This is a genomic window from Rhizobium cauense (assembly GCF_019511525.1).
GTDB classification, from domain to species: Bacteria; Pseudomonadota; Alphaproteobacteria; order Rhizobiales; family Rhizobiaceae; genus Rhizobium; species Rhizobium cauense.
On the sequence record NZ_JAEUAT010000010.1, the window covers coordinates 112568 to 168257 of the forward strand.

Here is a 55690-nt window from a genome sequence, read left to right on the forward strand (position 1 = left end):
ACCGGCCGCCGCTATGACGGGGCGATCGACCGTGTGCTCGAAGCTGTGAAGAAGGTCGCCAAGCAGAGCGGCATCCGCATCACCCGCGCCGAGGGTGATAGTGAGCCGGCCCGCGACCTGGAAGACCGGCCGGCGAAGCCGCAGCCTGACGACGGCGCGGTTGCCGAAGCACCGGAGGCCGTACCGATCCCGACCCCGCGGCCCTATGACGACGACGTGGCGCAACTCATTCGAAGGGCGAACGGCGTGACGCTGCAGGGCGAAACTCGCACGCTGGTTCTCGGCCTGCGTTTCGACATCGTCATCCGGCTGCGCGAAGAAGCGGAAACGACCCTTGTCGATGTTCGCGTCGCCTCGCGCTACGGGCCGCACGACCTCGGCCTCAGCGCCGATATCGCAGAGGACTATCTGAAGGCGCTGGACTCTGAATTGCTCGGTATCGCCGGCAGCTGATCTGCTCCGTGTTGACGTTCGACTGCCGTTCAGCCCAGAAAGCGATCCCTCTGCTCCGGGCTTGGCACGAAGCAGGTTGAACGCCGGCCGGCAATGCGCAATCGGTTGCGGGCGACGAACTCGTAAAGCCTGTCGGCAAGTCCCTGCGGCAACAGCCTGAGGACCTTGACCAGCGACCAGGGAAAACCGAGCCCCGCAGCCATGCGGATCGTCCCTCGCGACTTGAAGTGAGCGCGCCCGTCCTCGATCAGGATGTTGGTTTCGTAGTCGCGTCCGTCCAGCCCGTAGTGCCTGTAGAGTGCTTCCCCGAGCGGCGACTGCGCAGCAAGGAAACGGTAACGCTCCGCTCGGTCATGTTTCAGAACGAACTGGATCCATGCCGAGCAGAACACGCATTCGCCATCGAACACGATAAGCGGTTTGTCATCCGCAAAGGCCGGCACGGTGGTATCGGTGCGATAGCTGTAAGGACCGCGCATGAAGCTAGCTCCGCTTCGCCGGTTGGTACGATCCGAGCAGCGCAGGTGGTCCATCTGTCTCGATTTCGCCGCGCTCGATGAGATCCTCGATATGGGCAAGAACGGAAAGTGCGGCGGCGCCGTGCAGGCGCGGGTCGGTGTCGCGATAGATCACCTTCACCATGTCAGGGATGTTGCGATCGCCGGCACGGATCCTGCCGAGGACGGCGCGCTCGCGCATCCGGCGGTGGGTCTTGAGCGCCCGCATGAAGGAAACCGGTTTGCGCACCGGACCGCCATGTCCCGGGAACAGCACGCGGTCGTGGCGCTCGATCAGCTTGTCGAGGGAGGCCATATAGTCGGCCATGGAGCCGTCCGGTGGCGCAACGATTGACGTGGCCCATGCCATGACATGGTCGGCGGAAAAAAGGATGCCCGTCCCCTCCAGCGCGAACGCGGCGTGATTGGCCGTATGTCCGGGTGTCAGCACTCCCCTCAGCTTCCAGCCGTCGCCCTCGATCGTTTCGCCATCGCCAATTGCAATGTCGGGCCTGAAATCGTGATCCGAGCTCTCGGCAAAGGGATTGACTTCGCCCTGGTGCAACGGTCGGGCGGCGCGGTGCGGCCCTTCGGCTACGATCCGCGCGCCGGTTGCCGCCTGCAGGCGCCGCGAGAGGGGGGAGTGATCGCGATGCGTATGGCTGACGAAGATATGAGTGACCTCGCGTCCGTCGAGCGCTGCCATCAAGGCCTGGAAGTGCGCTTCGTCCTCCGGCCCGGGATCGATGACTGCCGTCGAGCGGTCCCCGACAATGTAGCTGTTGGTGCCGTGGAAGGTGAAGGCGCTCGGATTGTTGACTGTGACGCGCTGCACGCCTGGCGCAACAGGTACCGCTTGGCCATAGGCCGGCTCGAAGGCCAGGTTGAACTCGGGACTTGCCATCTACTTGTATTCGATCTCGATGAAGGACATCGGCTGGTCGCCGGCATTGACGACATTGTGCTCCACGCCGACATCGCGCCGGTAGGCCGCGCCCTTGGCAACATCGACCCTGCGGCTGCCGTCCTTTTCCTCCAGCAGAAACTGGCAGTCGGTCATCGGCACGACGACATAGCCCATCCCATGGGTGTGAATGCCGGTGTCGGCGCCCGGCTCGAAGTCCCAACGCGTGATCCGAACCACAGCATCGTCAAGCAGCAGCGTTGCAAGGGCAGGCGGGCGGGCGCGGTACTGGCTCATCGTCACTCCATCGTCCTGTACGGTCGACGCGAGACCTACCATGGCGTCGCAAAAAGCGCACAGAAATATGCGATCGCCCGAAACTTAATGATTGTGACCGCAGGCGAGCTTTGCTAAGCAGGCGTCGATTTGGCAAGCGGTCTCCGCTTTCAAGCTCTGGTGGGGCGTCGCCAAGCGGTAAGGCACCGGTTTTTGGTACCGGCATTCCCAGGTTCGAATCCTGGCGCCCCAGCCATACCCGTAGTGGTATTTAATCCATCTTGGGCTGCTTAATATTAAGAATTACAATCCTAAAATTGTCCGTGGCGTCACATCAACGATGTTGCCGCCTAGGCACTGTACATCAATTTCCAGAAAGTAACTCCAATGCCGAATCACACTGGATTTATCCAGGAACTCAAAATCCGCTATAAGTTTGCGCCGGTATTTCTCGACGGCGGCTTTATCCCGTTTGTCCCTGAATTTGATACCGGCGTTGACCTAATTATCTATCGTGAGGAAATTGACTTACTAATAAAAATACAATTCAAGAGCAGATGGACCATTGATCGGAAGTACATGAAAAGGAACATAGGGATCGCCTTCCCTGTTGGAGAAGGCCTCTACTTGGTGCCTCATGACGAATTTGTTGAGCATATCGAAAATAATACAACATACCTGACGAGTAGGTCTTGGATGGATGATGGAATTTACCACGGAAAGCGCCATTCGGCCAAATTGCTTGAGTATTTGAAGCCCTTTAAATTGGATGAAAAAGGTCAGAACGAAGCGATTTATAAAAGGTTCGTGCGGCAATAACGGCGTTTCTACAAATATCAAGCCGGTCGCCTACCGATCTTTACTGGCGGGCGACCAGCTAATCTGATTAGTCTTACTGTGCGGGCTTTGCTGGCGCCAGGAACTCGGCGCAATAGGATGGGCCGTTCTGGCCTGGGATATCGCCGACGACGCGGATGCTGCGGATGGTGTAGTCGGAGCTGGTCGCGATTTCAGCCTGGCACCGCAGATACTGCGTCCGGGCTGGCGAGATCTGCTTGCCGCGCTTGCCATCGGCGCCTTCCGCGTATTTCGCGGGCACGCGAACCGTCTTGTAGCCGCCCTTCCACGTGTAGTTGACGCCCGAGCCGTTCTCGATGTCGTTGATCGGCGGGCCGTAGGCGGCGAAGAACTTGCCGGCCGACTGGCCAACCCAGCGGCTGGAGATCGGGTCTGCGGAGGTCTGAACGGTCGTGCAGCCGGCAAGCGCAATGGCAAGCCCAGCCGCGGCAAAGGTGCGGAGTTTCATTCTATCGTCCCTGAAGTTGTCGCGCATTCGACGGCGGGAATCGCTGGTCTGCAACGGTTTCCGCTTGTCCCGCCGAGCGCTTTAGCGTGGAACCCGGCAAAAGAAAATCGGCCCGCCTTCGCAATTGCAAAATTTGCCGAGAGTGTGGCTTTTTGTTCCAGAAAATGTGTGCTTTGTCGCCCTCAGGCGTCTCCGAAAAAATGCGCCGGCTTTTGAATTTTGGTGCTTGCGCAACGGGATGGGCCGGTCTATAGAGGCGCCGCTGGTCACGGAGTGTAGCGCAGTCTGGTAGCGCACCACGTTCGGGACGTGGGGGTCGAGTGTTCGAATCACTCCACTCCGACCAGCCGAAAAGCCCGCGCAAGCGGGCTTTTTTCTTTGCAGTACAATGCCGGATTTGTCTCACGCCGCGAACCAAAAACGCGGTCGGTGAAGCCGCGTGGTCTGCCCATATGTTTGACAGCCGACGGATCGTCAAACCGGCCAATGACCGCAGCCTCCTCCATTTGGTCATCTTGCCTGTCCTTTTTATCTTGAGCACAACACTCACCAAACTCAGCCATGGCTTGCTAGGACTGTTTATGGGCGATCCGCATGAGAAGGCATGGGATGTCGCAATTGTCGGGGCCGGGATGGGTGGCTCTGCGCTTGCCTACTCGTTGGCGTTGTCTGGTCGCCGGGTCCTGATCATCGAGAGAGGCGCGGCGGCGATCGACCGAGGCGCTGGCGGCGTGGACATGCCTGAAGGCGAAGAGTTGATCCGTCTCGGGCAGTGGCCCGACCGCATCAAGGGGACGGTCGATGGCGTGACGAGCGCCTTCCTGCCATCGCTTGGCTGCGGTCTCGGCGGCTCCACACTGCTCTATGCCGCAGCCTTGGAGCGCTTCCAGCGCGACGATTTCCAAACGCCGGCGGACGGAGAGGGAAGGGCTCCGGCATGGCCGGTTCCCTATGATGACATGGCGCCTTTTTACCGCGCGGCGGAAGAGCGTTTCCAGGTGCGCGGCGGGTTCGATCCCTTGCAGGGGCCTGGCGATCAACTCTGGGATCCTGATCCTCTCAATGCGTGCGATCGTCACTTCTTTCAGTCGTTGCGCCACAACGGCATGCATCCCTATCGGCTGCATGTCGCCGATACCGTCCATCCGGACGGGGGGAAGATGAATGCGCGCGACGCATTTCTCGAGCCGGCGCTCGAAACGGGCAATGTGAGCATACTGACGGATTGCATCGTCGAGCGGATTGAAGCCAACGGCGCCAATGTGACGGAGCTTCTTTGCCGGAGCAAAGGACACGAGTTCAAGGTGAAGGCGGGAGTTTACGCCCTTGCTGCCGGTGCCCTTTCAACTCCGGTTCTGATGCTCAACTCGGCAAGCCCGATCTGGCCCTCCGGCGTTGCGAACTCGTCGGGCATGGTCGGTCGCAACTTGATGTTCCATCTTTCCGATTTTATCGCGGTTTGGCCGCGCCGGGGCACCCGGGTGCGCTCACCGACGAAGGCAATCGGCCTGCGTGACTTCTACTCGCATCAGGGAAGCAAACTTGGGCAGATACAGTCTACGGGTCTGACAGCCGGTCGCGGCAATGTCCTGCACTTTCTCAGAGGGAAGCTTGAGCGTAGCCGGCCGGGCCTGTTCAGGCTGGTGAAACCGTTTTTGCATATTCCGGCGATGCTGGGCTCCCTGCTTTTCGGAAGGGCGACGATCTTTGCGTCGATTATGGAAGACTATCCCTATCCCGAGAACCGCGTTGTCCCGGGCGGAGACGCGCCATGCGATATTCACTTCCACTATACCGTCCACGAGGAATTGAAGGAGCGCATAGGACGTTTCCGACATCTCTATCGCGCGGTTTTTGCAAGGCACCGCATGGCAGTGCTCAGTTCGGGCGTCAGCCTGAACCTTGGCCACGCCTGCGGCACCTGCCGCTTCGGCGATGATCCGAAAACATCAGTCCTCGATAAAAACAACCGTTCGCACGATATCTCCAACCTGTTCGTCGTCGACGGCTCATTCTTCCCGAGCAGCGGCGGCACGAATCCGAGCCTGACGATCGCCGCAAATGCCTTGCGGGTCGGCCTTTTCATGGCGTCGCTTTTTGCCGGAGGCGAGTTCTGCGCGGCTCCGATCGGAGAGCCAGGCGCGGCGATGGAGCCGGAAGTTCAGGCCTGACCTTTGAGTCGCAAATGGGCCTTCATATGTCGCCTTTCGGTATCCATGAAAATAAGCTTGGACTAAAGTAGCAACCTTCACATCAAATATATCAGGGCAAGCACGCTTCTGGCGGGCGAGGAACAGTGCATGAAAGCCTCAGAATACAAAGCTGCGGTTGCCGTCACAGGACTGAGCGCCGCAGGTGTCGAACGGCTCTTCGGAGTCGACCATGTGACAACGGGACGCTGGGCATCCGGCGAGCAGGAAGTGCCACGTGCGGTGGGTTTGTCCCTGCTATTGATGGCGGCGGCGAACGTCTCGGTCACCCAGGCGCAGATATTGGCCGATGGCGCCGACATCCGGCTGGCCAGGATTGCCTGATCCCATGACATCCGTCTATGCGCGTACGTCGCTCCAGTCTGTGACCGGGACGACCCTATGCACCGAGGATTGCATCGATCTGCGCAATCAAGGTCGCATAGGTCTCGATGTGTCGGTGATACTCGTTGCGAATCTGCTCAGTGATGTCGGAAAGCGGTCCGCCGCCCTCGGAGCGGAAGTGCTTGACCTCATTCTCGCTCATTGACTGGAGGCTGTCCTCATACTCCTTGATCCGCTGGGTATAGTCTTCGCGAAGTTTTTCCAGGCTCATTTGATCTCTCCTGCGACCGGGCGGCCGGCTCGCAAATCTTACGGTTGCCTAGAAGAGATGCGGCGCTTAAAGCAGGTTGACAATCCCAGTCCGCGAAAAGTGAACCAATGAGCAGCTCGAACTTCTACTCCGACATGGGCGGCCTGCCGCCGCAGACCGAACTCCTGTCCAGCAAGGCTGTGTTCACGACGGCCTACGCCGTCATCCCGCGTACGGTGATGACTGATATCGTCACCAGTTACCTTCCGCATTGGGAGGGGACGCGCGCCTGGGTGATTTCCCGCCCGATGACGGGTTTTTCCGAGACCTTTTCGCAATACATCATGGAAGTGCAGCCGGGTGGCGGCAGTGACAGGCCGGAGCCGGAGAAGCGTGCCGAAGGCGTGCTCTTCGTCGTCGAAGGCGAGATGACTGTCGAGTTCGAAGGAACGGCCCACGCCATGCGCACCGGTTCCTTCGCCTTCCTGCCGGCCGGTTCCCGCTGGACGCTGCGGAACGGAAGTGCCGCGCCGGTGAAGTTCCACTGGATCCGCAAAGCCTTCCAGGAAGTCGAGGGCCTGGAGCCGCCGCCGGCGATGTTCACGCATGAGGACGAGCATCCGCCTCAGCCGATGCCGGACACCAAGGGCGTGTGGGCAACGACACGTTTCATCGATCCAGCCGACCTGCGCTACGACATGCACGTCACCATCGTGACGCTCGAACCGGGCGGGGTCATCCCCTTCATGGAGACGCACGTCATGGAGCATGGCCTCTATGTGCTTGAGGGCAAGGCCGTCTACCGTCTCAACAAGGATTGGGTCGAAGTGGAAGCGGGCGACTTCATGTGGCTGCGCGCCTTCTGCCCGCAGGCCTGCTACGCCGGGGGCCCCGGTCGCTTCCGCTATCTGCTCTACAAGGACGTCAACCGTCACATGCCCTTGTGGTAGGCGGTACGCGAGATAAAAAGAAACGGGGCCGATCGGGCCCCGTTTTCGTTTTTCTTAGATGTCGCTTGCCGCATTCGACCAGAGATCGGCGGCCTCGGCGGCGGTCATGCGCCGCACCTCCGCCTCGTGGCGGCGGTTGGCGAAGAGTTCACTTGCCATGATCTGGTCGGCAAGATCGGCCGGCAACGACAGGATCACGCGGGCGTCGCCGCCGTGAATACCACCGAGCTCGCTGCGCTTTCCTGATATCATGCCGCCGGCGACCGTGTTGTTGGTCTCGGGGTCGATCAGGATGAAGGAGCCGGACGCGCGGTTCTGCTCGTAGGGATCGAAGATCGCCTGTTCGTCGAAGGCGAGGCGTACCTTGCCGATCGCGTTCATGTAGAGCGTATCGACAGGAGCCCAGGCGCCGGTCTTCAGCTCGAGCTGAGCCAACGGCTGCACCTGCACGCGTTGACGGCGGCTGCCGCTCTTCAGCCAGTAGCGCTTGCCGGCTTCGATGCCCTCAGGCTGCAGCGCCACGATCTGTGCGTCGAACGACACGCCGACCTGCGGCTGGCTGTCGATCGAGACGATCATGTCGCCGCGTGCAACGTCGACCTGACGGTCGAGAACCAGCGTGATCGCGTCGCCGGCAACGGCAGCGTTGCGCACCAGATCGAAGGTGACGATCTTGGAAACGTTGGCAACCATGCCCGACGGCAGGATCATGACGCTGTCACCCGGCTTGACGGAACCGCCGGCAACAGTGCCCTGGTAGCCACGGAAGCTCTCGCCCGGGCGCGAGACGCGCTGTACGGAGAAGCGGAAACCGGTCGCCTGCGAGGAGCGGACGGTGGCAAGTTCGAGCGTTTCGACCAGCGTCGGGCCGGCATACCACGGCATCGATGCTTCGCCGGAGTAGACGACGTTCTCGCCCTTCAGGGCCGACATCGGGATCGCGGTGATCTGCTTGACGCCGAGCGACAGCGCGAATTCGCGGAACTCGTGCGTGATCTTCTCGAAGCCGGCGCGGTCGTAGTTCGTCAGGTCGATCTTGTTGACGGCAAGCACGAACTGCTTGATGCCGAGCAGCGAGGCGATCGTTGCATGGCGACGCGTCTGCTCCAGAATGCCGGCGCGTGCATCGACGAGCAGGACGGCGAGATCGGCGGTGGAGGCGCCGGTCGCCATGTTGCGGGTGTACTGCTCATGGCCGGGCGTGTCGGCAACGATGAACGAGCGCTTGTCGGTCGAGAAGTAGCGATAGGCGACATCGATGGTGATGCCCTGTTCGCGCTCGGCCTGCAGGCCGTCGAGCAGCAGCGCGAAGTCGGGCAGGCCGAGATCGTTCTGCTTGCCGGTGGAATCGCGTTGCAGCGTGGCGGCCTGGTCTTCCTTGACTGCCTTGGTGTCCCAAAGCAGGCGGCCGATCAGGGTGGACTTGCCATCATCGACGCTGCCGCAGGTGATGAGGCGCAGCGGTCGCGAGTCGCGGGTCGCCGTCGCGGGTTCTGCGGCGGGCACGGCGAGGGCGTGTGCGGCGGTTACGGCTGCGGTCATCTCAGAAATATCCTTCACGCTTCTTCTTTTCCATGGAACCGGACTGGTCGCGGTCGATGGCGCGGCCCTGTCGTTCGGAAACCGTGGCGATTTCCAGCTCCGCGATGATGTCTTCAAGGGTGGTGGCGGTCGAGCGGATCGCGCCCGTCAGCGGGAAGCAGCCGAGCGTGCGGAAGCGGATGGAATCCTCCTGCTTCGTTTCGCCTGGCAGCAGTTCAAGCCGCGGATCGGAGGCAGCAATCATCATGCCGTCGCGCTCCACATAGGGGCGCTTTGCCGCGAAATAGAGCGGCACGATCGGAATGTTTTCCGCCTGGATGTAGCGCCAGATGTCGACCTCGGTCCAGTTCGACAGCGGGAAGACGCGAACGCTTTCGCCCTTGCGGATCTGGCCGTTGTAGACGTTCCAGAGCTCGGGGCGCTGGTTGCGCGGATCCCAGCGATGGTCAGGCGTGCGGAAGGAATAGATGCGCTCCTTGGCACGGCTCGCTTCCTCGTCGCGGCGGGCGCCGCCGAAGGCTGCATCGAACTTTCCGGCGTCGAGCGCATTGCGCAGCGCTTCCGTCTTCATGATGTCGGTGTAGCGCGCCGAACCGTAGGTGAACGGCGTGATGTTCTCGGCCGTGCCGCGCGGATTGATGTGCTCGATCAGGTCGAGATCGTACTTCTTGACGATCTCGTCGCGGAACGTAATCATCTCCGCGAACTTCCAGCCGGTGTTGACGTGCAGCAGCGGGAAGGGGACGCGGCCGGGGTAGAACGCCTTGCGCGCAAGATGCAGCAGGACCGACGAGTCCTTGCCGATCGAGTAGAGCATGACGGGCTTCTCGAACTCGGCTGCGACTTCGCGGAAAATGTGGATCGCTTCGTTTTCAAGCGCCTTCAAATGCGGGTCGAGCGGCGGCTTGGCGCTCTGGGGATTGTTGAGTTCCGTATCCGGACGGCTATCGGGCATTTCTAACTCCAGACTTCGATCATTCCAGGACGGGAGGCCTCCGGAACGAGGTGCATTTCAGACTTCGAGGAGCGCAGGCGGGAAGCCGCGCTCCGATCCCGAAGTCGACGGGTTACTGTTGTGCGGCGATCGCTGAGGCTTCTTCAGCCACATGCAAACCGCATTCACGCTTCTCGTCCTGTTCCCACCACCAGCGGCCGGCGCGTTCCGGCTCGCCGGGCTTGATCGCCCGCGTGCAGGGTTCGCATCCGATCGAGGGGTAGCCACGGGCATGCAGTGGATTGACCGGCACGCTGTTGTCGGCGACGTAGGCCTTGATGATGTCGAGGTCCCAATCGGCAAGCGGGTTGACCTTCAACAGGTGGCGTTCGGCGTCATACTCGGCAAACGGCGTTTCGGCGCGGTTGGCCGATTGGCCGCGGCGCAGACCGGTGATCCAGATGGTTGCCCCATCGAGTGCGCGCGCAAGCGGCTTCAGCTTGCGCACGCCACAACAGGCATGCCTGGCTTCGACGCTTTCGTAGAAGCCGTTCAGGCCATACTTCGCGGCATAGGCGTCGATATCGGCCTGTTCAGGCTCGTAGCGGCTGATGTGGATGTCGTATTGCTTCTCGGTCTCGTCGATCAACGCAAGCGTTTCCGGAAACAAGCGTCCGGTCTGCAGCGTTGCGACATCGATCGGCAGGCGGTGATTGCCGATTTCGGCCGTGATCACCTGGTCCTCGATGCCGAGGGAGGTGGTAAAGACAACGCGGCCGCCAAGACCGGCAACGAGCGACAGACGCCCGGCAAGGTCAAGGCCTGCTAGTTTCGCATTCAGCGTTTCCGCTTCAGCGTTTGGGTTGGCAGCAACAGTCATGGGGATCCTGTCCTTGATGTTGGCCGGAGTATCGCAGGTCAGGCTTGGATCGGACAGAAAAACGGATTTCGAAAGCGGGCGCGATAGGAGCAAATATCTCTCCCCGGCCGCTGCAATGCGGAAAAGCAGCCGCACCGGCGGTCATTTGCCGTCGGTCGATCCAATTGTCTATTGATTTAGTAGAGTAACACGTTGCCTGTCAATCGGAAATGTGAATTGATGACATCGGGGACGCATTTTGCAGTAGATTTGAGGCATTGGTGAGGGCAAAAAAACAAGGCCAAAAACCTTGTCTCTCAAGGGCTTCGCAGGTTCGTTCAAATTCCGTTCATGCTGCGTGTGCCATAGAGACAGTATCGAGCTTGCGGTGGGTTGGTGATTCCGCCCGCCATGTGTGTGTCGACGGTCGAAAATGATTACGCAGAAGGCAAAATATGCGCTCAGGGCGCTGACGGTATTGGCTGAAGCCGATCGCGGTGAACCTGTGATGATTTCCGACATTGCGGCGCAGCAGAAGATACCGAAGAAGTTCCTCGAACAGATCCTGCTGGACCTCAAGCATCAGGGCATCGTCGCCAGCCGTCGCGGCAAGACGGGCGGCTATCTCTTGCTGAAACCGGCCGACATGATCACTTTCGGTGAGGTGCTGCGCATCATCGACGGCCCGATCGCGCCGCTCCCCTGCCTCTCCATTACCGCTTATCGCAAGTGCGATGACTGCGACGGCGAGCAGAACTGCGAGATTCGCCACGTCTTCGCCAAGGTCGCCGATGCCACCCGCAAGGTGCTGTTCTCGACCACGATCGCCGATGCCGTCGCGCCCGCAAGGGGCGCTCAGGTCACGCGACTGCTGGCTTAGGTCGCGATCTGTCCATTGGCCTCGTGCCCACTGCTGCAGAATTGCATCCGCGCGATATGTGATATACATTGATGATATCATATATCGGAGTACATTATGATGAGAACGCTCGTTGACATCGATGATGATGATCTGAAAGCGCTGAACGATCTCGCCGCGACGAAGAATGTGTCGCGCGCCTCTCTCATTCGCAAGGCGGTCAGCGCTTTCCTCGAACAGAGTTCGGTCGACGACAGAAGCCAGGCGTTCGGGCTTTGGGGTAATCGGAAGGTCGATGGCTTGGCTTATCAGGAGGAGATCAGGGGCGAATGGTAAAGCCACTGTTCGATACCAACATCCTCATCGATTACCTGAATGCTGTTCCACAAGCCGCCGAGGAGTTTGATCGCTACGACACGGCGGCAATCAGCATTATCACCTGGGTGGAAGTGCTAGCAGGTGCCGGTCCTGATGTCGCGGATGCCACGCGTCGTTTCCTGGGAGGCTTCCAGATCGTTTCACTGGAAGCTTCCGTCGCGGAGAGGGCCGTAGAGATTAGGAAGGAATACAGGATCAAGCTGCCCGACGCCATTATCTGGGCAACCGCCGACACGAGCTCGATGCTACTCGTCACACGCAACAGCAAGGATTTTCCAGCGGACGCACCGGGCGTGCGCATCCCTTATGTACTCTCGGTTTAGCTGACCGCTTCCTCCGCGTTTGCCTTGTGCTCCGCTGCCCGCCGCGCACGGATGGCGGCTGCGATGAAGACCCTCGACAGCCCGTGGTACAACGGCTCGCGGGACAGCAGCCGCGAAGTGACGTAGCCGATCATCGACACCGCCATGATCGGGATCACCGCCTGATGATCCCCGGTCATCTCCAGAATGATGACGAAGGCAGTCATCGGTGCCTGCACCACTCCCGCAAAATAGCCTGCCATGCCCAGAATTGCCGCGAGCGCGATGCTGCTGCCAACCAGTGTGCCCACCGTGCTGCCGAAGCCGGCGCCGACGGCAAGCGACGGCGCAAAAATGCCGCCGGGAATGCCCGACATCATCGACAGGAAGCTTGCAATCAGCTTCTCGACAAAGAAAAGCAGCGGCAGTGCTTCTCCTTCGACAGCGCTTCTTGCCTGTTCATAGCCGGTGCCAAAGGTCATGCCGCCGGAAGCGACGCCGATGATGGCGATCGCGAGGCCGCAGGCGCCGGCAAGGCAGAGCATCCGCTTCAATGGCTGCGGCTGCGCCCAACGCCGGATGCGCTGGCCGACATGCAGTGCCAGTCCGCTGAACGCGGCCCCGAGCGCCCCTCCACCAACCCCGCAGATCAGCACAAGGCTCCAGTCGGCGAGCGTCATCGGCGCAACGGAGGTCGAGCCGAAGTAGTTATAGCTGCCGGCAAGGCCGAGGGCGGCTAGGCCCGAAAGGATCACGGCGGTCAGAACCAGACCATTGGCGCGGGATTCGTAGGCCCGGCTCATTTCCTCGATCGCAAACACGATACCGGCAAGCGGCGTGTTGAATGCAGCCGCTATACCAGCTGCCGATCCGGCGAGGATGAGCCCTCGTGCCTGCGCCATGCCGCCGAAGCGCGCAACGGCCAGCATTATCGAGGCGCCTACCTGCACGGTTGGGCCCTCACGCCCGATCGACGCGCCGCTGAGCAGTCCAAGCACCGTCAGCACGATCTTGCCAAGAGCGATCCTGAGCGACAGCAGCCGCGAGCGATCCACCTCGTCATGCAGATGCCGCGCGGCAATCGCCTGTGGAATGCCGCTGCCCTGCGAGTTGGGGAACAACGTCGCAGCGATATAGGCAGAGAGAACGAAGCCGAGCGGTGTGATGAGCAACGGCAGCAGGAACGACCACTCGCCCGACGTGGTGATCGAGGCAAACGCCTTCTGCGCCATATCGGCCATCCGCGCGAAGCCGACGCTGATGACGCCGATCGCCAGGGCACCGCACCAGAACACCAGCCGCGGACGCCAGAGCGAAAAGGAGCCCCATAACACGCGTGATCGCCGAAGAAGCTTCGATTTTCTGTAGGATGGGGGCATGTCGTTCCTGCGGCGCTATTTTAGGGGGCAGAGGTTGGGCCCCTTATCTGCGCCATGTCGTCTGCTTGCAAGGCCGGAAGCCTCTGCGGGTGGATGATGTTGGTCGCTCGGACGCTTCAAGATTCAGTGAGATGGCTTTCAATCGCCGGATTGTGCGCCAATTCGCCCCTGTCCAGGGATAGGGAGAAACGAACATGCATCTCATGAGCTCGAAACGGATGGCAATTGGTGCGGTTCTGGCACTGAGTTTGGCGACGGGAGCCGCCGCGCATCACGGCTGGACGTGGGCCGAGGGTGAGCAGACGGAATTACGGGGAACCATTGAGAAGATAACGATGGGCGGTCCGCACCCGACGCTGGATGTCGCGACCGCTGACGACGGCGTCTGGCTCATCGAACTCGGCAATCCCCGGCAGACCGCACGCTCCGGTTTTGTCGAAGGCTCCGCAAAGAAGGGCGATGCGATTGTCGTCCTTGGAAACCGCTCACAGAAGGCCGACGAAAAGCGGATGAAGGCCGTGAGGATCACCGTCGCCGACAAGCGCTACGACATCTATCCTGAACGGATCCAGACGAACTGAGTGATGGAAATCGAGTTCCTGGAATGGCTCGCCGCATCCCCGCTCTCGTCAGGGTTGCGGCGCTCGGCGCTTGTCTACATGGTCGTCAATGCCGCCCATATCCTTTCGATCGCGCTGCTGATCGGGGCGATCCTTCCGCTGGATCTTCGGCTGATGGGCCTTTTTGGCTCGGCGCCACTGGCCATCATTGGTCCGTTCCTATCGAGAGCGGCAGCGGTGGGCCTCGCGGGAGCGCTGATTACCGGCTTTGCCCTGTTCAGCGTCAAGCCGATTGAATACGCCGGAAACCCAGCGTTTCTCGCGAAGCTGGGGCTCCTGATGCTCGGAATCGTGAACGCTGCCTTGGTCCACAGTCAGGCAGCCTGGGGGCAGGTCTTATCAGGCAAGGCGCCACCACCTGGCTTGCGGTTTCAGGCCGGCGTCTCTGCCGCCGTCTGGGTATCCGCGCTCCTCGCCGGTCGCTGGATCGGCTTTATCTGACAGCGATTCTAGCGATCGCTCGTTTCCCAGCGCGGGTTGATCCACGGCTCCTGATTGGAACGCGGCAGCGGCTGCTTGCCGAGGATATGGTCGGCGGCCTTCTCGCCGGTCATGATCGATGGCCCGTTCAGGTTGCCATAGGTGACATGCGGGAAGATCGAGCTGTCCGCGACGCGCAGGCCGTCGACGCCGATGACGCGCGTCTCGGGATCGACGACCGCCATCGGATCGGTCTTCGCGCCCATCTTGCAGGTGCCGCAGGGGTGATAGGCGCTTTCAAGGTGCTCGCGCAGGAAGGCGTCGATCTGCTCGTCTGTCTGCACGTTCTCGCCCGGCTGGATCTCAGGTCCGCGATACTGGTCGAAGGCCTTCTGGCCGAAGATCTCGCGGGTCAGCCGCACGCAATGGCGAAACTTTTCCCAGTCCTCGGGATGGCTCATGTAGTTGAAGCGGATGACGGGATCGGCCTTCGGGTCCGAGGAACCAAGCGTGACGTTGCCGCGGGACTTCGACAGGTTGTAGCCTACATGCACCTGGAAGCCGTGGCTCTTGGCCGCCGCCTTGCCGTCATAGCTGATCGCGACCGGCAGGAAGTGGTACTGGATGTCAGGCTGCTTGACGCCGGGCGCGGAACGCAGGAAGGCGCAGGCCTCGAACTGGTTCGAGGTGCCGAGGCCCGATTTGGTGAACATCCACTGCGCGCCGGCAACGCCCTGCCAGAACCAGGGAAGCCAGGAATAGAGCGAAACCGGCTTGGTGCTGACCTGCTGGAAGTAGAATTCCATATGGTCCTGCAGGTTGGCGCCGACGCCCGGGCGGTTCGCCTTGACCTCGATGCCCATGTCCTGCAGATGCGCGCCGGGGCCGATGCCCGAGAGCATCAGCAGCTTCGGCGAATTGAACGAGGAGGCCGAGACAATCACTTCGCGGTTCGCCTTGACGACCTCGATCTTGCCGCCGCGCTCGATCTCGACACCGACAGCCCGGCCGTTCTCGATCATCACCTTCTGGGCGTGGCCGTAGACAACCTCGACGTTCGGGCGTTTCAGCGCCGGTTTCAGATAGGCTGACGCGGCCGACCAGCGACGGCCGCCGAAGATCGTCTGCTCCATAAGCCCGAAGCCTTCCTGCTTCGAGCCGTTATAGTCCTCGGTCGCCTCGAAGCCCGCCTGCTTGCCGGCCTCAACGAAGGCCTGGAACAGCGGGTTGCGGAAGACACCGCGCTGGACATGCAGCGGCCCATCGGTGCCGCGCCAGCCTTCCTCGCCGCCGTGGCTGTGTTCCATGCGCTTGAAGTAGGGGAGAACGTCGGCATAGGCCCAACCTTGCGCACCGAGCTCCTCCCAGCGGTTATAGTCCTCGGCGTGGCCGCGCACATAGACCATGCCGTTGATCGAGGAGGAGCCGCCGATCACCTTGCCGCGCGGTGCGGTGATGCGTCGATTGTTGAGGTTTGGCTCGGGCTCGGAGAGATAGCCCCAGTTGTAGCGCTTCATGCTCATCGGCCACGCAAGCGCTGCCGGCATCTGGATGAACGGCCCGAAATCGGAACCACCCGCCTCGATGACGATGACGGTATTCTTGCCGCCTTCCGAAAGCCGGTAGGCAAGCGCCGAGCCCGCCGAGCCGGAGCCGATGATGACGAAATCTGCCTGCTGCATGATGTGCTTCTTTTCCGATTCACCGCCTCATCCTCGGATCGGCTGGAGAGCCGATCGGGACGAAGCAAAATTGAATGCTACCTGCCGGTGCTGGCTGCGTGCTGCCTCAATAAGGCGCCTGCACCGGCCCCATGCCGACATAGACCGTCTTCAGCTCCGAGTAGTGCTCCAGTGCCGCCAGCGAATTTTCGCGTCCGAAACCGGATTGCTTGGAGCCGCCGAACGGGATTTCGACAGGGCAGAGGTTGTAGGTGTTGATCCACAGCGTCCCGGCCTCGAGCTGGTCGACGACGCGATGGGCGCGCGTCAGGTCTGATGTGAAGACGCCGGCCGAAAGGCCGAATTCCGTAGCGTTGCCGCGAGCGATGACCTCGGCCTCGTCATCGAAATCGAGCACGCACATGACGGGTCCGAAGATCTCCTCGCGGGCGATCGTCATCTCGTCGGTGACGTCGGCAAAGACGGTCGGCTGCACATAGTAGCCTTCGCCGGAGACGTTGTTCGGGATGCCGCCGCCGGTGACAAGCGTTGCGCCCTCGGTCTTGCCCTTCTCGATGTAGGAGAGAACCTTGTCGCGCTGCGCCCAGGAGACCATCGGCCCGAGCTGCGTTGCCTCATCCATCGGATCACCGATCAGGATGGCTTCGGTACGGGCCTTCAGTCGCTTCAGGAACTCAGCCTTGATCTTCCGCTGTACGAAGACGCGGGTGCCGTTCGAGCAGACTTGTCCGGTCGAATAGAAATTGCCGAGCATGGCGCCGCCGACGGCGCTGTCGATGTCGGCATCGTCGAAGACGATCAAAGGCGACTTGCCACCGAGCTCCATGGTCACATGCTTGAGGCTGCCGGCAGCGGCAGCCGCGACCTTGCGGCCTGTCGGAACTGAACCCGTCAGCGACACCTTGGCAACGTCAGGATGGTTGACCAGCAGCGGCCCGGTCTCGCGGTCGCCCTGGATGACGTTGTAGAGCCCCTTCGGCAGGCCGGCTTCGTGCAGGATCTCAGCAATGGCAAGCGCGCCGAGCGGCGTGTTTTCCGACGGCTTGAAGACCATGGCATTGCCTGCGGCAAGCGCCGGTGCGCCCTTCCAGCAGGCGATCTGCTGCGGATAGTTCCAGGCGCCGATGCCGACGCAGACGCCGAGCGGCACGCGCTTGGTGTAGGCGAAATCGCCGCCGAGCGGGATGTAGGAACCGTTGAGACCGGCAGCGATCACACCGCCGAAGAACTCGAAGCTGTCGGCACCCGAAGTCGGATCGGCAACAATCGTTTCCTGGATCGGCTTGCCGGTATCCAGCGTCTCCAGTTCTGACAGTTCGCGATTGCGTTCGCGAATGAGATCGGCTGCTCGCTTCAGGATGCGACCGCGGACCGTCGGGCTCATCGCTGCCCATTCCGGCTGGGCGCGCTTGGCTGCCGCGATCGCCTTCTCGACGATGGCAGGCGTTGCCGCGTGCAGGCGGGCGATAACCTCGCCGGTCGCCGGATAGATGCTTTCGATGACACTCCCGGCGTCATCCTCGACGTATTCGCCGTCGATGAAATGGGAGGCTTTCGGCTGGGCTCTGAGGGTCACTGGATCTGTCCTTTCGCAAGGGCGGCAAGCTGTGAATTGATGTAGTCTTCGGTAAGCGAGATCGATGCCTCGATGCTGACAGGCGCTGACCTCAGACTTTGGCGGATATAAAGCCCGTCGATCATCGCAGCCGCGCCTTCAGCGATGCGTTCTGCGGCATCGCCGGGGCAGAGCGCTTTCAGGTTGGCGACGAGGTTCGACCGCAGACGGCGGGCATAGATGACGAGGAAGCGCCGGGTCTCCTCGGAACGCTGCGCCTCGGCGTAGAAGGCGAGCCAGGCGGCAATCGTTGCCGGCGCGAACTGGTTGGCCTGGAAGCTGACACGGATCACGGCGGAGATTTTTGCACGCGGTGTATCTACCGCCTTCAACGCCGTCACTGCGTCGTCGCGCAGTTGCTTTAGAAGCGAGCGGACAGTCTCGATCAGCAGCTGCTCCTTGCTGCCGAAATAATGGTGCGCCAGCGCCGGCGACACACCGGCCTGCCGGGCAATTTCAGACATGGTGACCGTAAGCGAGCCGTGATCGCCAATCACGCGCAACGCGGCATCGACGAGCGCCTTGCGGCGAACCGGCTCCATTCCGACCTTGGGCATCGCATCACTCCATGAACATACCCAAGCATAATTTTGATTGACTGGTCAATCAACAAAAATCTGGCGGGGAGTGCATATGGCTAACCACTTCCAATTGCGTGTTTTTGCGGCATACTCGTTTACCAACCGGGAGGTGTGCCATGACCGACATATCTGATCGACTGAGCTTTTCGTCGCTGCAATCGAAATGGGGCTGGTTCGTCGCGCTGGGCGTGCTGCTGATCGTCTGCGGCATCATCGCATTGGCAAACGTCGTGATGGCGACCGTTGTGTCCGTCTACTATGTCGGCGTACTGATGCTGATCGGCGGCATCACCTACCTGATCCACGCATTTCAGGTGCGAAGCTGGGACCAGGTGCTGTTTTGGGCGTTGAGCGGCGTGCTCTACGTGCTGGCCGGAGTCTTCACCTTCATGAATCCGCTCTTGGCATCGGCAGCGCTGACGCTCTTTCTTGCCATCGCCCTGCTGATTGCCGGCATATTCCGCATCTGGGTCGGCTGGCGTATGCGCCCGGTCAAGGGTTGGGTCTGGGTCCTCATCAGCGGCATCATCACTGCGCTCGCCGGTGTCGTGATCTACCTCGGCTGGCCGGTGAACAGCCTCTGGATCCTCGGGCTTTTCCTTGCCTGCGACCTTCTCATCCAGGGCTGGTCGATGCTCGCTCTTGGCCTTGCTGTCCGTCGCTGACTTATGCCCGCAATTCACAGGCTGACATCACGGACTGTTTCTTTTTTGACAAGTATGTGAGTGAGGACTAAAATTTCGCCATCAAGAGGCAGCCGAGGCGGCGGCGCGCGTCGGTAACGCCGTGGACGGAATAACCGTCCCCCGACCGGGCATACGTGCCCCACGAGGTAAAGGGAGGAATCTCATGCCGATGGTCACCGTATCCATTTCACCGTTGCAGGCTGCTGATATCCGGGCCGCTGTCGACAATGGCAGCTATGCCTCGAGCAGTGAAGTCGTGCGCGAAGCCTTGCGCATGTGGGACGCCGCCCGCAAACTCGGCGGATGCCGCGAAGACATATTCGATCGGGACAGCGCCCCCCGTGGCGGCAGGTGCGTCGCAGACATGTTCGCCGATCATGAGGCTGAGCATCGGCGTACAGCCTGACCAAGCCTTTGATTGATCGATAAAATTCGATCGATTGGATGACCGGGAGAAGCCGGTTTTCACAAAAGTTTCATATTCGGGAAAGGGTTCGTTGATCCTTCTCCGCCAGTGTCCCTGCGCAAAACAATAAGACACAGTGGAGATTGGCATGTCTTTGGCTGCCACCGTCGATCCGGCGCTTGTTCGCCGTTACGCCAGCGATCAGATCGTGACCCTTGCGAAACTCGTCATCGAGAACGCGTTCCAGCCCATCGTGGAAGCAGGGACGGGGGTGGCGTTCGGCTATGAATCGCTGATGCGCGGCCAGGAGCGCATTGGTTTCAACTCTCCGATCGAAATCCTCGACGAGGCTCACAAGAACCAGCAGCTTCTGCAACTGGAGCAGATGGTGGCAAGCCGTGCGCTTGCTAAGTTCGCAACGCTGCCGCACTTTTCCAGTTCGACACTGTTCCTCAATCTCGATGTCCGGCTGATCCCGCATGGAGAGCGCCTGGTGGAAGGCCTGCTGCAGCACCTGAAGCTCGCCAATATTCCTCCGTCTTCCATCTGTTTCGAGTTTTCCGAACGTTTCGACAATACCAGCGTGCCCGAATTTGCGGCCCTCGTATCGCTTCTGCGCAAGGCCGGCTTCAAGCTGGCGATCGACGACTTCGGAGTCGGCCACGGTGAAATGAAGCTCCTGTGCGATCATCCGGTTGACTACCTGAAGATCGACCGGCATTTCATTGCCGATATCGACACCAGCCCGCGCAAGCGCCACCTTCTGAAGAACATCGTCCACATCGCCCATGTGCTCGGAACCCGCGTCATTGCGGAGGGGATCGAGACCGAGGCAGAGTTCGTCGCCTGCCGCGAGTTCGGCGTTGATCTCGTCCAGGGCTGGTTCATCTCCCGCCCGACGACCCATGTTACCGAGCTCCAGCCGTCGTTTCCGCACCTGCTGGATCTCGGCAAGAGCAAGCGCAATCCGCAGTCGCTCGACGAAATCCTGATCCGCAAGCAGATCGAAATGCTGCCGACCGTCTTCGAGAACGACACCATCGACAGCGTCTTCGAGCTCTTTCGCCGCAACCCTCAGCAGGCCTTTTTCCCGGTGCTGAACGCCAATGGCGAGCCACGCGGCATCCTGCACGAGCGGCATCTGAAGGAATACATCTACCAGCCCTTCGGTCGCGACCTCCTGAAGAACAAGGTGTACGAGCGGACGATCTCGCACTTCGTCGAGATGGCCCCGATCGTCGGGCTCGATTCCGATACCGAGCAATTGATGGCAATCTTCGCCAACATGGAAGGCACCAACTGCCTGCTTTTGACCGACAACATGCGCTATGCGGGCGTAGTCTCCGCCGCCTCGCTCATCAAGGTCATGAACGAGAAGAAGCTGAAGACCGCGCAGGATCAGAACCCGTTGACCGGGCTGCCCGGCAATCGGGCGATACGCGACTTCATGCGCGAGTCGAGCCTTGATGGTGATGAGAAACGTCACTTCTGCTACTGCGACTTCGATAACTTCAAGCCGTTCAACGATGCCTACGGCTTCCACCTCGGCGATCACGCGATTTCGCTTTTTGCCGCGCTGATGCGCCGCTACTTCTTCGCCGAGCGTCACTTCCTCGGACATGTCGGCGGCGACGATTTCTTCATCGGCGTGCATGGCTGGACCAAGGAAGAACTGACCGAGATCCTCGATCGCCTGATTAGCGATTTCCATGATGATGTACTCGACCTCTACTCGGACGCCGATCGCACAGCCGGTCGTATCCGCGGCCATGACCGCGCCGGCGTCGAGGCATTGTTCCCGCTGATGCGCTGCTCGATCGGAGTGCTGGAGCTGCCCGAAGGTCTCGTCATCGACGACATCAATCGCGTCAGCGCCGAAATTGCCCACATCAAGGCCGAGGCGAAGGAGAGCGAAGAAGGACTGGTCTTCCATCTGCTGGGCGAGACGAATTGACGCCTCCTGCGGTTGACACCTTCTCAAGTCCGAACAGCTGAATTATCTCACTTGCTTTCGGAACGAGGAGACCGTGCCATGTCCCTGCCAGCGCAAATGCGTTTCATTAACCTCCCGCGCTTCGGTGAGCCTGAAGTGATGCAGGTTGCGACCGGGCCTGTACCGGTGCCGGGTGAGGGGCAGCTGCTCGTTCGCGCGGAGGCGGTCGGCGTCAATCGCCCGGATGTCGCTCAACGTCAGGGCACCTATCCGCCACCGAAGGATGCAAGCCCGATCCTCGGACTTGAGATGGCAGGCGAGATCGTCGCCATCGGTCCAGGTGTCCGTGGCTTTGCCGTCGGTGACAGGGTGTGTGGACTGACCAACGGTGGCGCCTACGCCGAATATTGCGTTCTGCCTGCAGGCCAGGCCCTACGCTTTCCCAAGGGGTTCGATGCCGTCCAGGCGGCAGCGCTTCCCGAGAACTACTTCACCGTCTGGGCGAACATGTTCCAGATGGCCGGGCTGACCGAAGGCGAGAAGGTTCTCGTTCATGGCGGCTCGAGCGGCATTGGAACGACGGCGATCCAGCTCGCGCGCGCCTTCGGTGCCGAAGTCTACGCGACGGCCGGTTCTCAGGAAAAATGCGACGCTTGTGTGAAACTCGGGGCAAAGCGGGCCATCAACTACAAGACGGAGGATTTCGCCGAGGTCATCAAGGCTGAAACCGGCAACGGCGTCGACGTCATCCTCGATATGATCGGTGCCGCCTATTTCGAACGGAACGTCGCATCGCTCGCGAAAGACGGCTGCCTGTCGATCATCGCCTTCCTCGGCGGAGCCGTCGCGGAAAAGGTCAATCTCGCGCCAATCATGATGAAACGTCTGACAATCACAGGCTCGACCTTGCGCCCGCGCACGGCCGAGGAAAAGCGCGCGATCCGTGACGATCTTCTCTCCCAGGTGTGGCCGCTTCTCGATGAAGGCAAGTTCGCGCCGGTTATCGATACAGTCGTCTCGTTCGACCAGGTCGCCGAGGCGCATCGGTTGATGGAGGCAAGCGGTCACGTCGGCAAGATCATGCTGCGCCTCTAGGCAGGTTGTCGGATCGGTCGAGGCGCTCTTTCAAGGAACAGCAGAAGCCCAACCGAAGCGACACCGACGACAGCGGCAAGCAATGCTGTGCCGGAATACCCGGTAAAGGCAGTGCCGGCCGCGAAGATCGATGCACTGATGCCATTGGCGATGAACGTGTTGACCGAGACCAGGGAACTGCCGAGTCCCGGTCGATCGGCAATCAGATCCTGCAGGTAGGTGATCGGCACGCTGAGGATGGCTGCAGCACCACAGGCGTTGATCAGCAGAAGGGCATAGATCTGCCAGGGTGCTGAGGCAAAGCTCAGCAATGCCAGATACACGCAGTAAACCAGCGCTCCCAAGGCAAGCAGATGGACGCTGCGGAAGCGGCGCTGCAGCGCGCCCCACATCATCATGAACGGCATTTCCAGGAAGGCGGTGAAGCCGGCCATGAAGCCGACATCGACCACGGTGCCGCCGGCGGCATGGGTGATGATCAACGGCGACACAACGCTGTTTACTCGCTGCAGCCCGAGCAGCAACGCCATGACGCCGACCCTTGCCAGCACATAGGGCGAAAAGACCCTGCCGAGCGAAGAGAAGAAGCCGATCTGCTGCGAAGGGGAGGCGTTGCCGACAGGCACGGGCTTGGCGAAAAACAGGTAGAGGCAGAAGCAGGTCAGGCTTGCGAGAGCCGCAATGCCATAGGCCGGTGTCATCGATTGCGAGTTGATGAGGTACAGGCCGATCAGGCCAGGCGCCAGCGCCCAGGAGCCCGAGAACAGCGCGCGAACCGTGGACGTGATCGCCGCCGCCTTTCCCCGGTCCATCGTGTTCGTCGTCGCGCGGATACTGGCAAACAGGATCGAATAGGTGGAATTGCTGATGGGGATCAGCACCAATATGCCGAACATGAAGACTGCGGCGGTGCGGAATTCGTAGATCATTCCAAAGCCGAGCATGCCGCACACTGAGAGCGCCAGCACCAGCGGGCGCCGATCGCTGAGCCTGTCGGACCAGATGCCGAGCGTCAGGCTGGTAGCAACGTTGACCAGCGCCGCAAGGAAGATCACACCGGAATAGGTACGATCGGACAGGCCGAGTTCATTGATGCCGATGATCGATTGATAGGGCATCGTCGAGGCATAGGTGAAGGCAAGAGCAATCAGCGTCAGCGTTGGGACGCGGATTTGGCGATCGCGGAGAATGGAAGAAAAGGCGGATGGCATGGCGTGATTCCCGATGCCCTCAGCTATAAACCAGTAGTGTGCTTTCGAATAACCAGAGTTTGTGATGGTCGTAGTCAAATCACGTGATGGATGGTGAGATTTGGTGATCCTGTGATCGTTCGCCCGGCCTAAAGCCCGATACGGCCGATCGCCGGGATCTTCAGCCCGGGATTGGCGATGTCTACACCGGCGACCAGCCCCATGAAATGCACCTCGAAGCCGCTGCGCTGGCCGGCGGCAACCCCGACAAGGCCGTAGAGCGTGACATGCATGTCGCGCCCGTCGGCATCGATCTCGAACATTCGGCCATCGGCAAGAAAATCGCGCCCGACCGCATCGGGCGGCAGCACGGTGCCGAGATCGGGCACCCTTCGCAGCACGTGCGCAACGAAGCTGTTGGAATTCGGGCCGGGATAGATTCGGTAATCGCCGACACCGGCATGGGGATAGGCCTGGATTGCCGCTTCCACCTCAGGAATGAGCCTGGCGGCCTCGGCCCCTTTGATCTCGCGCACGATGTGAGGCGTGTTCGAATACCAGTAGGCATCAGCGACGTAGTTGTTGCGCCGGATGGGCGCACCCCAGCCGACCTTGTCGTAGCGATTGTAGGTCGTGTCGCCTGACGCCTTGGTGACGATCCAGGAGTGGCTGGCGACCGCACCCTTCAGCCCGCCGGTGCCGGCCGACATGATGTAGATCGCAGCGTTCCGGTCGGCGTCCGCTTTCGGCAGAACGTGCGCTGTCGTCCAGTCGGCCTCCCGCCAGGTCCTCGGGTGGTCCCGCAGCAACCACCAGCCGGCCGATGCCATCGCCGGAAGCAGGTAGACGACGAGGATCAGGAGAAGCAGCCGTTTGATATGACGCATGAAACGCCTTTGACCTTTGCTGACGTGCTTTGCAGCCGGAAGACTTCCCGAGCAAGATGGCGCAATTGAGCCGCTCGACCCGCCCGATCGCCGGGATGAAAACGAGCGGTCACGTCAGCAGGATCACGCTGCGTCTGTGACCGCTCGCACGTCGCTCACCGGGCCTGCCGATCGGCGGGCGACGAGAGCGTTATGGATGTTGCGATCGCAATCAGGCCAGGAAGTGCCATCAGGACGTAGAGCCAGTGTGCGGCCGAAACGCCGCCCGCGACGCCGCCGGGGTTGACCAGCCCGGTGCTGTTGACGATCACGCCGGCAACGGCTGCGCCGAAGGCACTGCCAAGCGACTGCACTGTCGAGATCGCGGCCGAGGCCTTGTCCTGCTCGGAGTTGTCGACAAGGCTCAGGACCTTGGTCACCAGATGCGCCCAGCCGAGCCCGACGCCGAAGCCCATCAGGAACATGCCGACGACGGCCGGGCCGAGAATGGCCAGATTGCCGGATTGATTGTCCGCGGCGAGGAAGATCGTCAGCGACGCGACCGCAACCATCTCGACCACGCAGCCGGCGACGATCGCCGTGTTGGCGCGGCGTCCTGAAAGCGTTCCGCTGAAGAAGGCGGCAAAAGTCCAGCCGAGTGCGACGAGGGCTGTCAGATAGCCGGAGACCAGCGGTGTCACACCATGCAGGACCTGAAGGAAGTAAGGAATGTAGATGTCACTTGTCAGCACCAGCAGCAGCACGAACATCGTCAGGTAGACGCGCGCCACCGGCCTTGCGAGCGTTACGGCTCCCGTCGGCAGCAGCCGGTTTCGCCCACGCCGCTCGACGGTCAGCATCGTCGCGATCGCAACGAACGATGCTGCGAGCAGCAGTCCTTTGGATGTCGTTTCGCTGGTCGTTCCGGCTAGGCTGACGAGCAGAACAGCCGCAAGCAGCAAGGCAATCTGAGGGATCGGTGTCTTGCCGTGCGCGCGATCGTCTGTTGCGCGCGGCAGCAGCCACGGCGCGAGCGCGGCCATCAGGGCGCAGAGCGGAACCAGCAGCATGAAGGCGTGGCGCCACGCGCTGCCTTCGGAAAAGACGCCGCCGAGGCTCGGGCCGAGCAGGGTCGAGACACCCCAGATCGCCGCATAGAGAGTTGATGCCTTCTGCCACAACGGTTCTGGGTAGGCGAAGCGAATGAAGGCATAGGCGAGACCAGCAAGAATCCCGGCGCCGAATCCCTGTACCGTACGCCCGGCGAGTACGATCGGCATGGCCGGGGCGAGGGCGCAGATCAGGCTGCCGGTGCCGAATATGAGGGCGCCCGCGACATAGACGGAGCGCAACCCGATCCCGCGGGGGCGCATTGCGACGAAGATCGAACCCAAAACCGCAGCAGCGACGAAGAGCGTCGTCATCCACGCCAGTAGCTCCAGCCCGCCGATATCACGCACGATCGACGGCGCGATTGTCGCGGTAATGTAAGTTTCGACGGCGTAGAGGGTAACGCCACCTCCGAGCATGAGCGTCGCCGGCAGCAGCGGAGCTGAAAACAGGTGAAAGACAGAGGGCTTGTCTGCTGAAATCTCGTCAATGCCGGTCATAATTCATGCCTTGTGTGCTTCCGGGTGCGTCTTATTTTACAAGTTATTAGTTGGAAAAATTACATGGTCATGCTATTAAAACAAGCGTGAACTTGGAAAAATAAATGAGACAGTCGCCGGCCAACCGAATTCTGCTGCTCATCAAGACCGAAGGCCCTCAGCTCGCCTCGACTCTTGGAGAACGCCTGGGCATCTCCTCGGAGGCGGCTCGTCAACAGTTGACGAAGATGGCCGAGGAAGGGCTTGTCGAAGCGGTGAGTGAAGCAACGGCGGGCAGGGGTCGGCCGCGGCAGCTCTGGAGCCTGACGACCACGGGCAACCAGACTTTTCCTGATGGTCATGCGGAACTCACCACCACGCTTCTCACGACGCTCGTCTCGCAACTGGGGCAATCGGCCCTTGATGCCGTCATCTCCGCCCGCGAAACCGAGACCCTCAAGCGCTACCGCCAGGAGGTCGATGCGCCTGATATGCCTTCCCGCGTGCGGCAACTCGCGGCCGTGCGCACTGGCGAAGGATACATGGCCGACAGCTGGCAGGAGGCCGATGGCTCGCTACTCCTTGTCGAGAACCATTGCCCGATCTGCGCTGCTGCCAGCGTTTGCGCCGGATTCTGCCGCTCGGAGCTGGAGACTTTTCGCGCTGTTCTCGGCGCCAAGGTCGAGCGAGAGGAGCATATCTTGCTTGGCGCTCGCCGTTGCGCCTACCGTATTACTCCGCTTTGACCGACATCGGCGCAAGGCGAAGGCGGCGAAAGGCAATTGCATTATCGCCGCGACTCGCTATGCGTGACGCATCTGCGTACACGATCAGGATCATGCCATGACCAATCCCGTCACCGTCGAAGTCACTCGAGGCTCGCTGGTTGAAAGTCGGCATCGCGGCTCTGTCGTCGCTGTTGATGGTGACGGAAAGGTCGTGTTCTCCGTGGGCGATATCGACGCGCCAACCTTTCCGCGTTCTGCCTGCAAGGCGATGCAGGCGTTGCCGCTGATGGAAAGCGGTGCAGCGGATGCCTATGGCTTCGGCGACAAGGAACTGGCGCTCGCCTGCTCCTCGCACAATGGCGAGGACCAGCATGTGGCGCTCGCCGCCGCCATGCTGGCGCGCGCCGGGCGGGGCGTCGAAACGCTCGAATGCGGGGCGCATTGGTCCTCAAGCCAGAGGACGCTGATCCACCAGGCGCGCACGATGGATAAGCCGACGGCCCTGCATAACAACTGCTCGGGCAAGCATGCGGGGTTTGTCTGTGCTTGCTGCCATCAGGGTGTCGACCCGAAGGGATACGTCGGTTACGACCATCCGCTGCAGGCAGAAATTCGCGGCACTATGGAAAGCCTCACGGGCGCTACGCTCGGTCACGACAATTGTGGCACGGACGGCTGTTCCATCCCCACCTACGCGGTTCCCCTGCGCGGCCTGGCGCACGGCTTTGCAAAGATGGCGACCGGCAATGGTTTGGAGCCGCTTCGCGCCAAGGCGTCCCGGCGACTGTTCGATGCCTGCATGGCCGAGCCCTTCTATGTGGCCGGAACCGGCCGCGCCTGCACCGCGCTGATGCAGGTGGCGCCCGGCCGGATCTTCGCCAAGACAGGTGCCGAGGGTGTCTTCTGCGCAGCCATTCCCGAGCAGGGAATTGCGATCGCCCTCAAATGCGACGACGGCCATTCGCGCGCTTCCGAGGCGATGGTTGCTGCGACACTCAGCCGTTTCTTCGACAAGGGCGATCCGATTCGCGCGAGCCTGGCGGCCATGGCGACCGTCCAGATGCACAATTGGAACGGTATTCATGTCGGCGATATTCGCGCGACAGCTGCGCTGACCGCATAAGCCGTTCCGGAACGGGACAGTCGCACCGCGAAAATAGAGAATGCTAATGTATGTGAAACTACAGCCCACGAGAACGGATGCAGTTTTCAAAGGCTGAGTTACCCTTTGCCCAGTACATCGAACGCCATGAGGGCAGGATATGTTTGCGGGCCGGTATCTTTGGTGGATGTTGATCGCCATCGCGATCTTTCTCTTCTTCACCATGTGTTTCGATTATGTGACCTGGCTGACCGTCGTTTTCTCCGGGTGCACCCGGATCGCCGGTTCCTGCGGACCGATCATCGTCACCATGACCGGATCCATGAAGCCGTCGGGCGTTTACCTGGCGGGCGGCATCATCCTCGTCGCTACCCTTGCCCGCATCCATTATCTGTCGATGAGCTGGGCCTGGGGCGTGATCGCGGCAATCTGGTTCGTCGCATCGGCACCTTTCCCTCTGCTGCTTGCCAGCGGCTGGACCGGCCAGTTGAAGCCGGAAGCGGTGCTCGACGGACTGCCGGTGGCGTTCCTGTTCTTCGTGACTTTCTGCGCCTATATCGGCTGGTCGTTCGAAGAAAACGGAGCGCGACCCCTTGGTGCATGGCGCTGGCTGCGAGCGACCATTTCCGTCACGGCCGTCTATGGCGGGTTGCTGGCACTGTCGGAGGCACCTGCCTTTGCGACCGTGCCTGGGCGGCTGCTCGGCGAGATGCGGCTTACGACGTCCATCGCTGCCCTGCAGCCCGGTTTGCACGACGTGCTGACGCTTGGGATGGCGCGCGACACCTTCGCCTACATTGTCTTGGCAATCTTTGTCATCGCACTCGCCGCAAGCCTGCTGCCGCAGAACCTGGGGGAACTGAAGGCGCGTTTCGTCCAGCCGTTCATGCTTCGAGGATCTCGTCAGTGAGGCCGCGATAGGGCTCGATGAGAGTTGACGCGACCTTCGCCGCGAGAATGATCCCCGATACGCCTGAGATAGGCAGGACCTGGCAGGGAGAGACGTGGTCGAGCTTCTCCTCTGTCAGCGGCACATAGGTTTCGGCTGCGCAGGACGCGATGTGCCGCTTGATCGCCGCCTCTTCGAAATCGCCTGTCGAGAGGCCATGCACCGGATGGGCGGCCGTCACGCCGAGAAAGAAGATGTCCGGCCGAAGCTGCGAGATCGCCGCCATGGCAACCGATCCGACCGCGACCATCGAGTGCTTGTAGAGCTTGCCGCCGATCAGGATCACGCTGGCCGTCGGGTGGTGTTCCAGTTCGGCCGCAATCGTCGGGCTGTGTGTCGCGACGGAAAACGCAAAATCGCGCGGCAGCTGCCGGGCAATCTCGGCCGTGGTCGTACCACCGTCCAGAAAGATCATTTGACCAGGCCGCACGAGCGAGGCGGCTTTCCTCCCCAGCCGTGCCTTGACCTCGGAGGAGACGCCTTTCCGCGTCGAAAAATCAGGCAAGTCAGGCGCAACGGGCATCGCTCCGCCGTGTACCCGCTTCAGCAAGCCTTCGGCAGCCATCTCCCTGAGGTCACGACGGATCGTGTCTTCCGACAGCGACAGATCCTCAGCGATCTGCTTGGCGATCACCTGACCGTCCCGCCGAAGAATGTCGAGGATCAACGATTTGCGCTGCTTCGTGAGCATGGTTCCAATCCTGTATTTGCACGAATAGTAATGAAATTGCACGAAATGATTCGACAAACAAGAAGTTTCGTGCAGTTATTTGGATGCTCGTGCATGAAGCCGAGGAAATGGAGCTTGATAATGTTGATCTTGATTGCTGGACCCTACCGGTCCGGGACCGGGGATGATCCTGAGAAAATGAAGGCGAACCTCAAGCGGCTGGAGCAGCCGTCGCATGAGCTGTTCAAGGCGGGCCATGTGCCGATGATCGGGGAGTGGGTGGCCCTGCCGGTCTGGAACGCTGCCGGCGGCAAGGCTGTTGGCGACGACCTTTACGAAGAGATTTTTCACCCGGTTGCCGGTCGCCTGCTAGAGCTTTGCGACGGTGTGCTTCGGCTGGAAGGGGAATCGAAGGGTGCCGACAACGACGTGCGCATCGCACGCGAACGCGGCATTCCCGTCTGGTACAGGCTGGAGGATGTTCCGGGCTGCGCAGGAGCCGCCTGAGGGTATCAGAGGCCGGCTCGCCGGCCTCTATCTTCGGCATGTTCGTTTTCCTGTGGCGGCGCTATAACGTCACCATCGAAGGGAGTCGATCATGCTGACATTGTATTTCGCGCCGCACACCTGCGCGCTCGCCAGCCTCATTGCGCTGGAGGAATCAGGCCTGCCATTCGAAACAAGGAAGCTGAATCTCAAGGAAGGGGAGCAGCGTTCTCCCGAGTATCTGGCCATCAATCCCAAGGGTCGCGTGCCGACGCTGGTGACGAACCGCGGCGTCCTGACCGAGACGCCGGCAATCCTGGCCTATATCGCGCAGATTGCGCCCGCCGCACAGCTGGCGCCGCTCGATCCTTTCGAATTCGCCCGGATGCAGGCGTTCAACAGCTACATGTGTTCGACCGTGCATGTGAACCACTCGCATGGTCGCCGGGGTAGTCGCTGGACTGATGATGCGGCAGCCTTGGAAACGATGAAGGCGAAGGTGCCGCAGACCATGACCGACTGCTTCGAGCTGATCGACGCGCACATGCTGGAATGCCCGTGGGTCATGGGCGAGTATTACTCGGTCGCAGACGCCTATCTCTTTGTGATGACCGGCTGGCTAAGGTCGGACGGCGTCGATCCGGCCCGTTTCAGAAAAGCGACAGCGCACTATGCCCGGATGATTGAGCGCCCGGCCGTGCAGCGGGCATTGGAGCGCGAGCAGGCTTAGCGCAGTCGCGCCGCGAGGCAGGCGGCAGGCGCTCAGTCCCGGAAGCGAGCGGCAAGCTTTTTCGGCGCGCGAAACCGCCATGCGCCGATCAGCCGTTCCTTCAGTTCGGCGTCGCTGATCGCCGCGGCGTGCAACGGCATATATGGCCAACCGATATAATGCGCCGTTTGATAGTAGATGTCCGGCGCCATCTCGATCAGTCGCTCCTTGTCGTCGATCGAGATGCAAAGCACGATCGTCTCGTTGTTCTTGACGGCCGCGAAGGATTTGCCGCCGACTTTCAGAGCCGGGTTGCCGTAGGAGGTACTCTCCTCGACATCAGGCAGGTTGGCTTCCGCCGAAAGGCGCTTGATGCGTGCAAAGATCGCGTCGACGCTGTCGGTCATTGTGGGTCGCTCGAGTTAAAGCTCGCCCAATCTAGCAGATTTCAGCACCTTATGCGCACTTTGCGAGCTGTCGCGGCTCCGGCGCGGGCGGGCGTGGTTGCGGACCAAGCGGCAGGTCGGCCAACGCCGTCGGCGACATTCGGGCCAGATCAGGATGATAGAGCGGATCACGTTTCACGTCCGCGCCGTAGGGCGGTTCTATCGTTTCGATGCTCAAGAAAAACTTGAATATTTGCATGACGTGCCTCTCTTCCTCCCAAAAGGGTGAATGGAGCATCTGCTGAACTCAGGCGGATTATCGCGGCGACACGGGCATGTTTCAATTGAGATTACCAAGATATCAGTATAGAAAAACTACATGAGAAATCTGAACTCGGTTCACCTCAATGGATTGCGCGCGCTGGAAGTGGTCGGCCGGCTCGGCTCCCTGCAAGCCGCGGCAGAGGAAATGGGTGTCTCGATCGGGGCCGTCAGCCAGCAGGTCATCAAGGCTGAAGCGCAGCTCGACCACCTGATCTTCGAGCGTACGCCGAAAGGCATGGTCGCGACCGAGGCGGGTGCGCGCCTGCTGGCCAGCCTGACTGAGGGCTTCAACGCCCTGTCGCAGGCGGTCGCGACAACACAGCAACGCGACGACAGCATCCTGACGATCTCGGTGGCGCCGGTCTTTGCCGCGCGCTGGCTCGTCTGTCGGCTCGATCGCTTTGCCGAGAGGTTCCCCGAAATCAGCCTGCGGATCGATGCGACCACGCGGCTCGTCAATCCGGCCCTCTGCGATGTCGATGTCGGCATCCGGGTCGGTAGTGGACAGTGGCCCGATGTAAAGGCGGAACTGGTGCTCCAGCAGGAGGTCTTCCCGGTCTGCTCGCCTGCCGTGGCTGCGCGGCTTCGGGAGCCCGCCGATATCCTGTCGCTTCCCGCCGTGATCGACGGCCGCGCGATGTTCACCTGGGAGGTGTGGATGCGCGAGGCCGGGTTGTCGGGAAAGACGCTCGAAACTCGCCACGTCTTCAACGACGCTTCGCTCTGTCTCGATGCGGCAATCGCGGGGCAGGGCGTCATGCTCGCCTGGCAGACGCTGGCCGGCTTCGCCCTGCAGCAGGGGCAGCTGGTTGCGCCGTTCGGCATTCGCGCGAAAACCGGCTTCGGCCACTATTTCGTAACGGCCGAAGGTTCGCGCGAACCCAAGAAGGTGAGGGATTTCAAGGCCTGGATCCGCGAGGAAATGGCCGGAACCCTCAAGCTCTTTCCCTGATCAGGTCGGCTCCTGTGACCGCGTCGCCTGCATCGCAATATATGCCGGCCGCGATTGGCAGCGCTTGATCCAGGCGTTGATGTTGGGGTGGGCGTCGAACAGCGCCTGTTCCGTCTGCGCGTAGCGAAGCACCTCCGCGATATTGAGATCAGCTGCCGTGAAGCGGTTTCCGACGACATAGTCGTTGGTTGAAAGATGCTTCTCCAACGTCGCGAACGACTTTTTCAGCGAGCGGACGGCGACGCTGATCGTTGCCTTGCCCTCATCGCTGTTCTGCTTCTCGTCGTCGTAGACAAAGACGATCTTCACCGTATGTGGCTCAACCTCGGTTGCCGCCCATATGGTCCACATCGTCATCAAACCGTCTTCCGCGACGGTTTGGCCGGAAAGCGGTCCACCATGCTTGCGTGCGAGGTAGAGCGTGATCGCCAGCGACTCATGCATCACGAGTTCACCATCCTTGATGCTTGGGATCAGCGCCATCGGATTGACCGCCTGGAAATCCGGCGAGAGCGTATTGATAGGTGCATCGGCGGCGAGCGGATTGGCAAGTCGCCGGGCCTGAATGACCCGCGCAGACTCGAATTCGAGCCCAAGTTCTTCAGCCATCCAGTAAACGCGCGAGGCGCGCGAGCGATAGACGCCATAAATTGTCAGCATGTCGATGTCCCCTTGTTCGGCTGGCTGCAGGGTAGGAGCCGGAGCGTTCCAGCGGAAGCCGCCGAGCCTTATGAATCGATGAAAGCTTTTGATGCTTCTCAGGAGATCCGGTTGCGCTCGATCGTCAGCTGCTCAAAGCGCGAGGAACCTGTCGTCGCCAGTTCCCCCGAGACCTGCTTGTCCCACTCGAAACCGAGGACGGCGCCGTCGGACGTTTCCTGAAACACATTATCGGTGATGACCGCCGTCCCCGCGCCCTTTGCTACCGAGACCGCACACCCCACCGGTGCCTTGCGGATAATATTGCCCGTCACGACGAGATTGCGCAGGTAGGGACCCCAGCCGAGCTGCATGCCCCAGCGTGGCGCGCCTTCGATAATGTTGCCGGAGACTAATGTGTCCGCCTCCGCAGCAATGCCGATGCCGAAACCGACCTCATGTTCGTAAGGGCCCTTGAGCGTCAGGTTGCGCACCACATTGCCGGTGACGCTGGCCAGCCTGCCGCCCTGGTCGAAATTGGCGATCGAGATGCCGTTCGCCGCGCCGTCCACGATGTTGTTGGAGACAACAGCGCCCTCAAACTCGAACTCGACATACACAGCAGTCTCGCCCGAACGCTGGCATTGGTTGCCGGTGATCTGGATGTCCGACGCAGAATTGGCACGGATCGCGGTGAAAGCACAATCGGACACGTGGTTGTTCGCTACCATGACGTTGTCGGCGCGGAAGATATTGATACCGTTGCCGTTCTGCCCGGTGCCGCCGTCATTGGCCTTGATGCGGTAGACACGGTTGCCGTTGACGACGCTGTTGTCAGCCGCCTTCTTCCAGCGATGCACGAGAATGCCGCCGTTGCCGCAGTCAAAGACCTCGTTGCCGCTGATCGAAAGCCCGTCGGATTCGACGGCATAGATACCCGATTGGCTGGCGCCCGATATACGACTGCGCTCGATGCGACCGCCGCATCGTTCCAACTGGACGCCGTGCTTGCGGCTGCCGCCAATCTCGCAATTATCAATCATCACCTCGTCGACGCCGGTAAACTGCAACAGCGCGCCGGCGTAGTCGCCGAGCCATCGGTTCTGCCCGTCGATGATGATGTTCGACAACTCGACGCGCTTGATGTTCTCGGCGCTGAAGAGATGGCCGTCGCCGGTGTAGACAATACGTGATGCGCCGGGCACGCCCGTTATCCGGGTATTGTCAGGAAGCACGAGATTGGAAACCTTGTAGGTGCCGGGCGGCAGGAAAATCGGCACATTCTCTGCAGCGGCCCGATCGATCATCGTCTGCAGGCTGACGCTCTTGCGGTCGGTTGCGTCAGGCGTCGTCTTGTAACGGACCGCGTCGATCGTGCCGCGCAGATCGCCCTCGCGCGTCGCCGCAAAACTGCGTGGGGCCGCCAGCGCAACGGCGGATGCGCCAGCAAGCCGAAGCATGTCACGGCGGGAGGTTAACGGACTTTTCTTCATTTGCGTTGCTTTGCAGGAAACGTGCCAACGCGCTTGTTTCGTTTTGATGCAGATCGACCGGCATAAAGCCCACTGGCCCTTCCATTCTTTCCCGCTATCTTTGCAGGCATGAGACCAGACGCCTTGCTCTATCCCGCCCCCGAAGGGCTCTATTGTCCCGAGGGAGGATTCTATGTGGATCCCGTGCGGCCGGTCGAACGAGCCCTGATCACCCACGGCCATTCCGATCACGCGCGGCCTGGCCACGTAAACGTACTCGCGACACGCCAGACGCTCGACATCATGCAGATCCGCTATGGCGACGGCTTTTGCGCAAGCGAGCAGGCTGCGGCCTTCGGCGAGGAGATCCTGATCAACGGCGTCAAGGTCAGCTTTCATCCGGCCGGCCACGTCCTCGGCTCGGCGCAGATCGCCATCGAGAAAAACGGCACCCGCATCGTCGTCTCGGGCGACTACAAGCGGCGCGCAGACCCGACATGTGCGGCCTATGTTCCGGTGCCCTGCGACGTCTTCATCACAGAGGCAACCTTCGGGCTCCCGGTTTTCCATCACCCCGATCCCGTCGATGAGATGGGCAAGCTCTATGCGTCGTTGCGGCAGTTTCCGGAGCGGACGCATCTGATCGGCGCCTATGCGCTCGGCAAGGCGCAGCGCGTCATTCGCCTGCTGCGCGATACCGGCTACGACCACCCGATCTATATCCACGGTGCGATGGAAAGGCTCTGCGACTACTACATGGAGCAAGGCATCGAACTTGGTGAGTTGCGCCCGGCGACCATTGAGAGCCGCGACAAGTCCGCCTTCAAGGGAGCCATTGTCGTCGGTCCGTCCTCCGCCTTTGCCGACCGCTGGGCGCGACGCTTCAATGAGCCGTTGCCGGCGTTTGCCTCGGGCTGGATGATGGTGCGTCAGCGCGCCAAGCAGCAGGGTGTCGAACTGCCACTGGTCATCTCCGATCATTGCGATTGGCCGGAACTGACCGAGACCATCAGCGACCTGCGCCCCGAGGAAGTGTGGGTAACGCATGGTCGCGAGGAGGCGCTGGTTCGCTGGTGCCAGCTGCAAGGCATCAAAGCCAAGCCGCTCCACTTGGTCGGCTATGAAGACGAGGCCGACTGATGAAAGCATTCGCCGACCTTCTCGATCGCCTCGTGCTTACCCCCAGCCGCAACGGCAAGCTGAAGCTGCTCTCCGATTACTTCCGCGACACCCCGGATCCGGATCGCGGCTACGGGCTTGCCGCCATCGCCGGCACGCTCGAAGTCCGCAACGTCAAGCCGGCCATGCTGCGCGAACTGGCGTTGGAACGGATGGACGAGGTCCTCTTCCGCTATTCCTACGATTATGTCGGCGACCTTGCGGAAACGATCTCCCTTGTCTGGGACGCCGAGAAGGGCATCGAGCGGTCAGCACTTGCCCAGCCGCGGCTTGGCGACGTCGTCAAGCAGATGAATGCGCTCGGGCGCACCGAAGTCCGCAGCTTCGTGCGCGACCTGCTCGATCAACTGGACACGTCGGGGCGCTTCGCCTTCATCAAGCTCGCGACCGGGGCGCTCCGCATCGGCGTCTCGTCCCGTCTGGCGAAACAGGCGCTCGCCGATATGGGTGGGCGAGACGTGACCGAAATCGAGACGCTCTGGCACGGCCTGCAGCCACCCTATGAAACCTTGTTTCACTGGCTGGAAGGGCAGGGCGACAAGCCGGTGCTGGCAACGCCTGCAATCTTCCACTCCGTCATGCTCGCCAATCCAGTGGAAGAGGGGGATCTCGATCAGCTCGATCCGGCCGACTACGCTGCCGAGTGGAAATGGGACGGCATTCGTGTCCAGCTGTCGCGCTCCGGCGATACGCGCAAGATCTACTCCCGTTCCGGCGACGATATCTCAGGCGCGTTCCCCGATATCCTTGAGTCGATCAGCTTCGATGGTGTCGTCGATGGCGAGCTGCTCGTTGGCGGGACTACCCGGTCGAACAGCCCGACACGCACCTTTTCCGATCTGCAACAACGTCTGAACCGCAAGACGGTGACGACGAAGATGCTCGACGAGTACCCGGCCTTCATTCGTGCCTACGATCTCTTGTTCGATCGGGAGGAAGACGTGCGCGGCCGTGCCTATGTCGATCGCCGCGCGCGTCTTGCTGAGGTCATCGATCGTGCGCCGCACGATCGCTTCGATCTCTCCCCGCTGGTCGAGTTCTCTTCGTGGGAAGAATTGGATGACCTGCGGTCGGCGCCGCCGGATCCCGTCATCGAAGGGGTGATGATCAAGCGCCGTGACAGCATCTATCAGGCCGGGCGTTTGAAGGGGCCGTGGTTCAAATGGAAGCGCAACCCTTACAATGTCGACGCGGTACTGATGTATGCGCAGCGAGGGCACGGCAAGCGGTCGAGCTACTATTCGGACTTTACATTCGGGGTCTGGACCGAGACGCCGGAAGGAGAGCAACTCGTTCCGGTCGGCAAGGCCTACTTCGGCTTCACGGATGCTGAGTTGGAACTGCTGGACAAGTTCGTTCGCAACAACACGACAGAGCGCTTCGGTCCGGTGCGGGCTGTCAGGGCCGACAAGGATTTCGGTTTCGTCGTGGAGGTCGCCTTCGAAGGCATCAATCGCTCCACCCGCCACAAGTCTGGCGTTGCGATGCGTTTTCCGCGGATCTCGCGCCTGCGCCCCGACAAGCCGTCCTATGAGGCCGATCGGCTGCAGACGCTGGTCGCCATGATCGATGCAAAAGCCGGCTAGCAGGGCTTTCCACCTGCGCAAAACGCCGCAGGGCCACCTTTTTCAACACAACGTGTGTTGGCGGACGCACGCTTCCGGTGCAATTCTCGAATCGCCGGGAACGATGGAAGTATGAAATGACGTCAGACGAAGGTAACTCTTTTCTCCGCCAGCGGCGCGCGGTTCTTGCAGGCCTGGCTGGAGCCCTCCTGCTCCCGCGCATGGCAAGTGCATTCGAGGTCCCGGAGGTGCCGCGGCTGATCGATCACGATTATGCCAAGGTCCGCAAGCGCTTCCACACGAAGCTCCTGAAAAAGGGGCCGGCGCCCGACAAGTACGAGCCGCTTGACGCTCCCCCGGGAGGCGAGAAGATCTTCTATCGTTCGGGCTATGGCGGCGAATTGGAACTGGCCGCATGGGTTTCCAAATACAAGCGTGGCAGCAAGTCGAAGCCGGGGGTCCTGTTCCTGCACGGCGGCAACGCCATGGGCCTTGGCCACTGGGTTCTGCTCAAGGCCTATGTCGACGCGGGGTTCGTGGTGATGATGCCGTCGTTGCGCGGCGAGAACGGCCAGATGGGCAATTTCTCGGGCTTCTATGACGAGGTCGACGACGTACTCTCGGCGGCCGATCGCCTGCAGCATCTTCCGGGCGTCGATGCCGATCGGTTGTTTATCGCCGGCCACAGCATCGGCGGCACACTGACCATGCTTGCAGCAATGAGCAGCCATAAGTTCCGTGCGGCCGCACCGATCTCGGGCAATCCTGATGCGTTCCGCTTCTTCAACCGCTATCCGCAGGACATTCGCTTCGACGACAGCAATCCTCACGAGTTCGAGGTTCGCAGCGCTCTTTGCTATGCCAAGAGCTTCAAATGCCCCGTCCGTGTCGTCCACGGCACGGAAGAGGCGCATTTCAACGATCGCGCCGGGCTGCTGGCAAGTCGCGCCCGCTCCGGCGGTGTCCGCATCGAAACGGATACAGTGACCGGCAACCATACGTCGGCGCTGCCGGCGGAGATCGAGCAGAGCATACGGTTCTTCCAGGGCGTAGCAAGCTGATTGCCGGCTTGCGATTGATGCGAGGCTGACCGGTTGACCAGCTTCGCGCCAGCCGCAGGTGTCATCCTCGCCGCAGCTATACGTCTCGCTGTTGTCGATGAGGGTGTTTTATGACTGTTCTCAGCCGGGTGTCTTCATTTGCCGGGCTTGCGGCCGCTGCTCTTTGCCTGAGCGGCTGCAACATCCTTGTCCCGGATACCGGTGCAACCGACCCCGCCCGCTTCGTGCAGGAAACGTCGCCCGTTTTCTACAACGGCGTCGATCCGATGCGCGTCAAGCCGATCGATGCGCCGGTGCCGCAGCGGCCGGGTGTCCCGGCGACAATCTATAACCAGACCTATGGTATTCCAGGCGCGAACTTTAGCCGGACATACGGCCTGCCGGTCACCAACCCGGTGAACAACGCCATGTATGGTCAGGTTCGCGATACCGACTTTACGCTGCCGGCCATACCGGTCAGCCGCATCGATCCGCAGTATCTGCGGCAGGAGGTCGACTATCCGACCAAGGAGAAGCCCGGTACGATCATCGTGGATACGAGGACCAAGCATCTCTATTTCGTCGAGCCCGGCGGCAAGGCAATGCGCTATGGCGTCGGCCTTGGTCGTGAAGGCTACGCATGGTCCGGCCGCGGCGTCATTCAATGGAAGCAGAAGTGGCCGCGCTGGACGCCGCCTGACGAAATGGTCGCGCGCCAGCCGGATGTTTGGGCCTTCTCCGCGGAAAACGGCGGCATGAACCCAGGCCTTGGCAACCCGCTCGGCGCACGTGCGCTCTACATCTTCAAGGATGGGCAGGATACGCTCTACCGCATCCACGGAACGCCGGATTGGCAGTCGGTTGGCAAGGCCACGTCATCGGGTTGCGTGCGCATGCTGAACCAGGATGTGGTCGACCTCTTTGACCGCGTTCCGGCGAAGGCCGAGATCGTCGTGATGTAGCCGCGCAACAGGGCGGATGATATCGTCTGTCGGCAGAGGGACACGACTTCGTGAGGTAGTGGTTTTTAGTAAGGGTAACGGGATAGATTTCTGGTGTCGTTACCGGCGTTGACCCACCCTCCGCGAAGGGCGTTCGTCCTTCCAGCGCAACAGGAACCCAGACCCGCGTTATGAGCTTTGAAAAACCCTATTCCCGCCGCAGCTTCCTTTCGCTTTCGGCAATGACCGCAGCTTCGGCGCTGGCAGGTTGTGCGTCCACGGCCGGGCCGCCTCCCACGGCTCAGCCGGTGATCGCACGCAATCCGATCAACATGTTCCAGTCGCCACAGACGCCAAGCGACGCCGAACTGGCCGTTATGTACGGCCCGATCGAGGATGGCGGTTTTCTCATTCCCGCCGTGCCCTACCAGCAGATCGATCCGCGCTTTTACCGTCAGCAGGTCGTCGATCCGACCGGCCAGGCGCCCGGCACGATCGTCGTCGATACGCCCTCGCGTTTCCTCTATCTGGTGCAGCCCGGCGGTACCGCCATGCGCTACGGCGTCGGCATCGGCCGTGAAGGCTTCGCCTGGCAGGGCTCCGGCGTCATCCAGTGGCGTCAGAGATGGCCGCGTTGGAAGCCGCCGAACGAGATGGTTGCGCGTCAGCCCGAGCTCGCCAAGTATTCGATCGAGAACGGGGGCATGGAGCCGGGCTTGAAGAACCCGCTCGGTGCGCGCGCCCTCTACATCTTCTCGAATGGTGAGGACACGCTCTACCGCCTCCATGGCAACCCGGAATGGCGTTCGATCGGTAAGGCGGTTTCGTCAGGCTGTGTGCGTCTGCTGAACCAGGATATCATCGATCTCTACGACCGCGTGCCGAACAAGGCGCCGATCGTCGTTATGCAGTAGTCGATTCAAATGCGGCCGGCCGATCCCGCTGGCCGCATTCATCGCCGATGCTCGGCGAACCGAAGCTCTGTTGGTGGCGAAAGTTCCCTGATCAGCTTCCTGCGGATCGCCTCCGCGTAGTCGGCAAAGCTCCTCACCTCCATCACGAAGGCGTCCTCGCCGAGGATGACGCGTTTCTCGTAGTAGCCGAAAAGATCTGGCTCCTCGTCGGAGACGACCAACCCATTGACCGTCGTCCCCATAGCTGCTGCGCGCTTGCGCGCTTGATAGAGCGAGGGTGTTTGCCGCCGTTTTGGCGCAACCGTCTCCTTCCCGTCGCCGGAAACGTTGATGACGGTCTTGATGGCGCAAAAGCGCGGATCCGACAGCAGGTCGAGCGCTGACCACATGCCGTTGCCGATGTCCGTGTTGCCGAAGACCTTGCGCCGGTTCGCCTCCATCGCAAGCGCGAAGGGTTCTGCGCCATTCCCGTTGGCGATGACGAACCAATCGAGTTTCTGCGTCGAGAACTCGCCGTCGCCCCAGAAGACCGCCGACACGGCAACGAGGCCGGCATTCGTCAAGGTCGCCAGCACCTCCTGATCCCGGAACGCAGCGGCAATGGCGGATTTCTGAAACGCATACTCGTCGTCGTTGATACTGCCGGATCCGTCGACAGCAAGGACAAGCGCAACATCGACGCAGGCCGAGGATTGCGACGATGCCAATGTCAGAAACAGCGCCACAGCCAAGCCAGTCAGCCCCTTGAGCATTGCCGTCCCCTCGCTTGCCCATATTCCCGTTGAAAATGACTGTGACAAACTCTCGCTTTCCTGCTGTTATAGCGACGTTATAGACATAACTAAATTAGAAATTGCTGGAGGAGCGATGCAGTTCACGTTGCGCCTGCATGGTCGATTCCAGCTTCTCGCCCCGTCGGGCGAGAACATTTCGATCGCTTCGCGCAAACATCAGGCGCTGATTGCGATGCTCGCGATCTCGAATGGGAAGCCGATTTCACGATCGAAGCTGGCGGGCATGTTGTGGGCCGAGCGAACGGAGGAGCATGCACGCAACAGTCTCCGTCAGGCATTCTTTACGATCCGCCATGCAGTCAACGGCCACGGCATTTCGCCATTTGTCTTTGATAGTGGCTCCGGCTGGGTGCGACACGATGCAGTTGTCACTGACATCCAGACACTCGTGGACAGCACCGGTGCGGGCAGTCTGCCGCCGACGCTCGATATTTTCGAGGGAGAGTTTCTCGAGGGCCTGAGCTTTCGGGACGAAGCATTGGAGACGTGGCTGCGCATCGAGCGTAGCCGTCACCACAACTTGCTGGTCGATTGCCTTACAGGGCTGGCCGCCGGGCTGGAGAAAGCGGGCGACCTGGAGCACGCGCTTATCGCCGCGCAGTGCCTATTGCGGCACGATCCCTATCATGAGCCGTCACACCGCATGGTGTTGCGGCATCATGGGGCACACGGCGCGCGTGCGCGTGCCATCAAGCACTACGATGACTTGAAGGCATTGCTTGAGACCAATCTCGGCGTTGCGCCAGAGCCGGAAACGCAGCAACTCGTCGATCACATTCGAAAGCATGAGGAATCGTCCATACAGACGGATTCCCATGGCAAGCCGAGGATCGCGATCTTGCCGATCAGAAGCTTGTCAAACGAGGCCGGTGCCGCACTTGTGGCTGAATCTCTGACCCGAAAGCTGATCGCGGAACTCGGGCTATTCTCACCACTTTCGGTAGTTGCAGCGGCGACGATGTTTGCCTTGAATGCACGACACGAGACGGTAGAGGAAATCGGCAAGCGGGTCGGCGCGGATTACATCCTCGAGACGGCTGTGCAGGGGCAGGGTGAGGCTGGCTGGGCACTGGCGCAATTGGTCTCGGTGCAAAGCGGAACGCAGATATGGAGTCGCAAGTACCTGGGCGAGAGCACGGATTCAGGTGACGGCCAGGACAGGCTGGTTCGCAAGATCAGCGGGAATCTTTATCATATTCTGATGAAGCACGCGGCGGCGACGGCGGCGATGGAGCCGGAGGACGCCAGCGGCACCGAGAAACTCTACCTCCAGGCCTTCAATCACGTTGAACGACCGACGCTTCAAGGAATGATCCGTGCTCGGCGCCTTTGCGACCGGCTCCTCGCCATCGACCCCAATCACGTTCTCGTCCGCGAAAGCCTAGCCTGGATCAATTTCCACTGCTGCTTCAATGGCTGGCTCGATAATCCGGCGCGGGGTTTCAGGCAAGCCCGAGAGATCCTGCACACCGGATTGGGGCTGGACGATCGTGAGCCCTATTTGCTGAGCGCTTTCGGCCTAGCCGAAACCTACCTCGGAAACGCTCGGGTGGGCCTCGATGCACTGAAGAGGGCTGTCGACCTTAATCCTAATGACGCCGAGTTTCATACATGGCTTGGCATTGGCCTGACATTCTCGGATTTGATCGGCGAGGCTCATCTGGCTTTCGATCACGCTGATCAGGCCAGTCCAGGTTATCACCCGGTCTTCCTGTTTCGAGGCGACGCCCACTTCGCGTCCGGCAAGTACGAGGATGCGGTCGCCTGCCTTGAACGGTTCCTTGCTGTGCTGCCGGAATACCACTGGGCTCGTCTGTTGCGCGCCGCGTCCTATGAAGCGCTGGGAAAAAGCACGCTGGCACGGCAGGACGTTGCCCATGTCAGGGAGAATGCGCTTCTGCTGAATGGCCGATATCTCGACCAATTGCTGCAGGCCCGGGCTCCGTCATTCCGGCAGGATTTGTGGCTGAAGCTGGAAGTCGCGGGGCTTCCCTGGGGGAAGTGAGTTCCGTCAAACCTCTCGCGGTTCAGACCGCCGCCGTCAGGTTCGCCCGCAGCCCTTTCAAAAGGCCACGGATCGTCTTCATTTCCTCGAGCGTGCAGCCCGCCGCCTGACCGATCGCGACCATGATGGTATCGACCTCGCCCTTCATCGCGCGGCCTTTCTCGCTCAGGGATACGATGACCTGCCGTTCGTCGCGCGCGTCGCGCGTGCGTTTTATCAGGCCGCCTTGTTCCAGGCGCTTCAACAGCGGCGAAAGCGTACCCGAGTCGAGATCGAGCTGTTCGCCGATCGCCTTGACCGGCTGCTCTGACTTCTCCCACAGCGCCAGCATCACGAGATATTGCGGGTAGGTGAGGCCGACCTTGTCGAGGATCGGCTTGTAGGCCCGGGTGAAAGCATGCGCCGTCGAGTAGACCGCGAAGCAGAGCTGGTTCTCGAGCCGCTTTTCCTCTTCCGGAATTTCCATTGTCTTTGCCAGATACGCTTTCATCGTCGTCGTCCTTACGGCCCGATTGTCCTCTTTTCAAAGGTGAAATGCAATTTGCAAAATTCACTTGCGTACAATTTAATTGCGCGTTATATAAATTCCAACCCCAACGCAAAGGAGACTGACATGCCTATCCTCTACACGACCAAAGCTTCCGCCACTGGTGGCCGCGCGGGCCGCGCCGTTTCCGAAAACGGCGTTCTTGATGTCACGCTGACGGTTCCGAAGGAACTCGGCGGCGACGGCGCGACCGGCACCAACCCTGAACAGCTCTTTGCAGCCGGCTATTCGGCCTGCTTCCTCGGTGCCTTGAAATTTGTCGCCGGCAAGGAAAACGTCAAGATTCCTGAGGACACGACGGTCAGCGCGACGGTCGGCATTGGCCCGCGCGACGATGGTACGGGCTTCGGCATCGAAGTCGCCCTGACTGTGAATATTCCCGGCCTCGACAAGCCGACCGCTGAAAAGCTGGCAGCCGCTGCCCATATCGTGTGCCCCTATAGCCACGCCATGCGCACGTCGACGGAAGTTCCGGTGAGCGTCGCCTGATCGTAGACAAAGAGCGTCGCTTAATAGCGGCGCTCTTTTCATATGAAATAAAAATGCTATATTATTTCCAGTGAAAGGAATATGGCATGGCAGTTGCACATCCGATCTCCGGCGCCCGGTCTCCCGAGGCTGTCGTCATCACCAAGGCGGCCGTCAATGCCGCCGACCATCTCGGCCTCAACGCACGAACGCTTTCGGCTGTACTTGGCGTATCCGAAGCGACCGTCTCGCGCATGAAGCGGCAGGACTATCTGCTCGAGCGCGGTTCGAAGTCCTTTGAACTCGCCATTCTGCTTGTGCGCCTGTTCCGCTCGCTCGACGCAATTGTCGGTGGTGACGAGGCTGTTGCCCGGCAGTGGCTGCGCAATGCCAATACCGCGCTCGGCGCCGCGCCGCTCGAAAAGATCGTCAGTATTTCAGGATTGACCGATGTCATTGCCTATCTGGACGCCCGCCGCGCTCTCGTCTGAGGCGCGGGCGGTTTCGGGCAGGTTCTGGCGTCTGGTGGAGGCGCAGCATCAGATCTCGACGCTGAAGCTTGTCGACACGCTCGACGAACAGGCGCTGCTCGAAAATCTGCTCGAAGACAGCAAGCCGGCGCTGCCGCCGGAGTGCGCCGGGCTGGACTACCTGCTTGCCACGCCGTTTCGCTACGGTGCGGTCTATCCACATGGTTCGCGCTTTCGCAGGGCAGGGCGCACTCCAGGCGTCTTCTACGCATCCGAGCGAGTGGAAACGGCCCTTGCGGAAATGGCCTTCTACCGGCTGCTGTTCTACGCGGAGTCGCCTGCAACACAGCCTCCAGTAAACGCGGCTGAGTACACCGCCTTTGCCGCGGCGATCGCAACTTTATCCGCAATCGATCTCACGCGCCCGCCGCTGGATGCCGATCGGGCTGTATGGACGGACCTGCAGAACTACGCACGATGCCAGGATCTGGCGGATGCCGCCCGAGAGGCAGGCTGCCAGGCAATCCTTTATGAATCCGTGCGCGATCCACAGCGCGGTCACAACATCGCACTGTTGACGGCCGCAGCATTTGCGGCCCGTGAACCGGTCGAGCGCCAGACCTGGAGGATACGTCTCTCGGCAACCGGCGTGCAGGCGCTTTGTGATTTCCCGAAAGTTAGAATTGGATTCTCGGTGGAGGATTTCGGCAAGGATTCGCGAATCGCGCGTCGCTAAGCCCTTCAGGAGAGGGCTTGCAGATCCCGCCGCAGCCTCTCCAGATCGCCGCCCGGCAGGGCTTCGCCGAGACTTGCATGCGTGCTCTCCCAGATCGGCAGTGCGGCGGCAAGCACCGCCTTTCCCGTCGGCGTCAGGCTTAGCAGGCGCCGGCGCTTGTCTTTCGCGTTCTGCGTTACATCTACCCACCCACGGCGCTGCAACGGCTTGAGCGCTGCGGTCAGTGTCGTCTGGTCCATCGCAAGCAGGGTCGCGACCGGTCCCATCGGTGGCGGCTCGGGACGGTTCAGCGACATCATCAGCGAGAACTGGCCGTTGGTGAGCCCGACGGGGCGAAGTGCATCGTCGAAGAGACGTGCCAGCGCGCGCGCCGCGCGCTGCACATGCAGGCACAGGCACGTGTCGCGTACCAGAAGTGTGGTTGAATAAGGAATCTCTACCGCGTTTGACATGATCAATTTCTATTGATATCAATGTAATTAGTCAAGGAAAAGGAGCATGGACGCCCACATCTAAGTCGCGCCGGAGGAGGGCGTAAATGATGGAGAACCAAGTCGTTTCCCGTGAAGAATGGCTCGAAGCCCGCCGTGCGCTGCTTCTCAAGGAGAAGGAAGCAACGCATCTGAGGGACAAGGTCAACGCCGAGCGCATGGCGCTGCCTTGGGTCAAGATCGAAAAGAACTACGTTTTCGACACCCCTGAAGGAAAGAGAAACCTTGCCGAACTCTTCGATGGCCGCAGCCAGCTGCTGATCTATCACTTCATGCTTGGACCCGATTGGGACGCGGGCTGCCCCGGTTGCTCGTTCCTGTCCGACCATGTCGACGGAACGCTGCCGCATCTCAACAATCACGATGTCACCTGGGTCGCCGTTTCGCGAGCACCGCTCGCCAAGATTGAGGCCTACAAGAAGCGCATGGGCTGGAAATTCCCTTGGGCCTCATCCTTCGACAACAGCTTCAACTTCGACTTCCATGTGTCCTTCAGCCCGGAGGATATGGCGAAGGATACGGTCTTCTACAATTTCGAGGCGATCGAACCCGCCAACGCCCATGACGAGCTTCCGGGCCTCAGCGCCTTCTACCGGAACGAGAATGGCGAGATCTTCCATACCTATTCGACCTATGCCCGGGGCCTTGAAGAGGCGGTCGGCACTTTGATGATCCTCGATCGCGCGCCGAAGGGCCGCAACGAAGACAGCACAATGGATTTCGTCAAACGCCACGACGAATACGAGGACGCTCCGAAGACGCATTCCTGTCACTGAATTTTGCAATCATCACCCAAGGGAGAAGGATGATGGAAACTGCGAAAGTGCTGGAGGAGCATCGCTTCCTCGAAAAGTTGGTGGGCGTGTGGGACGTCGCCGCGCCGGAAATGAGCGGCGATCAGCGATGGACCGAAATCGTGCGATCGCTGCACGGCATCTGGTTTGTCGGCGAAGGCAGCGGCCAAATGCCGGGCGGCGGGGCTGCCACAACGATCCTCACCCTCGGCTACAGTGCCGCCCGGGGCAAATACATCGGCAGCTGGATCGGCTCGATGATGGACTACATGTGGGTCTACGAGGGCGATCTGTCGCCGGACGGCAAGGTGCTCAACCTCTACACCCGCGGCCCCGATTTCGAGAACGCAGGCGCCGAGCAGGACTACCGCGAGCAGATCATCTTCACCGATGATGACCATCGCACGTTCAACTCCTCGGCCAAGCAGCCGGACGGCAGCTGGAAGCAGTTCATGGAAGCGCATTATACGCGCAAGCCGTGATCGCGAGCGAAACTCGACCGGCACTCATGAGAGGCCGGCACCCGTCAAAAAAGGAAAGAGATCATGGCTTCCGATACACATGGAAAGTTCATCTGGTGCGAATTGATGACGCCGGATACGGCGGCGGCTGCCAAGTTTTATGGTTCGGTAGTCGGCTGGACGACCAAGGAAATGCCGATGGAGGATCTGCCGTCCCCCTACACCATCTTCGAGGCGAATGGGCTTGGCGTCGCCGGTATGATGACCTTTCCGGCCGAACTCGAAGGGCAGGGGATTCCGCCGAACTGGACGGGTTACGTCGCCGTCGACGATGTCGACCGGTCCGCGAAGGACTTCGAGGCGAATGGCGGCAAGATCCGTCGCGCGCCGGAAGACATCCCGACCGTCGGTCGCTTCGCCGTTGTCGCCGACCCGCACGGCGCGGTCCTCTGCATCATGACGCCGCTGCCGATGGAGGGTGATACCGGCTGGGAGCCGAAGATGGGCGAGCCTGGCCATATCGGATGGCACGAACTGATGGCCGGCAACATGGAGGAAGCCTTCGCCTTCTATTCGAAGCTTTTCGGCTGGACGAAGGATCATGATTTCGACATGGGCGAAATGGGCGCCTATCGCATCTTTGCCGAGCATGGAACGCAGATCGGCGGGATGATGACAAAGCCCGCCGACGTGCCGGTCTGCTATTGGGGCTACTACTTCAACGTGCCGGCGATCGACAGCGCCATCGAGCGCGTCAATGCCGGTGGCGGCAAGGTGGTGTTCGGTCCGATGGAGGTGCCCGGTGGCAGCTGGGTCATCAATGCGATCGATCCGCAGGGCGCATATTTCTGCCTCGTGGCGCCCGGCCGCTAGCCCATCCCATATGCTCCTTTCAGCTTCGCCGTGAGACGGTGGCCGCCATCTCGCGGCGAAGCTGTGTTCGGGCTCGGGTGGCGTGACGTGTCGAATCGAGGGCCTGGAAATACCCTGCTGGCAACGCCCAAGGTGCGTTTGTATTTCATTAATTTTATTAGAATTTTAGCAGTTCAAACCACGCTAGGGGCTCCGCTGTTAACTCTTCCTCAAACATTTTTGGGTGGATGCATAACCGGCTATGTCTGAAGCCGCCGCAAGTATTGATTTTGGTTCTTCCGCGTAATTGATTGACCCTAGTTTCACATTGGGGTTGTTTTGTTATGTCTATCGAAGATCCGCGCATTTCCGCTACTGCAAGCGAAAACGTCTCGCACGACTTCCGCCAGGACATTCATGAAGACGCAAGTATTGAGGCTTCCGCTCGTCAGGGCGTAGAGGTCGCGCAGGCCGAAAATAGCCAGCAGCCTGACAAGAGCGACCGCGTGCCGGCGGCTCAGCAGGTGGTCGCTGCCAACGCCAATCCGACCGAAATCGTCCCGGATCAGAACAACGTCGCCCATCTTCCGGCTGACGTCGCGATCGACGACATCCGCGTCGAGGGCAATAATCTCGTGCTCGTTCAGGCCGACGGCACGGAAATCGTCATCGTCAACGGCGCTCTGCATGTGCCGACCTTCCTGCTCGGCGAAGTCGAACTGCCGCAGCAGGCGGTCATCGCCGCTCTCGAACAGAGCAACATCAACGTCGCGGCTGGTCCTGATGGCTCCTACACGGCAAGTGCCGGCACCCCGAGCTCAGGCGCGGAATTCCAGGACGCGATCCAGCCGGATCCGAACGATCCGCTGCAGCTTGCCCAACTGCTGGCCGACACACAGCAGCCCGATCCAGGCCTCGGCGAACGCCGCGAACTGTTCGATGACCAGCCGACCATTTTTGCAGACCGGACGACAAACCTCAGCCTGACGGAAACGGAAGGCGAGGAGGGCGGCTTCGAAACACAGTCGATGAGCGGCACGTTCGGCTTCGATGGTGGCGCAAATGTCGGTCAGATCACTGCCGTCCAGTTCGTCGATTCGCTCAACATGAACGAAGGAACGAACACCGGTTCTCACGTCGATCTGACGTCCGATGGCAAGCCCGTCGTCATCACGGTGAATGGCCTGACGATCACCGGCAGCGTCGACGGTCAACCTGTCTTCGTGCTGACCGTTACCAACACGGCAACCGGCGCCTTCACCTTCACGCAATTCGCCCCGCTCGATCATCCGGATAAGGGCGAGGCGGGCCTGGACGACATTTTGCGCCTGCAGTTCAGCTACACCGTTACCGACAAGGACGGCGACGCGGTCACGGGCATTGCCTCGGTCGACATCAACGACGGTGGTCCGTCGATCGGTGACGCAGTCAGCCCGAGCACGATCGACGAGTCGGACCTGCTTTCCGGTGAAGGCAGCAATGCAAGCGTTGAGAACGTCTCCCTCGGCATTCATTGGGGTGCCGACGCGGGCGAGCATCGTGACCTGACCTTCTCGAATGTTCAGGATCAGCTTAGCGGCCTGAAGTCGGATGGTCAGACCGTTCAGTTTGAAATCTCCGCAGACGGTCACACGCTCACCGGCTTCGTAGGCGAGGGCGAAGGCCGCACCGAAGTCTTCGTCGTCACGCTCGATCCGAAGGCCGCAAATGGCGCCTACAGCTTCACGCTGCTGCAGCCGCTCGACCATCCGCAGAACTCCGAAACCGGCAACACGCAGCTCGGCCTGAGCTTCAATTTCGTCGCGAGCGACGCCGACGGCGATACGGCGAACGGCTCGTTTGCGGTCGATGTCAACGACGACGTGCCGACGGCAACTGGTACCGGGGCTACGGTCACAGAGGCCGCTGGGGCACAAGGCGCGTTCATTCCGCAAACGGCGACTGGAAATCTTGACTTCCATCAGGGCGCCGACGGCGCCCAAGTGACGAACATCACTTACCGCTTCGACACCGCGGTCATGGAAATGCCGGAGAAGGAGGGCGAGGAAATCGAGTTCCACGCGCTGACCTCCAACGGCAACCAGATTGTTGTCACGACGTCAGTCGACGGACTGACGGTGACCGGCAAGGTCGGTGACGTCACAATCTTCACCCTGCACGTCACGGACCCCAAGACCGGCGCCTACACCTTCACGCAGACCGGCCCGATCGACCATCCGGACAAGAACGACACCGGTGCCTCCGACACCCTGCGCATGGTCTTCGACTTTACGGTGACGGATGGCGACGGCGATAAGACCGCCTGGGATAAAGGCACCTTGACGATCGACGTCCGCGACGACGGTCCGACTGCCTCCTTCTCGAATACGGTAACGGTTACAGAGGCGGCGACGAACGCTGGCGCCTTCGCCGAGCAGACGGCCAATGGCACGCTCGTCTTCAAGCCGGGTGCCGACGGTGCGGAGGTGACGAACATCGCCTACCGCTTTGGCACCTCGATCATGGAAATGGGGGAGAAGGAAGGCGAGAGCATCGAGTTTCACACGCTGACCTCCAACGGCAAGCAGATTGTTGTCACGACGTCAGTCGACGGCCTGACGGTGACCGGCAAGGTCGGTGATGTCACGATCTTCACCCTGCACGTGACGGACGCCAAGACCGGCGCCTATACCTTTACGCAGACCGGCCCGATCGATCATCCCGACAAGAATGAGGCTGGTGCATCGGATTCGCTGCGCATGGTCTTCGATTTTACCGTCACCGATGGCGACGGCGATACCGCCACCAACGCGGTGCAGGTCGATATCCGCGACGACGCTCCGACGACGACGCAGGCGGACCGTTACATCACCGTCAGCGAGGGTGACATCAACGGCGCAACGCCGGACACGGGTTCCAAGAGCTTCACGATCGACTATGGTGCTGACGGCGCCGGCAAGACAACCTTCACCGGCAAGGTTCACCTCGATATCGGCGGCGGCCTGGCCGGCAATGTCGATTTCACGCTCTCCGGTCCTGGTGCGACCTACACGTCGCCGCTGACCTCGCATGGTCAGCCGGTCATCTTCACGCTGTCGGCAGATGGCACGAAGATCATCGGTTACGTCGGCGACATCACTCATCCCGTTATCGAGCTCTCCGCAAACGGCACGACCGTGACCGCGCAGCTCTACCAGACGGTCGATCACATCGCACTCGCCGACGGATCGACGATCAAGGACAACATTCGCGTCGATGCCACCCTGTCCTTCAAGGACAGCGACGGCGATACGGTCAACAGCATCATCCGTGTCAACGTGGCTGATGCCGGCCCGACGATCACTGGCACTGCGCAGCAGGTCAACCTGCTCGCCAACGGCGATTTCCGCAGCGCCACCTGGCATCCCGAGGGCTGGGACAACGGCGGCTGGGCCGGTTCGGCTACCGCCGACATCGGCTGGAAGGTCGCAGGAACGGGCACTGTTCAGCTCGAGCGCGTCAGCAGCGGTTATCAGGGCGTCTCCACCAGCAATGGTGCCCCCATGGTCGACATGGGTTCCTCGCCCGGCAACACGACGATTTCGCAGGACATCACCGGTCTGAATGCCGGCGATAGCTACACCCTCAAGTTCGACTATGGCGCGCCGGTCCCGGCCAGTGCGCGTCTAGAAGTCTTCTGGAACGGTGTCAGCCTCGGCGTCTACGATCCGGCCAAGCTGATGACGACGGAGTCCATCACCGTAAAGGCGAACGGGGGTACGAATACGCTCACCTTCCAGGAGATCGGGGATGGTAACGACAACCATGGTACCTATCTCGCCAATGTCAGCCTGACGCATGGCAGCCAGGTTCCGGTTTTCACCGAATCGGCCGGCGAAGATGCCAAGGACATTTCATTCGAGCTTGCGGCGGGTCATCAGTTTACCTACGGCCCGGATGGTGCAGGCAAGGTAGTGCTCGGCACAGCAACGGTTGCCACGGCGTCGGGCATCGCCCTGACGCTTGATCCGTCATCCTACAGCTATCAGGACGGCAAGCTGGTCATCAAGCCCGGCTCGTTCGAGGTGCTGAACGCCGGCGAAATCGCCACCGTCACCATCCCCTTCACGGTGACTGACTCCGACGGTACCAGCAAGACCGGCTACTACCAGATCCAGATAACCGGCGCTAATGATGTGGCCTCGATCGCCGGCAACCACCTGAGCACCGTTCAGGAAGATGGCACGCTTCACGCAATGGGAACGCTCAAGGTCACCGACATCGACAGCGGTGAGGCGCATTTCCAGACGCCGACTACGGCGTCCCTGTCTGGCGCCTACGGCACATTTACCTTCGATCCGGCAAACGGCCAGTGGAGCTACAACCTCGACAATGGCAAGGCGCAGGAACTCCGCCAGGGACAGACGGTCAACGAGACGCTGACAGTCTTTTCCGCCGATGGCACGGCATCGCAGACGATCACTGTGGCCGTCAAAGGTGTAAACGACACGCCGGTCGCCGTTGTTGACACCAACACGGCAACGGAAGCCGGCGTCGGCACGTCAGGCGATTGGCTTGCGCAGGGCAATGTCCTGACCAACGATACCGATGCTGACGCGGGCGACACGAAGACCGTCATCGGCGTCGTCGATGCTGAAAACCACCACGGAGTTTCCGGCTTCGGCGGTTTCGCCATTGAGGGCAAGTATGGCTACCTGGTCCTCGGTTCCGACGGCAAGTATCTCTACACCCTGAATAATTTCGATGCCGATACGCAGGCATTGAAGCAGGATGCGGTCGTGACCGAAGTCTTCACCTACACGATGAAGGATGCCTCGGGCGCAACCTCGTCGGCAACGCTGACGATCAGCATCACCGGCACCAACGATGCACCGATCGCCTGGGCTGATGTCAGCAAGAGCGTCGTCATCGAGGACGGCGTGCTCGCCGGCCACGCAAATGCAACGGGCAACGTTCTGTCGAACGATACCGATATCGACAGCGACGGCAACCTCAAGCAGGTCGTCGGCATCGCATCGGGCGCCAAGTTCGGTTCGGTGTCCGGAGGCGTGGACACGGCTGTTGTCGGAAAATACGGTTCGATCACCCTCGATAAGGACGGCAACTGGACCTATACGCTCAACAACAGCGATCCTGACACCGAGGCGCTGAAGAAGGGCGAGATCGCCAAGGACGTCTTCACCTACACGATGACCGATGCCCACGGCGCAACGTCGACCACGACGCTGACGATCGAGATCAAGGGCGCCAACGACGCGCCGACGATCACCGCAGGTCCGGTTTCCAACGAACTGACGGAGCAGGGCACGGGCGTTCCTGGGACGGCCACCGCAACGGTCAAGCTGGCGATCGGCGACGTCGATGATGACGACAAGGCCAGCTACAACACGGCGGGCTGGACGCCGAAGGGCAACAACACTTACGCCATGGAGACGGCTCACGGCACAGTCACGCTCAATACCAAGTCGGGCGAAATGACCTTTGTGCTCAGCCAGAGCAAGTCCGACTCGCTCAACATCAACGATACCGTCACCGACTCCGTCACCGTCACCGTCAAGGACCAGAACGGCGCTTCGGCGTCGAAGACGGTCGATTTCACCATCCGCGGTTCCAACGACGCAGCCGTGATCACCGGCAAGGCCGCTGACACGGTTACCGAAGCGGGCGGTGCCAACAATGCGCAGCCGGGAACCCCGACGGTCGCGGGCGAGCTGCATGCGACCGATGTCGACAACAGCGCTGCTTTCGACGTCAAGACGAATGTTGCCACGACCTACGGTCACTTCAGCATCACCGCTGGTGGCGCGTGGACCTACACGCTCGACAACAGCAACGGAGACGTGCAGAAGCTCAATACGAGCAGCACGCCGCTGCATGACCTCATCACCGTCACTACTGCTGACGGAACGACGAAGGTCATCGACATCACCATCAACGGCGCCAACGATGCCGCCGTGCTCTCCAGTGCCACCCGCAATCTGGAGGAAACAAACAGCGTCCTGACCGCCAGTGGAAAGCTGACGATCACCGATGTCGACAGCCCGGAGACGTTCAAGACTGAAACCGTCAGCGGCCAATACGGCAGCCTGACGATCAAGGCGGACGGCACCTGGAATTACACCGCGAGCTCTGCCCATAACGAATTCGTCAAAGGCACTGTTTACAGCGACGTCTTCACGGTCACCTCGGACGATGGGACGAAGACGTCGGTTACCATCAACATCACCGGCACCAACGACGCCCCTGTTATCACCAGCGGCGAGACGGCCAGCGTTGCTGAAAACACCAAGTTCGTGATGGCGCTCACCTCCACCGACCCGGATGGCGGCACCGTGACCTATTCGGTCGTCGATGGTAAGGACAAGAGCCTGTTTACTGTTGTCGATGGCAATCTCGTCTTCAAGACGGCGCCAGACTACGAGAACCCGAACCACCCGAACTGGTTAGACCACAGCAACACCTACGAAGTCGTGGTCAAGGCTGACGACGGCAAGGGCGGTTTCGACTATCAGACCATCAAGGTCAGCGTCACCAACGTCAACGAAGCGCCGGTTCTGTCTCCTGAAACCCGTGCCGTCACGTACGAGGAAAACGACAGCGGCGTCCGCCTGCTCTTCAACGCCACGCTCAGCGATCCCGACTTCCCGTCGAACTTCGATGGCGGCTCCATCAAGGTCGAGCTCGGCGGCGCGGTTGCGGGCGACAAGCTCATTCTGGCAAATGACGGCTTTGTCCGCCTGTCCGGCTCAAACGTGCAGGTTTGGCATTTGAGCGGCTGGCAGACGGTCGGCACCATCAACGGCATCGGCAGCACCTCGCTGACGATCTCGCTGAACGACCATGCGGACCGTGCTGACGTCGAGACGGTGCTTCGCAGCCTGTCCTTCACCTCGACCTCCGACGATCCGACCTCGGCTGATCGCACCGCCACCATCACCTTCAACGATGGCGGCAACGACGGCAGCGGCCCGTCCCTGTCGGACGCCTCGACGATCACCATCCATGTCGATCCATGCAATGACGATCCGGTCATTACCTCGAATGACGGCGGCTCTTCGGCGAATATCTCGGTCAGCGAGAACCAGACGGCTGTAACGAAGGTGACTTCGGACGATCGTGATGGTGGCGCGCCAGTCTATTCGATCAAGCAGACGTGGGGCACGGACTACAACAAATTCGTGATCGACCCGAAGACCGGAGTGCTGTCCTTCAAGACCACGCCGGACTATGAAAACCCGCAGGACGGCAATCACAACAACAAGTATGTCGTCGATGTCCAGGTTTCGGACGGACACGGCGGCTATGACGTCCAGACGCTCACTGTCACCGTCACCGACGTCAACGAAGCGCCGGTTCTGACCCCGGACTCTGCGGCGATCACCTTCACCGAGAACACGGCCGCGATGCAGCTGATGTCCGGCGCGAAGCTGACTGATCCGGATCAGCCTTCGAATTTCGGTGGCGGCACGATCACGGTCTCGCTCGGAGAAACGGCTGTCGCCGGCGACCAGCTGTCGCTGGTCAACGCAAACGGTGTCACCATCTCGAACAACGTCATCAAGGTCGGCAACGACAGCGTCGGAACAGTATCCGGCTATGGTTCGACCTCGTTGACGATCACGCTGAACAGCAACGCCAATCCGAGCGAAGTCGAGGCGATCCTCAAGGCGCTCGCATATAGGTCGACGTCCGAAAACCCGACCGGCGCCGATCGCGTCGCTACGATCACCTTCAACGACGGCGGCCACGACGGCAGCGGCGGTCCGCTTTCCGACACCTCGCACATCACGATTCATGTGACGCCGATCAACGATGCACCCGAGACGAACGCGGCATCCGGCAGTGGAAACGAGGATGCGTCCTCGATCTCGGTGGCCCTGTCGGGCAGCGACATCGACGGCTCGGTCGTATCCTACAAGATCACGGACCTG

56 protein-coding genes and 2 tRNA genes (2 of these 58 cut by a window edge) are annotated in these 55690 nt (G+C 60.9%); 35 read left to right on the forward strand and 23 right to left on the reverse strand.

The features are described 5' to 3' along the window. Positions 1–453 carry the end of a DUF1499 domain-containing protein gene (locus tag JNB88_RS19535; protein WP_220356891.1) on the forward strand. The gene continues 456 nt to the left of window position 1, outside the view, so the window shows 453 of its 909 coding nt (coding positions 457–909); its start codon lies beyond the left edge, outside the window; its stop codon occupies positions 451–453. Positions 454–482: 29 nt separating this feature from the next. On the opposite strand, the gene JNB88_RS19540 is transcribed toward JNB88_RS19535, so the two are convergent. The 3 genes from JNB88_RS19540 to JNB88_RS19550 are packed head-to-tail and all read right to left on the reverse strand — an operon-like array spanning position 483 to position 2151. Next, complete coding sequence (locus tag JNB88_RS19540) at positions 483–932, reverse strand: thiol-disulfide oxidoreductase DCC family protein (RefSeq protein ID WP_220356892.1); 450 nt, start codon at positions 930–932, stop codon at positions 483–485. A gap of 4 nt (positions 933–936) precedes the next feature. Next, positions 937–1854, reverse strand: coding sequence for an MBL fold metallo-hydrolase (locus tag JNB88_RS19545; protein ID WP_220356893.1), 918 nt, complete (start codon positions 1852–1854; stop codon positions 937–939). Beyond that, positions 1855–2151 carry a cupin domain-containing protein gene (locus JNB88_RS19550; RefSeq protein WP_220356894.1) on the reverse strand — a complete coding sequence of 99 codons (297 nt, stop codon included), beginning with the start codon at positions 2149–2151 and terminating at the stop codon, positions 1855–1857. Between the two features lie 160 nt (positions 2152–2311). On the opposite strand from JNB88_RS19550, the gene JNB88_RS19555 reads away from it, so the two are divergent. Both JNB88_RS19555 and JNB88_RS19560 read left to right on the forward strand, forming a co-directional pair. After that, positions 2312–2386: transfer RNA gene (locus JNB88_RS19555), tRNA-Gln, on the forward strand. A 131-nt stretch (positions 2387–2517) separates the two neighbouring features. Next, entirely contained in the window at positions 2518–2949 is a 432-nt protein-coding gene (locus JNB88_RS19560) for a hypothetical protein (RefSeq protein WP_220356895.1), read from the forward strand. A 73-nt stretch (positions 2950–3022) separates the two neighbouring features. Here the strand turns inward: JNB88_RS19560 and JNB88_RS19565 are convergent, their stop codons facing one another. Beyond that, positions 3023–3436 carry a hypothetical protein gene (locus tag JNB88_RS19565; protein WP_220356896.1) on the reverse strand — a complete coding sequence of 138 codons (414 nt, stop codon included), beginning with the start codon at positions 3434–3436 and terminating at the stop codon, positions 3023–3025. 269 nt (positions 3437–3705) lie between these two features. Between JNB88_RS19565 and JNB88_RS19570 the strand changes: the two genes are divergently transcribed. From JNB88_RS19570 to JNB88_RS19580, 3 genes are all read left to right on the forward strand, one after another. Beyond that, positions 3706–3782: transfer RNA gene (locus JNB88_RS19570), tRNA-Pro, on the forward strand. A gap of 235 nt (positions 3783–4017) precedes the next feature. Beyond that, positions 4018–5607 (forward strand): FAD-dependent oxidoreductase, encoded by a 1590-nt coding sequence (locus JNB88_RS19575; RefSeq protein WP_220356897.1) that lies wholly within the window; start codon positions 4018–4020, stop codon positions 5605–5607. A gap of 129 nt (positions 5608–5736) precedes the next feature. Next, entirely contained in the window at positions 5737–5970 is a 234-nt protein-coding gene (locus JNB88_RS19580) for a hypothetical protein (RefSeq protein ID WP_037135761.1), read from the forward strand. A gap of 55 nt (positions 5971–6025) precedes the next feature. On the opposite strand, the gene JNB88_RS19585 is transcribed toward JNB88_RS19580, so the two are convergent. Beyond that, positions 6026–6241: a hypothetical protein gene (locus tag JNB88_RS19585; protein WP_037135763.1), complete on the reverse strand. Its 216-nt coding sequence runs from the start codon at positions 6239–6241 to the stop codon at positions 6026–6028. Positions 6242–6348: 107 nt separating this feature from the next. Between JNB88_RS19585 and JNB88_RS19590 the strand changes: the two genes are divergently transcribed. Continuing rightward, positions 6349–7170: a bifunctional allantoicase/(S)-ureidoglycine aminohydrolase gene (locus JNB88_RS19590; protein WP_220356898.1), complete on the forward strand. Its 822-nt coding sequence runs from the start codon at positions 6349–6351 to the stop codon at positions 7168–7170. A gap of 54 nt (positions 7171–7224) precedes the next feature. Here the strand turns inward: JNB88_RS19590 and cysN are convergent, their stop codons facing one another. The 3 genes from cysN to JNB88_RS19605 all read right to left on the reverse strand — a co-directional run bounded on the left by cysN (position 7225) and on the right by JNB88_RS19605 (position 10526). Then, on the reverse strand, positions 7225–8712 hold the full coding sequence (cysN, locus tag JNB88_RS19595) for a sulfate adenylyltransferase subunit CysN (RefSeq protein WP_220356899.1): 1488 nt from the start codon (positions 8710–8712) through the stop codon (positions 7225–7227). 1 nt (position 8713) lies between these two features. After that, the gene (cysD, locus tag JNB88_RS19600) at positions 8714–9667 is read right to left on the reverse strand and encodes a sulfate adenylyltransferase subunit CysD (RefSeq protein WP_220356900.1); all 954 of its coding nucleotides are present in this window, start codon (positions 9665–9667) and stop codon (positions 8714–8716) included. Between the two features lie 112 nt (positions 9668–9779). Further along, positions 9780–10526: a phosphoadenylyl-sulfate reductase gene (locus JNB88_RS19605; RefSeq protein ID WP_220356976.1), complete on the reverse strand. Its 747-nt coding sequence runs from the start codon at positions 10524–10526 to the stop codon at positions 9780–9782. Between the two features lie 412 nt (positions 10527–10938). Here JNB88_RS19605 and JNB88_RS19610 point away from each other — a divergent pair, with 412 nt between their 5' ends. From JNB88_RS19610 to JNB88_RS19620, 3 genes are all read left to right on the forward strand, one after another. After that, positions 10939–11385: an RrF2 family transcriptional regulator gene (locus JNB88_RS19610; RefSeq protein ID WP_037135770.1), complete on the forward strand. Its 447-nt coding sequence runs from the start codon at positions 10939–10941 to the stop codon at positions 11383–11385. A gap of 99 nt (positions 11386–11484) precedes the next feature. After that, on the forward strand, positions 11485–11700 hold the full coding sequence (locus tag JNB88_RS19615; RefSeq protein ID WP_037135851.1) for a ribbon-helix-helix domain-containing protein: 216 nt from the start codon (positions 11485–11487) through the stop codon (positions 11698–11700). After that, a complete protein-coding gene (locus tag JNB88_RS19620; RefSeq protein WP_220356901.1) occupies positions 11694–12065 on the forward strand; it encodes a type II toxin-antitoxin system VapC family toxin in 372 nt (123 codons plus the stop codon). The genes JNB88_RS19615 and JNB88_RS19620 overlap by 7 nt, the downstream gene beginning before the upstream one ends. On the opposite strand, the gene JNB88_RS19625 is transcribed toward JNB88_RS19620, so the two are convergent. Further along, a complete protein-coding gene (locus JNB88_RS19625) occupies positions 12062–13423 on the reverse strand; it encodes a chloride channel protein (RefSeq protein WP_220356902.1) in 1362 nt (453 codons plus the stop codon). The genes JNB88_RS19620 and JNB88_RS19625 overlap by 4 nt on opposite strands. Before the next feature lie 194 nt (positions 13424–13617). On the opposite strand from JNB88_RS19625, the gene JNB88_RS19630 reads away from it, so the two are divergent. After that, the gene (locus JNB88_RS19630; RefSeq protein ID WP_220356903.1) at positions 13618–14004 is read left to right on the forward strand and encodes a DUF6152 family protein; all 387 of its coding nucleotides are present in this window, start codon (positions 13618–13620) and stop codon (positions 14002–14004) included. A gap of 3 nt (positions 14005–14007) precedes the next feature. Continuing rightward, complete coding sequence (locus JNB88_RS19635) at positions 14008–14484, forward strand: DUF6644 family protein (protein ID WP_220356904.1); 477 nt, start codon at positions 14008–14010, stop codon at positions 14482–14484. Positions 14485–14492: 8 nt separating this feature from the next. Here JNB88_RS19635 and betA read toward each other — a convergent pair whose 3' ends face one another. The 3 genes from betA to betI all read right to left on the reverse strand — a co-directional run bounded on the left by betA (position 14493) and on the right by betI (position 18317). Continuing rightward, positions 14493–16145: a choline dehydrogenase gene (betA, locus tag JNB88_RS19640; protein WP_220356905.1), complete on the reverse strand. Its 1653-nt coding sequence runs from the start codon at positions 16143–16145 to the stop codon at positions 14493–14495. A gap of 106 nt (positions 16146–16251) precedes the next feature. Beyond that, on the reverse strand, positions 16252–17721 hold the full coding sequence (gene betB / locus JNB88_RS19645; RefSeq protein WP_220356906.1) for a betaine-aldehyde dehydrogenase: 1470 nt from the start codon (positions 17719–17721) through the stop codon (positions 16252–16254). After that, the gene (gene betI / locus JNB88_RS19650; protein WP_220356907.1) at positions 17718–18317 is read right to left on the reverse strand and encodes a transcriptional regulator BetI; all 600 of its coding nucleotides are present in this window, start codon (positions 18315–18317) and stop codon (positions 17718–17720) included. The genes betB and betI overlap by 4 nt, the downstream gene beginning before the upstream one ends. Before the next feature lie 140 nt (positions 18318–18457). Between betI and JNB88_RS19655 the strand changes: the two genes are divergently transcribed. The 4 genes from JNB88_RS19655 to JNB88_RS19670 all read left to right on the forward strand — a co-directional run bounded on the left by JNB88_RS19655 (position 18458) and on the right by JNB88_RS19670 (position 22461). Then, the gene (locus JNB88_RS19655; RefSeq protein ID WP_037135785.1) at positions 18458–19006 is read left to right on the forward strand and encodes an HdeD family acid-resistance protein; all 549 of its coding nucleotides are present in this window, start codon (positions 18458–18460) and stop codon (positions 19004–19006) included. Positions 19007–19190: 184 nt separating this feature from the next. Next, on the forward strand, positions 19191–19433 hold the full coding sequence (locus tag JNB88_RS19660; RefSeq protein WP_037135786.1) for a ribbon-helix-helix domain-containing protein: 243 nt from the start codon (positions 19191–19193) through the stop codon (positions 19431–19433). Positions 19434–19581: 148 nt separating this feature from the next. Then, positions 19582–21387, forward strand: a complete 1806-nt coding sequence (locus tag JNB88_RS19665; RefSeq protein WP_037135787.1) for a GGDEF domain-containing protein — start codon at positions 19582–19584, stop codon at positions 21385–21387. A gap of 78 nt (positions 21388–21465) precedes the next feature. Then, positions 21466–22461 (forward strand): NAD(P)H-quinone oxidoreductase, encoded by a 996-nt coding sequence (locus tag JNB88_RS19670; protein WP_220356908.1) that lies wholly within the window; start codon positions 21466–21468, stop codon positions 22459–22461. Here the strand turns inward: JNB88_RS19670 and JNB88_RS19675 are convergent. The 3 genes from JNB88_RS19675 to JNB88_RS19685 form a co-directional block, all read right to left on the reverse strand. Continuing rightward, a complete protein-coding gene (locus JNB88_RS19675; RefSeq protein ID WP_220356909.1) occupies positions 22458–23672 on the reverse strand; it encodes an MFS transporter in 1215 nt (404 codons plus the stop codon). The genes JNB88_RS19670 and JNB88_RS19675 overlap by 4 nt on opposite strands. A gap of 128 nt (positions 23673–23800) precedes the next feature. Further along, positions 23801–24538: a DUF3750 domain-containing protein gene (locus JNB88_RS19680; RefSeq protein ID WP_220356910.1), complete on the reverse strand. Its 738-nt coding sequence runs from the start codon at positions 24536–24538 to the stop codon at positions 23801–23803. Between the two features lie 155 nt (positions 24539–24693). Further along, the gene (locus JNB88_RS19685) at positions 24694–26127 is read right to left on the reverse strand and encodes an MFS transporter (RefSeq protein WP_220356911.1); all 1434 of its coding nucleotides are present in this window, start codon (positions 26125–26127) and stop codon (positions 24694–24696) included. Between the two features lie 104 nt (positions 26128–26231). Here JNB88_RS19685 and JNB88_RS19690 point away from each other — a divergent pair, with 104 nt between their 5' ends. The 3 genes from JNB88_RS19690 (at position 26232) to JNB88_RS19700 (ending at position 28846) form a co-directional block, all read left to right on the forward strand. Further along, positions 26232–26852: a helix-turn-helix transcriptional regulator gene (locus tag JNB88_RS19690; RefSeq protein WP_220356912.1), complete on the forward strand. Its 621-nt coding sequence runs from the start codon at positions 26232–26234 to the stop codon at positions 26850–26852. A 97-nt stretch (positions 26853–26949) separates the two neighbouring features. Continuing rightward, positions 26950–27957: an asparaginase gene (locus JNB88_RS19695; protein WP_220356913.1), complete on the forward strand. Its 1008-nt coding sequence runs from the start codon at positions 26950–26952 to the stop codon at positions 27955–27957. Between the two features lie 139 nt (positions 27958–28096). After that, positions 28097–28846: a hypothetical protein gene (locus JNB88_RS19700; protein WP_220356914.1), complete on the forward strand. Its 750-nt coding sequence runs from the start codon at positions 28097–28099 to the stop codon at positions 28844–28846. On the opposite strand, the gene JNB88_RS19705 is transcribed toward JNB88_RS19700, so the two are convergent. Next, positions 28821–29576 carry a DeoR/GlpR family DNA-binding transcription regulator gene (locus tag JNB88_RS19705; RefSeq protein WP_220356915.1) on the reverse strand — a complete coding sequence of 252 codons (756 nt, stop codon included), beginning with the start codon at positions 29574–29576 and terminating at the stop codon, positions 28821–28823. The two genes, JNB88_RS19700 and JNB88_RS19705, sit on opposite strands and share 26 nt — an antisense overlap. Before the next feature lie 120 nt (positions 29577–29696). Between JNB88_RS19705 and JNB88_RS19710 the strand changes: the two genes are divergently transcribed. Both JNB88_RS19710 and JNB88_RS19715 read left to right on the forward strand, forming a co-directional pair. Next, positions 29697–30062 carry a DUF4406 domain-containing protein gene (locus JNB88_RS19710; RefSeq protein WP_220356916.1) on the forward strand — a complete coding sequence of 122 codons (366 nt, stop codon included), beginning with the start codon at positions 29697–29699 and terminating at the stop codon, positions 30060–30062. A 91-nt stretch (positions 30063–30153) separates the two neighbouring features. Continuing rightward, positions 30154–30771, forward strand: a complete 618-nt coding sequence (locus JNB88_RS19715) for a glutathione S-transferase family protein (protein WP_037135798.1) — start codon at positions 30154–30156, stop codon at positions 30769–30771. 32 nt (positions 30772–30803) lie between these two features. Here the strand turns inward: JNB88_RS19715 and JNB88_RS19720 are convergent, their stop codons facing one another. Both JNB88_RS19720 and JNB88_RS19725 read right to left on the reverse strand, forming a co-directional pair. Then, positions 30804–31157, reverse strand: a complete 354-nt coding sequence (locus JNB88_RS19720) for an MmcQ/YjbR family DNA-binding protein (RefSeq protein ID WP_037135799.1) — start codon at positions 31155–31157, stop codon at positions 30804–30806. 49 nt (positions 31158–31206) lie between these two features. Next, on the reverse strand, positions 31207–31395 hold the full coding sequence (locus JNB88_RS19725; RefSeq protein WP_220356917.1) for a hypothetical protein: 189 nt from the start codon (positions 31393–31395) through the stop codon (positions 31207–31209). 120 nt (positions 31396–31515) lie between these two features. Between JNB88_RS19725 and JNB88_RS19730 the strand changes: the two genes are divergently transcribed. Continuing rightward, positions 31516–32412 (forward strand): LysR substrate-binding domain-containing protein, encoded by an 897-nt coding sequence (locus JNB88_RS19730; protein ID WP_220356918.1) that lies wholly within the window; start codon positions 31516–31518, stop codon positions 32410–32412. Here JNB88_RS19730 and JNB88_RS19735 read toward each other — a convergent pair whose 3' ends face one another. Both JNB88_RS19735 and JNB88_RS19740 read right to left on the reverse strand, forming a co-directional pair. Then, on the reverse strand, positions 32413–33072 hold the full coding sequence (locus tag JNB88_RS19735; protein WP_220356919.1) for a glutathione S-transferase family protein: 660 nt from the start codon (positions 33070–33072) through the stop codon (positions 32413–32415). A gap of 98 nt (positions 33073–33170) precedes the next feature. Beyond that, positions 33171–34544 (reverse strand): TIGR03808 family TAT-translocated repetitive protein, encoded by a 1374-nt coding sequence (locus JNB88_RS19740; protein WP_220356920.1) that lies wholly within the window; start codon positions 34542–34544, stop codon positions 33171–33173. 108 nt (positions 34545–34652) lie between these two features. Here JNB88_RS19740 and JNB88_RS19745 point away from each other — a divergent pair, with 108 nt between their 5' ends. The 5 genes from JNB88_RS19745 (at position 34653) to JNB88_RS19765 (ending at position 40162) form a co-directional block, all read left to right on the forward strand. Next, positions 34653–35663, forward strand: coding sequence for a ligase-associated DNA damage response exonuclease (locus JNB88_RS19745; RefSeq protein ID WP_220356921.1), 1011 nt, complete (start codon positions 34653–34655; stop codon positions 35661–35663). Next, positions 35663–37288 (forward strand): cisplatin damage response ATP-dependent DNA ligase, encoded by a 1626-nt coding sequence (locus JNB88_RS19750; RefSeq protein WP_220356922.1) that lies wholly within the window; start codon positions 35663–35665, stop codon positions 37286–37288. The genes JNB88_RS19745 and JNB88_RS19750 overlap by 1 nt, the downstream gene beginning before the upstream one ends. Positions 37289–37404: 116 nt before the next feature. Further along, positions 37405–38328, forward strand: a complete 924-nt coding sequence (locus tag JNB88_RS19755; protein ID WP_220356923.1) for an alpha/beta hydrolase family protein — start codon at positions 37405–37407, stop codon at positions 38326–38328. 110 nt (positions 38329–38438) lie between these two features. Continuing rightward, positions 38439–39269, forward strand: coding sequence for a L,D-transpeptidase (locus tag JNB88_RS19760; RefSeq protein ID WP_220356924.1), 831 nt, complete (start codon positions 38439–38441; stop codon positions 39267–39269). Between the two features lie 170 nt (positions 39270–39439). Next, positions 39440–40162 carry a L,D-transpeptidase gene (locus JNB88_RS19765; RefSeq protein WP_037135810.1) on the forward strand — a complete coding sequence of 241 codons (723 nt, stop codon included), beginning with the start codon at positions 39440–39442 and terminating at the stop codon, positions 40160–40162. Positions 40163–40200: 38 nt separating this feature from the next. On the opposite strand, the gene JNB88_RS19770 is transcribed toward JNB88_RS19765, so the two are convergent. Beyond that, positions 40201–40914, reverse strand: a complete 714-nt coding sequence (locus tag JNB88_RS19770) for a DUF1194 domain-containing protein (protein ID WP_220356925.1) — start codon at positions 40912–40914, stop codon at positions 40201–40203. 115 nt (positions 40915–41029) lie between these two features. Between JNB88_RS19770 and JNB88_RS19775 the strand changes: the two genes are divergently transcribed. Beyond that, positions 41030–42961: a BTAD domain-containing putative transcriptional regulator gene (locus JNB88_RS19775; RefSeq protein ID WP_220356926.1), complete on the forward strand. Its 1932-nt coding sequence runs from the start codon at positions 41030–41032 to the stop codon at positions 42959–42961. 22 nt (positions 42962–42983) lie between these two features. Here the strand turns inward: JNB88_RS19775 and JNB88_RS19780 are convergent, their stop codons facing one another. Continuing rightward, positions 42984–43451: a MarR family winged helix-turn-helix transcriptional regulator gene (locus JNB88_RS19780; RefSeq protein ID WP_037135815.1), complete on the reverse strand. Its 468-nt coding sequence runs from the start codon at positions 43449–43451 to the stop codon at positions 42984–42986. Between the two features lie 123 nt (positions 43452–43574). On the opposite strand from JNB88_RS19780, the gene JNB88_RS19785 reads away from it, so the two are divergent. The 3 genes from JNB88_RS19785 to JNB88_RS19795 all read left to right on the forward strand — a co-directional run bounded on the left by JNB88_RS19785 (position 43575) and on the right by JNB88_RS19795 (position 45182). Then, positions 43575–43997, forward strand: coding sequence for an organic hydroperoxide resistance protein (locus JNB88_RS19785; protein WP_220356927.1), 423 nt, complete (start codon positions 43575–43577; stop codon positions 43995–43997). 86 nt (positions 43998–44083) lie between these two features. After that, entirely contained in the window at positions 44084–44467 is a 384-nt protein-coding gene (locus JNB88_RS19790) for an antitoxin Xre/MbcA/ParS toxin-binding domain-containing protein (protein ID WP_037135817.1), read from the forward strand. Then, the gene (locus tag JNB88_RS19795; protein ID WP_220356928.1) at positions 44427–45182 is read left to right on the forward strand and encodes an RES family NAD+ phosphorylase; all 756 of its coding nucleotides are present in this window, start codon (positions 44427–44429) and stop codon (positions 45180–45182) included. Before JNB88_RS19790 ends, JNB88_RS19795 begins: the two co-directional genes overlap by 41 nt. A 5-nt stretch (positions 45183–45187) precedes the next feature. On the opposite strand, the gene JNB88_RS19800 is transcribed toward JNB88_RS19795, so the two are convergent. Next, the gene (locus JNB88_RS19800; protein WP_220356929.1) at positions 45188–45634 is read right to left on the reverse strand and encodes a MarR family winged helix-turn-helix transcriptional regulator; all 447 of its coding nucleotides are present in this window, start codon (positions 45632–45634) and stop codon (positions 45188–45190) included. Between the two features lie 89 nt (positions 45635–45723). Here JNB88_RS19800 and JNB88_RS19805 point away from each other — a divergent pair, with 89 nt between their 5' ends. The 4 genes from JNB88_RS19805 to JNB88_RS19820 all read left to right on the forward strand — a co-directional run. Beyond that, positions 45724–46449: a DUF899 domain-containing protein gene (locus JNB88_RS19805; RefSeq protein WP_220356977.1), complete on the forward strand. Its 726-nt coding sequence runs from the start codon at positions 45724–45726 to the stop codon at positions 46447–46449. 32 nt (positions 46450–46481) lie between these two features. Next, positions 46482–46949: a DUF1579 domain-containing protein gene (locus JNB88_RS19810; RefSeq protein WP_220356978.1), complete on the forward strand. Its 468-nt coding sequence runs from the start codon at positions 46482–46484 to the stop codon at positions 46947–46949. A 63-nt stretch (positions 46950–47012) separates the two neighbouring features. Next, a complete protein-coding gene (locus tag JNB88_RS19815) occupies positions 47013–47801 on the forward strand; it encodes a VOC family protein (RefSeq protein WP_037135821.1) in 789 nt (262 codons plus the stop codon). A gap of 323 nt (positions 47802–48124) precedes the next feature. Beyond that, positions 48125–55690, forward strand: the 5' portion of a protein-coding gene (locus tag JNB88_RS19820; protein WP_220356930.1) for a VCBS domain-containing protein. 5436 nt of this gene lie beyond the right edge of the window; 7566 of the gene's 13002 nt are visible here — the first part of the coding sequence; the start codon lies at positions 48125–48127; its stop codon lies beyond the right edge, outside the window.

Bases quoted from the DNA above. Each gene is read 5' to 3' on its own strand.
- JNB88_RS19540 (WP_220356892.1), bottom strand. From the start codon at position 932: ATGCGCGGTCCTTACAGCTATCGCACCGATACCACCGTGCCGGCCTTT.
- JNB88_RS19545 (WP_220356893.1), bottom strand. From the start codon at position 1,854: ATGGCAAGTCCCGAGTTCAACCTGGCCTTCGAGCCGGCCTATGGCCAA.
- JNB88_RS19550 (WP_220356894.1), bottom strand. From the start codon at position 2,151: ATGAGCCAGTACCGCGCCCGCCCGCCTGCCCTTGCAACGCTGCTGCTT.
- JNB88_RS19560 (WP_220356895.1), top strand. From the start codon at position 2,518: ATGCCGAATCACACTGGATTTATCCAGGAACTCAAAATCCGCTATAAG.
- JNB88_RS19565 (WP_220356896.1), bottom strand. From the start codon at position 3,436: ATGAAACTCCGCACCTTTGCCGCGGCTGGGCTTGCCATTGCGCTTGCC.
- JNB88_RS19575 (WP_220356897.1), top strand. From the start codon at position 4,018: ATGGGCGATCCGCATGAGAAGGCATGGGATGTCGCAATTGTCGGGGCC.
- JNB88_RS19580 (WP_037135761.1), top strand. From the start codon at position 5,737: ATGAAAGCCTCAGAATACAAAGCTGCGGTTGCCGTCACAGGACTGAGC.
- JNB88_RS19585 (WP_037135763.1), bottom strand. From the start codon at position 6,241: ATGAGCCTGGAAAAACTTCGCGAAGACTATACCCAGCGGATCAAGGAG.
- JNB88_RS19590 (WP_220356898.1), top strand. From the start codon at position 6,349: ATGAGCAGCTCGAACTTCTACTCCGACATGGGCGGCCTGCCGCCGCAG.
- cysN (WP_220356899.1), bottom strand. From the start codon at position 8,712: ATGACCGCAGCCGTAACCGCCGCACACGCCCTCGCCGTGCCCGCCGCA.
- cysD (WP_220356900.1), bottom strand. From the start codon at position 9,667: ATGCCCGATAGCCGTCCGGATACGGAACTCAACAATCCCCAGAGCGCC.
- JNB88_RS19605 (WP_220356976.1), bottom strand. From the start codon at position 10,526: ATGACTGTTGCTGCCAACCCAAACGCTGAAGCGGAAACGCTGAATGCG.
- JNB88_RS19610 (WP_037135770.1), top strand. From the start codon at position 10,939: ATGATTACGCAGAAGGCAAAATATGCGCTCAGGGCGCTGACGGTATTG.
- JNB88_RS19615 (WP_037135851.1), top strand. From the start codon at position 11,485: ATGAGAACGCTCGTTGACATCGATGATGATGATCTGAAAGCGCTGAAC.
- JNB88_RS19620 (WP_220356901.1), top strand. From the start codon at position 11,694: ATGGTAAAGCCACTGTTCGATACCAACATCCTCATCGATTACCTGAAT.
- JNB88_RS19625 (WP_220356902.1), bottom strand. From the start codon at position 13,423: ATGCCCCCATCCTACAGAAAATCGAAGCTTCTTCGGCGATCACGCGTG.
- JNB88_RS19630 (WP_220356903.1), top strand. From the start codon at position 13,618: ATGCATCTCATGAGCTCGAAACGGATGGCAATTGGTGCGGTTCTGGCA.
- JNB88_RS19635 (WP_220356904.1), top strand. From the start codon at position 14,008: ATGGAAATCGAGTTCCTGGAATGGCTCGCCGCATCCCCGCTCTCGTCA.
- betA (WP_220356905.1), bottom strand. From the start codon at position 16,145: ATGCAGCAGGCAGATTTCGTCATCATCGGCTCCGGCTCGGCGGGCTCG.
- betI (WP_220356907.1), bottom strand. From the start codon at position 18,317: ATGCCCAAGGTCGGAATGGAGCCGGTTCGCCGCAAGGCGCTCGTCGAT.
- JNB88_RS19655 (WP_037135785.1), top strand. From the start codon at position 18,458: ATGACCGACATATCTGATCGACTGAGCTTTTCGTCGCTGCAATCGAAA.
- JNB88_RS19660 (WP_037135786.1), top strand. From the start codon at position 19,191: ATGCCGATGGTCACCGTATCCATTTCACCGTTGCAGGCTGCTGATATC.
- JNB88_RS19665 (WP_037135787.1), top strand. From the start codon at position 19,582: ATGTCTTTGGCTGCCACCGTCGATCCGGCGCTTGTTCGCCGTTACGCC.
- JNB88_RS19670 (WP_220356908.1), top strand. From the start codon at position 21,466: ATGTCCCTGCCAGCGCAAATGCGTTTCATTAACCTCCCGCGCTTCGGT.
- JNB88_RS19675 (WP_220356909.1), bottom strand. From the start codon at position 23,672: ATGCCATCCGCCTTTTCTTCCATTCTCCGCGATCGCCAAATCCGCGTC.
- JNB88_RS19680 (WP_220356910.1), bottom strand. From the start codon at position 24,538: ATGCGTCATATCAAACGGCTGCTTCTCCTGATCCTCGTCGTCTACCTG.
- JNB88_RS19685 (WP_220356911.1), bottom strand. From the start codon at position 26,127: ATGACCGGCATTGACGAGATTTCAGCAGACAAGCCCTCTGTCTTTCAC.
- JNB88_RS19690 (WP_220356912.1), top strand. From the start codon at position 26,232: ATGAGACAGTCGCCGGCCAACCGAATTCTGCTGCTCATCAAGACCGAA.
- JNB88_RS19695 (WP_220356913.1), top strand. From the start codon at position 26,950: ATGACCAATCCCGTCACCGTCGAAGTCACTCGAGGCTCGCTGGTTGAA.
- JNB88_RS19700 (WP_220356914.1), top strand. From the start codon at position 28,097: ATGTTTGCGGGCCGGTATCTTTGGTGGATGTTGATCGCCATCGCGATC.
- JNB88_RS19705 (WP_220356915.1), bottom strand. From the start codon at position 29,576: ATGCTCACGAAGCAGCGCAAATCGTTGATCCTCGACATTCTTCGGCGG.
- JNB88_RS19710 (WP_220356916.1), top strand. From the start codon at position 29,697: ATGTTGATCTTGATTGCTGGACCCTACCGGTCCGGGACCGGGGATGAT.
- JNB88_RS19715 (WP_037135798.1), top strand. From the start codon at position 30,154: ATGCTGACATTGTATTTCGCGCCGCACACCTGCGCGCTCGCCAGCCTC.
- JNB88_RS19720 (WP_037135799.1), bottom strand. From the start codon at position 31,157: ATGACCGACAGCGTCGACGCGATCTTTGCACGCATCAAGCGCCTTTCG.
- JNB88_RS19725 (WP_220356917.1), bottom strand. From the start codon at position 31,395: ATGCAAATATTCAAGTTTTTCTTGAGCATCGAAACGATAGAACCGCCC.
- JNB88_RS19730 (WP_220356918.1), top strand. From the start codon at position 31,516: ATGAGAAATCTGAACTCGGTTCACCTCAATGGATTGCGCGCGCTGGAA.
- JNB88_RS19735 (WP_220356919.1), bottom strand. From the start codon at position 33,072: ATGCTGACAATTTATGGCGTCTATCGCTCGCGCGCCTCGCGCGTTTAC.
- JNB88_RS19740 (WP_220356920.1), bottom strand. From the start codon at position 34,544: ATGAAGAAAAGTCCGTTAACCTCCCGCCGTGACATGCTTCGGCTTGCT.
- JNB88_RS19745 (WP_220356921.1), top strand. From the start codon at position 34,653: ATGAGACCAGACGCCTTGCTCTATCCCGCCCCCGAAGGGCTCTATTGT.
- JNB88_RS19750 (WP_220356922.1), top strand. From the start codon at position 35,663: ATGAAAGCATTCGCCGACCTTCTCGATCGCCTCGTGCTTACCCCCAGC.
- JNB88_RS19755 (WP_220356923.1), top strand. From the start codon at position 37,405: ATGACGTCAGACGAAGGTAACTCTTTTCTCCGCCAGCGGCGCGCGGTT.
- JNB88_RS19760 (WP_220356924.1), top strand. From the start codon at position 38,439: ATGACTGTTCTCAGCCGGGTGTCTTCATTTGCCGGGCTTGCGGCCGCT.
- JNB88_RS19765 (WP_037135810.1), top strand. From the start codon at position 39,440: ATGAGCTTTGAAAAACCCTATTCCCGCCGCAGCTTCCTTTCGCTTTCG.
- JNB88_RS19770 (WP_220356925.1), bottom strand. From the start codon at position 40,914: ATGCTCAAGGGGCTGACTGGCTTGGCTGTGGCGCTGTTTCTGACATTG.
- JNB88_RS19775 (WP_220356926.1), top strand. From the start codon at position 41,030: ATGCAGTTCACGTTGCGCCTGCATGGTCGATTCCAGCTTCTCGCCCCG.
- JNB88_RS19780 (WP_037135815.1), bottom strand. From the start codon at position 43,451: ATGAAAGCGTATCTGGCAAAGACAATGGAAATTCCGGAAGAGGAAAAG.
- JNB88_RS19785 (WP_220356927.1), top strand. From the start codon at position 43,575: ATGCCTATCCTCTACACGACCAAAGCTTCCGCCACTGGTGGCCGCGCG.
- JNB88_RS19790 (WP_037135817.1), top strand. From the start codon at position 44,084: ATGGCAGTTGCACATCCGATCTCCGGCGCCCGGTCTCCCGAGGCTGTC.
- JNB88_RS19795 (WP_220356928.1), top strand. From the start codon at position 44,427: ATGTCATTGCCTATCTGGACGCCCGCCGCGCTCTCGTCTGAGGCGCGG.
- JNB88_RS19800 (WP_220356929.1), bottom strand. From the start codon at position 45,634: ATGTCAAACGCGGTAGAGATTCCTTATTCAACCACACTTCTGGTACGC.
- JNB88_RS19805 (WP_220356977.1), top strand. From the start codon at position 45,724: ATGGAGAACCAAGTCGTTTCCCGTGAAGAATGGCTCGAAGCCCGCCGT.
- JNB88_RS19810 (WP_220356978.1), top strand. From the start codon at position 46,482: ATGGAAACTGCGAAAGTGCTGGAGGAGCATCGCTTCCTCGAAAAGTTG.
- JNB88_RS19815 (WP_037135821.1), top strand. From the start codon at position 47,013: ATGGCTTCCGATACACATGGAAAGTTCATCTGGTGCGAATTGATGACG.